The organism is Flavobacterium bizetiae, assembly GCF_024271895.1.
GTDB lineage: Bacteria > Bacteroidota > Bacteroidia > Flavobacteriales > Flavobacteriaceae > Flavobacterium > Flavobacterium bizetiae.
The window spans coordinates 3,826,788-3,884,458 of sequence record NZ_CP091861.1; the positions used below are offsets into that span (position 1 = coordinate 3,826,788).

Annotated in this window: 50 protein-coding genes (2 of these 50 cut by a window edge); 36 read left to right on the plus strand and 14 right to left on the minus strand. The window is 32.7% G+C overall.

The features are described from left to right. Nucleotides 1–1,358 carry the beginning of a T9SS type A sorting domain-containing protein gene (locus L0669_RS16240; protein ID WP_263758829.1) on the minus strand. The gene continues 1,366 nt to the left of window position 1, outside the view, so 1,358 of the gene's 2,724 nt are visible here — the first part of the coding sequence; it begins with the start codon at nucleotides 1,356–1,358; its stop codon lies beyond the left edge, outside the window. A 240-nt stretch (nucleotides 1,359–1,598) separates the two neighbouring features. Between L0669_RS16240 and L0669_RS16245 the strand changes: the two genes are divergently transcribed. From L0669_RS16245 to L0669_RS16255, 3 genes are all read left to right on the plus strand, one after another. Continuing rightward, complete coding sequence (locus L0669_RS16245) at nucleotides 1,599–3,935, plus strand: ATP-dependent helicase (RefSeq protein WP_263763956.1); 2,337 nt, start codon at nucleotides 1,599–1,601, stop codon at nucleotides 3,933–3,935. Nucleotides 3,936–4,111: 176 nt separating this feature from the next. Continuing rightward, on the plus strand, nucleotides 4,112–4,732 hold the full coding sequence (locus L0669_RS16250) for an L-threonylcarbamoyladenylate synthase (RefSeq protein ID WP_194614678.1): 621 nt from the start codon (nucleotides 4,112–4,114) through the stop codon (nucleotides 4,730–4,732). Nucleotides 4,733–4,812: 80 nt separating this feature from the next. Beyond that, on the plus strand, nucleotides 4,813–5,850 hold the full coding sequence (locus tag L0669_RS16255; protein ID WP_263758830.1) for a carboxypeptidase-like regulatory domain-containing protein: 1,038 nt from the start codon (nucleotides 4,813–4,815) through the stop codon (nucleotides 5,848–5,850). A 229-nt stretch (nucleotides 5,851–6,079) separates the two neighbouring features. Here L0669_RS16255 and L0669_RS16260 read toward each other — a convergent pair whose 3' ends face one another. The 3 genes from L0669_RS16260 to L0669_RS16270 are packed head-to-tail and all read right to left on the minus strand — an operon-like array spanning nucleotide 6,080 to nucleotide 8,436. Continuing rightward, nucleotides 6,080–6,913, minus strand: a complete 834-nt coding sequence (locus L0669_RS16260) for an OmpA/MotB family protein (RefSeq protein WP_173973036.1) — start codon at nucleotides 6,911–6,913, stop codon at nucleotides 6,080–6,082. Between the two features lie 34 nt (nucleotides 6,914–6,947). Further along, nucleotides 6,948–7,967 carry a glycosyltransferase family 2 protein gene (locus L0669_RS16265; protein WP_263758831.1) on the minus strand — a complete coding sequence of 340 codons (1,020 nt, stop codon included), beginning with the start codon at nucleotides 7,965–7,967 and terminating at the stop codon, nucleotides 6,948–6,950. A 22-nt stretch (nucleotides 7,968–7,989) separates the two neighbouring features. After that, nucleotides 7,990–8,436 (minus strand): type I restriction enzyme HsdR N-terminal domain-containing protein, encoded by a 447-nt coding sequence (locus L0669_RS16270; protein ID WP_173973038.1) that lies wholly within the window; start codon nucleotides 8,434–8,436, stop codon nucleotides 7,990–7,992. A 71-nt stretch (nucleotides 8,437–8,507) separates the two neighbouring features. Between L0669_RS16270 and holA the strand changes: the two genes are divergently transcribed. The 3 genes from holA to ettA all read left to right on the plus strand — a co-directional run bounded on the left by holA (nucleotide 8,508) and on the right by ettA (nucleotide 11,535). Then, nucleotides 8,508–9,512: a DNA polymerase III subunit delta gene (gene holA / locus L0669_RS16275; RefSeq protein WP_173973039.1), complete on the plus strand. Its 1,005-nt coding sequence runs from the start codon at nucleotides 8,508–8,510 to the stop codon at nucleotides 9,510–9,512. Nucleotides 9,513–9,580: 68 nt separating this feature from the next. Beyond that, nucleotides 9,581–9,763, plus strand: a complete 183-nt coding sequence (locus L0669_RS16280; protein ID WP_035680915.1) for a CAL67264 family membrane protein — start codon at nucleotides 9,581–9,583, stop codon at nucleotides 9,761–9,763. Between the two features lie 80 nt (nucleotides 9,764–9,843). Further along, the gene (gene ettA, locus L0669_RS16285; protein WP_173973041.1) at nucleotides 9,844–11,535 is read left to right on the plus strand and encodes an energy-dependent translational throttle protein EttA; all 1,692 of its coding nucleotides are present in this window, start codon (nucleotides 9,844–9,846) and stop codon (nucleotides 11,533–11,535) included. A 371-nt stretch (nucleotides 11,536–11,906) separates the two neighbouring features. Here the strand turns inward: ettA and L0669_RS16290 are convergent, their stop codons facing one another. Together L0669_RS16290 and L0669_RS16295 are read right to left on the minus strand one after the other, a co-directional pair. Further along, entirely contained in the window at nucleotides 11,907–12,323 is a 417-nt protein-coding gene (locus L0669_RS16290; RefSeq protein WP_263758834.1) for a thiol-disulfide oxidoreductase DCC family protein, read from the minus strand. A 319-nt stretch (nucleotides 12,324–12,642) separates the two neighbouring features. Next, on the minus strand, nucleotides 12,643–14,808 hold the full coding sequence (locus L0669_RS16295; RefSeq protein WP_263758835.1) for an endonuclease MutS2: 2,166 nt from the start codon (nucleotides 14,806–14,808) through the stop codon (nucleotides 12,643–12,645). A gap of 110 nt (nucleotides 14,809–14,918) precedes the next feature. Between L0669_RS16295 and ung the strand changes: the two genes are divergently transcribed. Next, nucleotides 14,919–15,590 (plus strand): uracil-DNA glycosylase, encoded by a 672-nt coding sequence (gene ung, locus L0669_RS16300; protein WP_263758837.1) that lies wholly within the window; start codon nucleotides 14,919–14,921, stop codon nucleotides 15,588–15,590. A 238-nt stretch (nucleotides 15,591–15,828) separates the two neighbouring features. Here ung and L0669_RS16305 read toward each other — a convergent pair whose 3' ends face one another. From L0669_RS16305 to porX, 6 genes are all read right to left on the minus strand, one after another. Continuing rightward, on the minus strand, nucleotides 15,829–16,215 hold the full coding sequence (locus L0669_RS16305) for a DUF4258 domain-containing protein (protein ID WP_263758839.1): 387 nt from the start codon (nucleotides 16,213–16,215) through the stop codon (nucleotides 15,829–15,831). Nucleotides 16,216–16,251: 36 nt separating this feature from the next. After that, on the minus strand, nucleotides 16,252–17,451 hold the full coding sequence (locus L0669_RS16310) for an alanine dehydrogenase (protein ID WP_065450091.1): 1,200 nt from the start codon (nucleotides 17,449–17,451) through the stop codon (nucleotides 16,252–16,254). Nucleotides 17,452–17,535: 84 nt separating this feature from the next. Continuing rightward, the gene (locus L0669_RS16315; RefSeq protein ID WP_263758840.1) at nucleotides 17,536–18,009 is read right to left on the minus strand and encodes a GNAT family N-acetyltransferase; all 474 of its coding nucleotides are present in this window, start codon (nucleotides 18,007–18,009) and stop codon (nucleotides 17,536–17,538) included. Nucleotides 18,010–18,020: 11 nt separating this feature from the next. Next, nucleotides 18,021–18,446 carry a hypothetical protein gene (locus tag L0669_RS16320; RefSeq protein ID WP_263758841.1) on the minus strand — a complete coding sequence of 142 codons (426 nt, stop codon included), beginning with the start codon at nucleotides 18,444–18,446 and terminating at the stop codon, nucleotides 18,021–18,023. Between the two features lie 4 nt (nucleotides 18,447–18,450). Beyond that, on the minus strand, nucleotides 18,451–18,858 hold the full coding sequence (gene tsaE / locus L0669_RS16325; RefSeq protein WP_263758842.1) for a tRNA (adenosine(37)-N6)-threonylcarbamoyltransferase complex ATPase subunit type 1 TsaE: 408 nt from the start codon (nucleotides 18,856–18,858) through the stop codon (nucleotides 18,451–18,453). 84 nt (nucleotides 18,859–18,942) lie between these two features. Next, nucleotides 18,943–20,496, minus strand: a complete 1,554-nt coding sequence (gene porX / locus L0669_RS16330) for a T9SS response regulator signal transducer PorX (protein WP_173973049.1) — start codon at nucleotides 20,494–20,496, stop codon at nucleotides 18,943–18,945. A 221-nt stretch (nucleotides 20,497–20,717) separates the two neighbouring features. Between porX and L0669_RS16335 the strand changes: the two genes are divergently transcribed. The 20 genes from L0669_RS16335 (at nucleotide 20,718) to L0669_RS16430 (ending at nucleotide 44,468) form a co-directional block, all read left to right on the plus strand. Continuing rightward, nucleotides 20,718–21,947 (plus strand): HD domain-containing protein, encoded by a 1,230-nt coding sequence (locus L0669_RS16335; RefSeq protein WP_263758843.1) that lies wholly within the window; start codon nucleotides 20,718–20,720, stop codon nucleotides 21,945–21,947. Nucleotides 21,948–21,986: 39 nt separating this feature from the next. After that, nucleotides 21,987–23,030, plus strand: coding sequence for a UDP-3-O-(3-hydroxymyristoyl)glucosamine N-acyltransferase (gene lpxD / locus L0669_RS16340; protein WP_173973051.1), 1,044 nt, complete (start codon nucleotides 21,987–21,989; stop codon nucleotides 23,028–23,030). Beyond that, nucleotides 23,023–24,411, plus strand: coding sequence for a bifunctional UDP-3-O-[3-hydroxymyristoyl] N-acetylglucosamine deacetylase/3-hydroxyacyl-ACP dehydratase (locus L0669_RS16345; RefSeq protein WP_065450304.1), 1,389 nt, complete (start codon nucleotides 23,023–23,025; stop codon nucleotides 24,409–24,411). The genes lpxD and L0669_RS16345 overlap by 8 nt, the downstream gene beginning before the upstream one ends. A 75-nt stretch (nucleotides 24,412–24,486) precedes the next feature. Then, nucleotides 24,487–25,272, plus strand: coding sequence for an acyl-ACP--UDP-N-acetylglucosamine O-acyltransferase (lpxA, locus tag L0669_RS16350; protein WP_065450097.1), 786 nt, complete (start codon nucleotides 24,487–24,489; stop codon nucleotides 25,270–25,272). Between the two features lie 139 nt (nucleotides 25,273–25,411). Further along, nucleotides 25,412–25,978, plus strand: coding sequence for an elongation factor P (gene efp / locus L0669_RS16355; RefSeq protein ID WP_099712374.1), 567 nt, complete (start codon nucleotides 25,412–25,414; stop codon nucleotides 25,976–25,978). A gap of 136 nt (nucleotides 25,979–26,114) precedes the next feature. Further along, nucleotides 26,115–27,044: a UDP-3-O-(3-hydroxymyristoyl)glucosamine N-acyltransferase gene (locus L0669_RS16360; RefSeq protein ID WP_263758844.1), complete on the plus strand. Its 930-nt coding sequence runs from the start codon at nucleotides 26,115–26,117 to the stop codon at nucleotides 27,042–27,044. Between the two features lies 1 nt (nucleotide 27,045). Further along, nucleotides 27,046–27,408 carry a nuclear transport factor 2 family protein gene (locus L0669_RS16365; RefSeq protein ID WP_173973053.1) on the plus strand — a complete coding sequence of 121 codons (363 nt, stop codon included), beginning with the start codon at nucleotides 27,046–27,048 and terminating at the stop codon, nucleotides 27,406–27,408. 84 nt (nucleotides 27,409–27,492) lie between these two features. Then, nucleotides 27,493–28,365 carry a succinate--CoA ligase subunit alpha gene (gene sucD / locus L0669_RS16370; protein WP_065450100.1) on the plus strand — a complete coding sequence of 291 codons (873 nt, stop codon included), beginning with the start codon at nucleotides 27,493–27,495 and terminating at the stop codon, nucleotides 28,363–28,365. A 145-nt stretch (nucleotides 28,366–28,510) separates the two neighbouring features. After that, a complete protein-coding gene (locus L0669_RS16375) occupies nucleotides 28,511–28,939 on the plus strand; it encodes a hypothetical protein (RefSeq protein ID WP_263758845.1) in 429 nt (142 codons plus the stop codon). Nucleotides 28,940–29,396: 457 nt separating this feature from the next. Then, entirely contained in the window at nucleotides 29,397–30,008 is a 612-nt protein-coding gene (locus L0669_RS16380; RefSeq protein ID WP_173973055.1) for an RNA polymerase sigma factor, read from the plus strand. A 91-nt stretch (nucleotides 30,009–30,099) separates the two neighbouring features. Continuing rightward, nucleotides 30,100–31,215 carry a FecR family protein gene (locus L0669_RS16385; RefSeq protein ID WP_263758847.1) on the plus strand — a complete coding sequence of 372 codons (1,116 nt, stop codon included), beginning with the start codon at nucleotides 30,100–30,102 and terminating at the stop codon, nucleotides 31,213–31,215. Between the two features lie 237 nt (nucleotides 31,216–31,452). Beyond that, complete coding sequence (locus L0669_RS16390) at nucleotides 31,453–35,196, plus strand: SusC/RagA family TonB-linked outer membrane protein (protein WP_263758848.1); 3,744 nt, start codon at nucleotides 31,453–31,455, stop codon at nucleotides 35,194–35,196. Nucleotides 35,197–35,207: 11 nt separating this feature from the next. Then, entirely contained in the window at nucleotides 35,208–36,710 is a 1,503-nt protein-coding gene (locus tag L0669_RS16395; RefSeq protein ID WP_263758849.1) for a RagB/SusD family nutrient uptake outer membrane protein, read from the plus strand. A gap of 17 nt (nucleotides 36,711–36,727) precedes the next feature. Beyond that, on the plus strand, nucleotides 36,728–37,591 hold the full coding sequence (locus L0669_RS16400; protein ID WP_263758852.1) for a substrate import-associated zinc metallohydrolase lipoprotein: 864 nt from the start codon (nucleotides 36,728–36,730) through the stop codon (nucleotides 37,589–37,591). Nucleotides 37,592–37,610: 19 nt separating this feature from the next. Next, nucleotides 37,611–38,942, plus strand: coding sequence for a DUF4302 domain-containing protein (locus L0669_RS16405; protein WP_263758854.1), 1,332 nt, complete (start codon nucleotides 37,611–37,613; stop codon nucleotides 38,940–38,942). Nucleotides 38,943–39,116: 174 nt separating this feature from the next. Beyond that, the gene (locus L0669_RS16410) at nucleotides 39,117–39,320 is read left to right on the plus strand and encodes a hypothetical protein (protein ID WP_263758857.1); all 204 of its coding nucleotides are present in this window, start codon (nucleotides 39,117–39,119) and stop codon (nucleotides 39,318–39,320) included. A gap of 251 nt (nucleotides 39,321–39,571) precedes the next feature. Next, complete coding sequence (gene fabG, locus L0669_RS16415) at nucleotides 39,572–40,318, plus strand: 3-oxoacyl-[acyl-carrier-protein] reductase (protein ID WP_173973062.1); 747 nt, start codon at nucleotides 39,572–39,574, stop codon at nucleotides 40,316–40,318. 103 nt (nucleotides 40,319–40,421) lie between these two features. After that, nucleotides 40,422–42,449 (plus strand): hypothetical protein, encoded by a 2,028-nt coding sequence (locus L0669_RS16420; protein ID WP_263758859.1) that lies wholly within the window; start codon nucleotides 40,422–40,424, stop codon nucleotides 42,447–42,449. An 83-nt stretch (nucleotides 42,450–42,532) separates the two neighbouring features. Further along, entirely contained in the window at nucleotides 42,533–43,429 is an 897-nt protein-coding gene (locus L0669_RS16425; RefSeq protein ID WP_263763958.1) for a LysR family transcriptional regulator, read from the plus strand. Nucleotides 43,430–43,502: 73 nt separating this feature from the next. After that, nucleotides 43,503–44,468 (plus strand): YeiH family protein, encoded by a 966-nt coding sequence (locus tag L0669_RS16430; protein WP_263758860.1) that lies wholly within the window; start codon nucleotides 43,503–43,505, stop codon nucleotides 44,466–44,468. Nucleotides 44,469–44,484: 16 nt separating this feature from the next. Here the strand turns inward: L0669_RS16430 and L0669_RS16435 are convergent, their stop codons facing one another. After that, nucleotides 44,485–45,441, minus strand: coding sequence for a hypothetical protein (locus L0669_RS16435; protein ID WP_263758861.1), 957 nt, complete (start codon nucleotides 45,439–45,441; stop codon nucleotides 44,485–44,487). 172 nt (nucleotides 45,442–45,613) lie between these two features. Here L0669_RS16435 and L0669_RS16440 point away from each other — a divergent pair, with 172 nt between their 5' ends. Next, complete coding sequence (locus L0669_RS16440; protein ID WP_173973067.1) at nucleotides 45,614–46,612, plus strand: zinc dependent phospholipase C family protein; 999 nt, start codon at nucleotides 45,614–45,616, stop codon at nucleotides 46,610–46,612. Between the two features lie 150 nt (nucleotides 46,613–46,762). Here L0669_RS16440 and L0669_RS16445 read toward each other — a convergent pair whose 3' ends face one another. Beyond that, nucleotides 46,763–48,946: an LTA synthase family protein gene (locus L0669_RS16445; protein ID WP_263758863.1), complete on the minus strand. Its 2,184-nt coding sequence runs from the start codon at nucleotides 48,944–48,946 to the stop codon at nucleotides 46,763–46,765. A gap of 200 nt (nucleotides 48,947–49,146) precedes the next feature. On the opposite strand from L0669_RS16445, the gene L0669_RS16450 reads away from it, so the two are divergent. From L0669_RS16450 to hisA, 8 genes are all read left to right on the plus strand, one after another. Next, entirely contained in the window at nucleotides 49,147–49,812 is a 666-nt protein-coding gene (locus L0669_RS16450; RefSeq protein ID WP_173973341.1) for a response regulator transcription factor, read from the plus strand. After that, on the plus strand, nucleotides 49,813–51,210 hold the full coding sequence (locus tag L0669_RS16455; RefSeq protein WP_263758864.1) for a sensor histidine kinase: 1,398 nt from the start codon (nucleotides 49,813–49,815) through the stop codon (nucleotides 51,208–51,210). A 312-nt stretch (nucleotides 51,211–51,522) separates the two neighbouring features. Beyond that, on the plus strand, nucleotides 51,523–52,380 hold the full coding sequence (gene hisG / locus L0669_RS16460) for an ATP phosphoribosyltransferase (protein WP_173972478.1): 858 nt from the start codon (nucleotides 51,523–51,525) through the stop codon (nucleotides 52,378–52,380). A 207-nt stretch (nucleotides 52,381–52,587) separates the two neighbouring features. After that, nucleotides 52,588–53,874 (plus strand): histidinol dehydrogenase, encoded by a 1,287-nt coding sequence (gene hisD, locus L0669_RS16465; protein WP_263758865.1) that lies wholly within the window; start codon nucleotides 52,588–52,590, stop codon nucleotides 53,872–53,874. A gap of 89 nt (nucleotides 53,875–53,963) precedes the next feature. Beyond that, on the plus strand, nucleotides 53,964–55,010 hold the full coding sequence (gene hisC / locus L0669_RS16470; RefSeq protein ID WP_263758866.1) for a histidinol-phosphate transaminase: 1,047 nt from the start codon (nucleotides 53,964–53,966) through the stop codon (nucleotides 55,008–55,010). Nucleotides 55,011–55,182: 172 nt separating this feature from the next. Then, entirely contained in the window at nucleotides 55,183–56,319 is a 1,137-nt protein-coding gene (hisB, locus tag L0669_RS16475; protein ID WP_263758867.1) for a bifunctional histidinol-phosphatase/imidazoleglycerol-phosphate dehydratase HisB, read from the plus strand. 272 nt (nucleotides 56,320–56,591) lie between these two features. Then, nucleotides 56,592–57,173 (plus strand): imidazole glycerol phosphate synthase subunit HisH, encoded by a 582-nt coding sequence (gene hisH / locus L0669_RS16480; protein ID WP_263758869.1) that lies wholly within the window; start codon nucleotides 56,592–56,594, stop codon nucleotides 57,171–57,173. Nucleotides 57,174–57,301: 128 nt separating this feature from the next. After that, a protein-coding gene (gene hisA / locus L0669_RS16485) for a 1-(5-phosphoribosyl)-5-[(5-phosphoribosylamino)methylideneamino]imidazole-4-carboxamide isomerase (RefSeq protein ID WP_263758870.1) crosses the window boundary here: on the plus strand, nucleotides 57,302–57,671 show its 5' portion. 356 nt of this gene lie beyond the right edge of the window; only the first 370 of its 726 coding nucleotides appear in the window; it begins with the start codon at nucleotides 57,302–57,304; its stop codon lies off the right edge, out of view.

The window sequence follows — 57,671 nt, forward strand, 5'->3', positions numbered from 1 at the left end:
TAATCATTTTGTGTGATTTCAGCATTTATTTTTACTGCGGGATCTAAAATAAAAGTTGGGTCAAATTCTCCGTTTTGAGTAATTCGGCATATATTTCGGGCTGGTTTATCATTATAACTAGAAAAATCTCCAGCTAATAAAATTTTTTGGTCCAATAGTGTTTTTGCAGTAAATGGATAGGAGTTCTTACTGTTTTGATCGTCAAATAACAGGTTCGGGCCTGAGTGCGGATTAAATGTTATATCAAAGCTTCCGTCTGTATTTATTCTATGAATTCTGGATCTTGTTATTCCTTCGCTATTTCTATAGTTACCAGATACAATTATCTTATCTCCCTGAAAAAACAATTTTCCATCTGAAAAGGATAAAGTAGCCAGGTTTGAATACTTAAAACTATTATCTGTTGTTCCGTCAGGATTTAAACGAATTAATTCGGGACCACTTTCTGCAAGAAGGATAATTTTATTGTCACTTTGCAGATACACTTTCTTTAGATTAGGAGTCTGACTGTCAAATTTTTTAAAAGATGTGTCTCTTGTGCCATCAGCATTCAAACGTATTATTTGATAAGAAAAAGTTTTACCATTCTCTTTAAAATTGCATCCAACGGCGATTACTTTTCCGTCAGGTTGTACTGCTATATCATTAATTATGCTATTATTTTCTGTTTCAAAACCATTGGTGACATATTTTTGCACCGGATCTATTGTGGTGTTTATTTTAAATGTCGGATCATTTTTTCCATTGGCAAGATAGCGGGATATATTAGTTCGGCTAGTGGCAAATGATCTTCCATCACTTAATAAAATGAATTTATTACCTCCTGATTGCAATTTATAAGTTGAATCGATGCTTCCGTCTGGATTTAAACGTATCATACCTCCCGTGAAAACATCATTTGTCATATCGAATACACCATTAACAATGAGTTTTCCGTCATCCTGATAAATTACGTTTTTTATCTGTACAGGGGTAGAAGCATAATTTTTAAAAATAGTGGTAGGAAAAACTGAATTAAGTGTTCCGTTTGCATTGAATGCTCTTATTTTGCCACCTTCCTGAAGTGTTATAAATGCACCATCTGATTTGGCAAATATTTTAATGGTATATTCTGCAAAAGAATCTGTAGTATTGAACGTTCTCACCGGGCTTCCGTCAGGATTTAATAGCATTACATTATATCTATTGCCAGTTTCAAAAACACTTAGTATTTTATTGTCAGTAAGAAGAACTGCGTCATAACCGATGTTTTGTTGGTATATTCCTGTATCCTTAATATTAAAGGTAGGATCAAGCTCTGGATTTTGAGCAAATAATTTAAAACTAATAAGAAAGAATAATAAGTAATTTTTTTTCATAAATTGGTTTTAGGAATTTAGTCAAAAATAGTTTTTTATTCCAATTAATCTTATTTTTTGTTGGCGTTTTTTTTAAGAATTTTATTAAAAAATTAACACATTCAGGTTTTATTGAAGATAGGAGATTAAATCAGGGGAAATTCTTTTTTAATAGGTATAATAAGTGGTTTAAAGTTGAGTCTATGTGTTAGTTTATTCATTGATAAATTCTTATTTTTGCATCATATGGAGAAGAATTTCATGCAAAAGTACATTGACCAGCTCAATGAGGCACAACGACAACCCGTTCTGAAAAAAGACGGGCCAATGATTATTATTGCTGGAGCGGGTTCTGGAAAAACCCGTGTTTTAACTATTAGAATTGCTTATTTGATGGCGCAGGGTATTGACGCTTTCAATATTTTGTCGCTTACTTTTACGAACAAAGCCGCTCGTGAAATGAAGCACAGGATTTCGGATATTGTGGGAGCATCTGAGGCGAAAAATCTTTGGATGGGAACTTTTCACTCGATCTTTGCCCGTATTCTTCGTGCAGAATCGGATCATTTGGGATATCCATCTAATTTTACCATTTATGACTCTCAGGATTCGGCTAGGTTGATTTCTTCTATTATTAAGGAGATGCAGCTGGATCGTGATGTTTATAAACCAAAACAAATTTTAGGACGTATATCTAATTATAAAAATAGTTTGATTACGGTAAAAGCCTATTTTAATAATCCTGAATTGGTAGAAGCCGATGCAATGGCTAAAAGACCTCGTTTGGGAGAAATTTATCAGCAATATGTAGATCGCTGTTTTAAAGCGGGCGCAATGGATTTTGATGATTTATTGCTAAAAACCAATGAGTTATTGACTCGTTTTCCTGAGATTTTGGCTAAATATCAAAACCGTTTCAGGTATATTATGGTTGATGAGTACCAGGATACGAACCACTCTCAGTATTTGATTGTTAGGGCGTTGTCAGATAAGTTTCAGAATATTTGTGTGGTAGGTGATGATGCGCAGAGTATTTATGCTTTCCGTGGGGCGAATATCAATAACATTCTGAATTTCCAGAAAGATTACGAAGGTGTAATCATGTTCCGTCTGGAACAAAATTACCGTTCAACAAGAAATATTGTAGAAGCGGCAAATACCGTGATGGAACATAATAAAACGAAACTGGACAAAGTAGTTTGGACAGCGAATGATTTTGGTTCGAAAATTAAAATACATCGTAGTTTAACAGATGCTGAAGAAGGGCGTTTTGTAGCAAGTACCATTTTTGAGCAAAAGATGCAAAATCAGTTGCATAATGGTGCATTTGCGATTTTGTACCGTACCAATGCGCAATCGCGTGCAATGGAGGACGCGTTGAGAAAACGTGATATTCCGTATCGAATTTATGGTGGATTATCGTTCTACCAACGTAAGGAGATTAAGGATGTTTTGTGTTATTTACGTTTGGTAATTAATCCAAAAGATGAAGAAGCGCTGGTTCGTGTAATTAATTATCCGGCTCGTGGAATTGGCGATACAACGGTTGAAAAACTAACTATTGCTGCTAATCATTACAAACGCTCGATATGGGAAGTAATGGTTAATATTGATAAAATTGACCTGAAATTAAACACCGGAACAAAGAATAAAATCAATGATTTTGTTACTATGATTCAGAGTTTTCAGGTAATTGATCAAAATCAGGATGCTTTTTATGTTACTGATTATGTAGCTAAGAAAACAGGTCTTGTTCAGGAATTAAAGAAAGATGCTACACCGGAAGGTATGGCAAAAATCCAGAATATCGAGGAACTTTTAAATGGTTTAAAAGATTTTACCGAAGGACAAAAAGAAATTGATGGCGCAAGAGGAGCTTTGTCTGAATTTATGGAAGACGTAGCACTTGCGACTGATTTAGATAAAGATACATCTGATGAAGATCGTGTGGCTTTAATGACCATTCACCTTGCAAAAGGATTGGAGTTCCCTCACGTTTTTGTAGTGGGTATGGAGGAAGATTTGTTTCCGAGTGCCATGAGTATGAGTACGAGAAGCGAATTAGAAGAAGAACGTCGTTTATTTTACGTAGCTTTAACTCGTGCAGAACACCATGCTTATTTAACTTACGCACAATCGCGTTACCGTTGGGGGAAACTAACAGATAGTGAACCATCGCGTTTTATTGAAGAAATCGACGGACAATATTTAGAATATCTGACTCCGGCAGAAACGAATTATCGTTATAAATCACCTATTGATGGGGATATCTTTGGAGATATTGATAAATCTAAATTGCGTTTGGCAAAACCAGTGGCATCAACACCGCCAAAACATGTTACTGATAATCAGCCAAAACCGGATCTTAATGTTCGTAAACTGAAACCAGTTGCAGGAACAAACCCTAATAGTGCTGCTCCTAATTTGTTTGATAATAAACTAACGATTGGGAATGTTGTAATGCACGAACGTTTCGGAAAAGGAGAAGTAGTGAATCTGGAAGGCGTTGGAGCTGATAAAAAAGCCGAAATAAGATTTGAAGTTGGAGGTCTTAAAAAACTTTTGCTTCGATTTGCAAAATTAGATGTGGTAGGGTAAATATAGGTTTCAAGTTTCAGGTTACTTGACTTTAAGTATAATTTTAACCGCAAAGCTCGCAAAGATTTACGCAAGGAACACAAAGCTTTGCGAAACTTTGCGTAAATCTTTGCGAGCTTTGCGGTTAGGTCATATTACAATAAATCTGAAACAAAATAAACTTTAAACAAAAAAAAATGGCTGAGTTCATAAAAATATATCCTGATAAACCTAGTGAAGCCGCAATTGCCAAAGTGGTAAAAGTGCTTCAGAACGGAGGTTTAGTAATTTATCCAACAGATACTGTTTATGGTTTAGGTTGTGATATTACCAATTCGCGTGCTTTAGAAAAAATCGCAAAAATAAAAGGTGTGAAATTAGAGAAAGCGAATTTCTCGTTTATCTGTCATGATTTGAGCAATTTATCAGATTATGTACGTCAGATTGATACATCGACTTTTAAAATTTTAAAAAGAGCGTTGCCTGGTCCTTATACATTTATTTTACCGGGAAATAATAATTTGCCAAAAGAGTTCAAAAAGAAAACAACTGTTGGTATCCGTGTACCGGATAATAATATTGCGTTAGAAATTGTTCGTCAATTGGGTAATCCTATTGTATCAACTTCTATTCGCGACGAAGATGATGTAATTGAATACACAACTGATCCGGAACTGATTTTCGAAAAATGGCAAAATCTTGTCGATCTTGTTATTGATGGCGGTTACGGAGATAATGTTGGTTCGACAATTATTGACTTGTCAGAAGGCGAACCGGTTGTTGTTAGAGAAGGAAAAGGAGATATAGATATATTGTAAGAATAATTCAATACAATATCTTGGATATTAAAAAAAGGTTTGGTTAATTAGCTAATAATTAATCAAACCTTTTATTTTTTATGAAAAATCTTTACCTTTTTTTATTCTTATTTTTTTCTATTTCGATATTTTCCCAAGGCATTCTAAAAGGTAAAATTACAGGTAAAGATAATATTCCTTTAGAAGGAGTAAATGTTTATTTTGACGGAACTACATTTGCCACCGTTTCAGATGCAAACGGCGATTATTCTATAAGATACGAACCTAATTCTAATAGTGTTTTGGTTGTTAGTTTTATGGGGTATGAAAGAGAATATCTTAGTGGTTTAGATAATACTAAACCGTTGAACATTAAATTGACAGTTTCTAAAAATCAATTGAAAGAAGTTGTTATTAATAAAAAAGAATTATTTACAAGAGCTCAGAAATTAAAGTTGTTTAGAGAATATTTTTTAGGCCAAACAAAAAATGCAAAATCAACTGTAATATATAACGAAGATGATATTCAGTTTAAATATGATAAAAAGAACTTAATCTTTACTGCTTCTTCTGATAAGCCTTTGGTTATCGTAAACAGTTCTTTAGGTTATAAAATTAACTATGAATTAGTTGGTTTTGAAATTGCATTTGATAAAGTAAGTATTAATTCTAAAGATGTAATAAATAACTTTTATCAGGGAGTAAGTCGTTTTGAGGAAGTTAACAATTCTGCAGAAAATTTAGCACGTAGAGAAAAAGCATTTCAAGGTTCGCAAGTTCAATTTTTCAGGAATCTGGCAAATCGCGAATGGGGAGCAGATAAATTTTTATTATATAGTGATTCTCATAATATTGATCCAAATGCGCGTTTTACAATTAGTAAAAAAGACGATCTTGTAAAAGTAGAAATTCTTCCGCAGCCAAAAGGGGAAATCAAGAATGAAGAAAACATAAGCGATATAGTAGCTTCTTATAAAGTTATGTTTAATAATAGTGAATCATCAAAAATAGTTTTCCTTACAAATAATTTTTCAATATATAAGTACGGAAACAATTCTGATATCAATAATATACTTTTCTTAGGTAAGATTGCAGAAAAGAAAGTGGGTGATTTATTACCCTTAAATTACGGAATGTAATAAATAATAGCACCTATAATAGCTCACGTGGGCTATTTGTAAAAAAAAACTTAAATGGTATAAAAGTTAAAAATAAATACCTAACTTTAGATTAGTTAAAATTTAGTTAGTTATTTAAGATAATGCTATTCTTAATTTATATTTAATTGGTTATTAAAAAAGTTAGGGATACATAAAAGCAGGTCAATTGACCTGCTTTTTCTGTTTAATAAAGTATGTAAAACGAGGATTATTTCGCTTGTTTTTTCATTTCTTTTTCAATCATATCATAGAATTGATCGATTTTTGGCATAACCACGATACGAGTTCTTCTGTTACGAGCTCTGTCATCCGGAGTATCATTAGCAACTAATGGTACGTAAGAACTTCTACCAGCTGCGATTAATTTAGCAGGATTAACTCCAAGATCATTAGTTAATACACGTACAATAGATGTAGAACGTTTAACACTTAAATCCCAGTTGTCTAACAAAATTCCGTTGCTTTTGTAAGGAACGTTATCTGTGTGACCTTCAACCATACATTCGAAATCTGGTTTGTCGTTTACTACTTTTGCAACTTTAGCTAAAACACCTTTAGCTTTATCAGTTACGTCATAACTACCGCTTTTAAATAATAATTTGTCTGCGATAGAAATAAATACAACTCCTTTTTCTACGTTGATTTCGATATCCGGATCATTAATTCCAACAGCACCTTTTAAGCTTGTTACTAAAGCTAAAGTTACACTGTCTTTTTTAGTTAATGCATCCTGAAGTCTAGAGATTTTTAAATCTTTCTCTTTTAAACTTTCTAGAGATTTCTCAAGATTTTCAGCTCCTTTAGTTGTTAAAACTGTTAAGTCTTTAGATGTGCTTATTAAATCTTGATTATGTTGTTTATAGCTTTCTGCTGTAGCTGCTAACCCTGCTTTTTCCTCTAAACAAGCATTTAGTTTTACGGTGCAAGAGTTTAATAAATCTTGGGTTTCTTTGTTCTTAGCTTCTAATGCTGCGTATTGCTTTTTCGATACACACGAAGTTAAGGCCATTAATACTGATAGTGCAATTACTATTTTTCTCATAGGTATTATATTTAATTAAACGTTGATTACAAATTTAGTTCTTAATATTTTGATTACTGTTAAAGATTTCTTTAAATACGGTCAGTTTCTTTATGTAATACAAGAAAACGATACTTTTTACAGTATAGTATTGCTGTATCTGAAAATCTTTTCTCTTTCGCAAATAACTTAAAGATATGCAATAAAATGAAAAATGTGCTTTCAAAATTGCAAAAGTATGCTGAAATTTTCCTTGTGTAAGAAAACGGATACCAGCAATACCATCTAAAACCATTCTGAAGAAAATCACGAAAAATAAACCTTTTTTAGGTAGATTTTTAACAAGCATTAATAATGAATTTCTAAAATTCAAATAGGTTTTTTTAGGATTTCCCTGTTGTAAAGTCGCGCCTCCAACATGATAAACAACTGATCCTGAATTATATTTTATAATATGTCCTTCATTTGCAGCACGCCAGCATAAATCAATTTCTTCCTGATGCGCAAAGAAGGTTTCATCAAAACCACCCAGATCATGATAGACTTCGCTTCTTATAAAAAAGCAAGCTCCTGAAGCCCAGAATAATTCACAATTATCATCATACTGACCATTGTCTTTTTCGATAGTATCAAAAATACGGCCACGACAAAACGGAAAACCATATTTATCGATAAAACCTCCGGCACCACCAGCATATTCAAAATATTCCTTATTCTTAAAATCAAGAATTTTAGGCTGAATTATAGCGGTTTGTTTTTCTTTATCGAAAGTTTCAATGATAGGGTTTACCCAATTTTCAGTTACCTCGATATCTGAATTTACTAAAGCGTAAATTTCAGCATCGATATGTTGCAATGCATCATTATAACCTTTTGCAAAGCCATGATTACCACTGTTTACAACTATTTTAACCGAGGGAAAATTTTGTTTGATAAAATTTATAGAATCGTCTGTCGAAGCATTATCAGCGACATATATTTGGGCGCCTTCCGAAAATTGAACAACGGAGGGTAAAAACTGCTCTAACAATTTTACGCCGTTCCAATTTAAAATGACAACTGCAATTTTATCCAAAAGTAATTTTATTTAATATTATTTATTCTTTGTAATCCGGCAAACTTCTTAAAAACTGATATTTTTCGTTCTCAAAATCCATTTGACAATAAAAATGATTCAGACCGTTTGTGACATTCAAAAACCGTGCCTTCATTGTCATGTTATAACGGGCAATTTGATCAAAAGTTGCTTGAGAAATTTTTACACCAGGCGCTTTACACTCTACTAATATATGTATAGAACCATCCGGATTAAAGACAACAACATCGTATCTTTTTCTTAATCCGTTGACTGTTAAAACTTTCTCAACATTGATTAAAGATTTGGGGTATTTTTTTTCATCAATTAAATAATGAACTACATGCTGACGCACCCATTCTTCTGGAGTAAGAATGATAAATTTTTTCCTGATTTCATCGAAAATAGACACTTTATTTTCGCTATTTTTGAATCGGAAAGTATAAGAAGGAAAATTTAATTGCTGCATAGCGCAAAAATATAAAATAGTTTCAGGTTTCAGGTATATCTTGAAACTTTAAACTAGAAACAAAGAATTGAATGGACGAAGTTGTAAAAATTGTTAACGATATTAAAGCCGGAAATATAAAGCCTATTTATTTTTTAATGGGCGAAGAGCCTTATTATATTGATAAGTTGTCTGAGTATATTGAGCAGAATATCCTTTCGGAAGAGGAAAAAGGATTCAATCAAACGGTTTTATATGGTAGGGATGTTTCTGTAGATGAGATTGTTTCAACGGCCAAGCGCTATCCTATGATGGCTGATCGTCAGGTTGTTATTGTAAAAGAAGCACAGGAATTGTCCAGAACAATTGATAAAATCGAGTCTTACGTAAATAATCCTATGGAAACTACGGTTCTGGTCTTTTGTTATAAATACAAAACACTTGATAAACGTAAAAAAGTTACTAAGCTACTAGCTCAAAACGGAATCGTTTACGAAAGTAAAAAACTGTACGAAAATCAGGTTGGTGACTGGATAAAACGTGTTCTTGCTGGAAAAAAATACACCATAGATCCAAAAGCAAATGCTATGTTGGTGGAGTTTTTAGGTACAGATTTAAGTAAAATCAACAATGAATTAGAAAAATTACAGATCATTTTACCGCAAGGAACTGTAATTACACCACAACATATCGAAGAAAATATTGGTTTTAGTAAAGATTACAATGTTTTCGAACTTCGAAAAGCAATTGGAGAACGTAATCAGCTTAAAGCCTATAAAATCGCTGAGAATTTTGCACATAATCCTAAAGAATATCCACTGGTAATGACAACAGGATTGGTTTTCGGATTTTTCATTCAGCTTTTAAAATACCACGGACTTAAAGATAAAAATCCTAAAAATGTGGCCACAGCAATTGGTGTAAATCCTTATTTCTTAAAAGAATACGACCTGGCGATAAAGAATTATCCAATGCGAAAAGTGAGTCAGATCGTAGGAGCATTGCGTGATGTAGATATTAAAAGTAAAGGTGTAGGAGCCAATGCTTTACCTCAAGGTGATTTATTAAAAGAAATGCTTTATAAAATATTTAATTAAGCCGTGAAAATTCACGATATTTGCATCTCTAAAAAAAATACTACTTTTAAAATAATAATTACACAATTATGGGAATGAATAAAAATACCGTTTTAGGATGGGCTACATTTATAATGGTACTTATGGGATTGTTACTTATAGGTCTTGGAGCTTTTAGATACAGAGATGTCTCTGGCTGGGGGTTTGTAGCTGTTGGAGTTGGTTTTTTTGCTAATGCCTGGGTTTTTAATGCATTAAAAGGAAGAGTTTAATTCTATTCAATATCAGTTGCAAAAAATCAATTGCAATAAAAAAATAAAAATTTAAGATTAATAAATATAAAAAATAAAAAATGTCAGACGATAAGAAAGTAATTTTCTCAATGCAGAAATTGAGCAAGACCTATCAGGGAGCAGACAAACCGGTGCTTAAAAATATTTACCTGAGTTTCTTTTATGGTGCTAAAATTGGTATTTTAGGACTTAACGGATCAGGAAAATCTTCTCTTTTAAAAATTATTGCAGGAGTTGATAAAAATTATCAGGGAGATGTTGTTTTTCAACCTGGTTATACTGTAGGTTATTTAGAGCAAGAGCCAATTCTTGATGACTCTAAAACTGTTATCGAAATTGTTCGTGAAGGAGCTGCAGAAACTATGGCTGTTCTTGAAGAGTACAATCAAATTAATGATTTATTCGGTCTTGAAGAGAACTACTCAGATCCAGATAAAATGGATAAATTGATGGATCGTCAAGCAGCTTTACAAGACAAAATTGATGCTCTTGGTGCTTGGGAAATCGATACTAAATTAGAAATTGCAATGGATGCTTTGCGTACGCCAGAAGGTGATACGCCTATCAAAAACCTTTCAGGAGGAGAGCGTCGTCGTGTAGCATTATGTCGTTTATTATTGCAACAGCCAGATGTATTGCTTCTGGATGAGCCTACCAACCACCTTGATGCTGAGTCAGTTCTTTGGTTAGAGCAACACTTAGCGCAATACGCAGGAACTGTTATCGCTGTAACGCACGATAGATATTTCCTTGATAATGTGGCTGGTTGGATTCTTGAGCTAGATAGAGGAGAAGGTATTCCATGGAAAGGAAATTATTCTTCTTGGTTAGATCAAAAATCTAGTCGTATGGCACAAGAGGAAAAAGTTGCCTCAAAACGTAGAAAAACTTTAGAGCGTGAGTTGGAGTGGGTACGTCAGGGAGCAAAAGGGCGTCAAACAAAACAAAAAGCGCGTTTACAGAATTACGATAAATTATTAAACGAAGACCAAAAACAATTGGATGAAAACCTGGAAATCTACATTCCGAATGGTCCACGTTTAGGTACAAATGTTATTGAAGCTAAAAATGTTGCCAAAGCTTTTGGAGATAAATTATTATACGATAATTTAAATTTTACTTTGCCACAAGCAGGTATTGTTGGAATTATCGGACCAAACGGTGCTGGTAAATCTACCATTTTCAAGATGATCATGGGAGAACAGGCTACAGATAGCGGAGAATTTTCAGTTGGTGAAACAGTGAAAATCGCTTATGTAGATCAGTCACATTCTAACATTGACCCGAATAAATCTATTTGGGAAAATTTTGCCGACGGTCAGGAATTGGTTATGATGGGCGGAAAGCAGGTAAACTCAAGAGCTTATTTATCTCGTTTCAACTTTGGTGGAGGAGAGCAAAACAAAAAAGTATCGATGTTATCTGGTGGAGAGCGTAACCGTTTGCACTTAGCGATGACATTAAAAGAAGAAGGAAACGTACTTTTACTAGATGAGCCTACGAATGATTTAGATGTAAATACACTTCGTGCGCTTGAAGAAGGTTTAGAGAATTTTGCAGGTTGTGCTGTAATTATTTCGCACGACAGATGGTTCTTAGACAGAATCTGTACGCACATTTTAGCTTTCGAAGGAGATTCTGAAGTATATTTCTTCGAAGGAAGTTTCTCTGATTACGAAGAAAATAAAAAGAAACGTCTTGGTGGTGATTTAACTCCAAAACGTTTGAAATACAGAAAGTTGATTAGATAATAATCTGATAAATTTCAAAATTAAAAATCCCAAATTCCAATTATTGTGAATTTGGGATTTTTATTTTATTTAAAGATTTATTATTTCTAAATCGATTATAAGAATATTTTTTTTCAGGAGCTAATCCCGCTATCCGTTCCAATCTTTTGTGGTGAACCCCACCACAAAAGGATTTTCTCTTCTATCGGGGCTAGGGTAATTATTTTCATAATAATGTTTTTGTGTAGTTTGTCATTTAGAGGAAAGAGAAATCACACTAGGAATTCCTCAAACCAAATTGCCAATCTTTATGGAGTTACGCGTGTGATCCCTCGTTCCTCGGGATGACAATATTGTGTCAAATTGGAATTTGAAATTTCAAATATTGGAATTTAAATAAACTTCGCCTTCAACTCCGGAGTAGGAATCATACAGCTTTCTTTTTTGCCGTACCATTTGTAACGGTTTTTGGCAATATAATCGTAAATATAATTTCGAAGTTTTTCTGGGAAAATTTTAAAAATAGAAGCAAGGTTATAAAATCCACCTAAATCTTCTCCAATTTCCAAAACTGCCGAAGATTTATAATAATAAGTAACGCCGGGATGGTATAAAATAATACTATCAATTTTGGTTTGATCGACACCTATATAATTACAAATTTCTTTTCCCAAATCTGATTGCAAGGCTACAAATCTAAAAGTATCTTTTTTGTCATGTTTAATAATAAACTGAACTGCGCCGTTGCATAAATTGCAAACGCCATCAAAGAGAATTATTTTTTTATTTTGTGGAAGACTGTCTTGCATTTGGAAAAGTTTCAAGTTTAAGGTTTCAAGTTGTTAAGCTTTGTCAAAGTTTTAAACTTTGACAAAGCTAATATCTACTTTGTCATTTATAACTCCTCGAAATGATAAAAAAGGATTATCAATTTTTGTTATTAAAAAATAATAATTAATAATTTTTATAAATCAAAAACGACTTTCATAAATTATTTTTAAGAGATTTTTATAAAATATCCATCTTCTTAATTGTCTTTTTAAAAATCTTTCTTCAAATCGCTTTATTTTAATTTTCGATAAAATTTAAGCTATTTTACAGCTGAAAACTGCCACTGCGACTGAAAACTTATTTCTTAGCAGCTTCAACTAATTCCAATTCATCTAAACTTACTTTCGAGGTAAAGATTCCGTAATTTACAGTTGCTTTATTTTTTTCGATCGAATCGATACTTCCAACAGATCTTCCGTCGAGCATTCTAACTCTGTCTCCAACTTTTAAAATTGGTTTTGGTTTTTCGATAACCGGTTTAAGTTTCTTTTCTTTTTTCTCTTTCCGAATTTCTTCAACCTGAACCGTAACTTCTGCAATAACTTCTTTTTTCTTTTCGATTATAGCTTTGGTTTCTTTTGGAGTAGCTTTTTTACGTTTTGAATTTTCAATTTCTATGATTTTCAAAAATTCTCCAATCAGTTCTTTTTTATTTTTATTGTTGAAATATTTCTCGGAGATATCTTCAATTTTCTGACCAATGTAAATTGTCTTTTGATTACTATCATATAATTCCTGATAGCTTTCTAATTTCTGTTTGATTTTCACATTGATGTTTTCCATCTTCTTGCTTTCCTCGCGGGCACGGGTTTCTTCTTCTTTTAAATTAATAGAAGTTTTTTCAAGTTTAGATCTTTCTTTTTGAAGCGTTGCAATAGTTTTATCAAAACGAACTTTTCCAACTTCAATTTTCTTTTTCGCACGATTGATCAATCCAAACGGAATTCCGTTTTTTAAGGCAACTTCAAAAGTAAACGAACTTCCGGCCTGACCTAAAGCTAGCTTATACATTGGTTCAAGCGATTTTTCGTCGAACATCATATTCGCATTTGTAGCAAAAGGCAATTCGTTTGCCAAAATTTTCAAATTCGAATAATGCGTTGTAATAATTCCGAAAGCTTCACGATGGTAAAATTCTTCCAGGAAAATTTCAGCCAAAGCACCACCTAATTCAGGATCTGAACCTGTACCAAATTCATCAATTAAAAACATGGTTTTCTTGTTGCATTTCTTCAGGAAATAATTCATGTTTTTTAATCGGTAACTATAAGTACTTAAGTGATTTTCAATAGATTGATTATCTCCAATGTCAGTTAAAATTCTATCGAATAAAAATGTTTCGCTACGTTCGTGAACCGGAATCAACATACCAGATTGTAACATCAATTGTAGTAAACCAACTGTTTTAAGCGAAATTGTCTTTCCTCCGGCGTTTGGTCCGGAAATTACAATTATTCGGTTATCTTGTTTTAATTCAATAGTTTGAGGATGCGTAACTTCGTTTTTCTGTTTATTGTTTAAATACAAAATAGGATGATATGCTTCTCTAAAAAACAATCTTCTTTCTTCGGTAATTGTGGGTAAAATTCCGTTTATTCTATTGGCGTATTTTGCTTTTCCGGCAACGACATCAATGTCACTCAAAAATTCTTGATACTCAATTAATAAAGGTAAGAATGGACGAATTTCATTTGATAATTGCTTTAGAATTCGCGTAATTTCTTCTTTTTCTTCGTATTCTAAATTGGCCAATTCTCTTGAATATTGCAGCGTAGCTTCAGGTTCGATATAAGCAATACTTCCGGTCTTGGAAGTTCCTAAAATAGAACCTTTTACTTTTCTGCGATACATTGCTAAAACGGCTAAAACTCTACGGTTTTGTACAAAACTTTCCTTGATATCATCTAAATATCCAAGACTATTATTATGAGAAAGCGCAACGCCAAAACTTTGGTTTACTTTACCGCGTACTATATTCATATTCTGACGAATACTCAACAAACCTGGTGAAGCATTGTCTTTAATCTCTCCGTATTTGTCTACAATAGCATCAATTAAAGTAACAATATCTTTGGTGTATTCTACTCGAGAAGCTCTTGCATTTAAATGCGGATAATAATCATCAAATTTTCTAAGGAAATTCAATAAGAAATTTGATGTTGATGAAAGTGTTGCTATTTTTCTAAAACTTCCTACTTCCAAGAAACTGTCTTCGATTGCCAGAAATTTAATTTCGTGCGTTATGGCGTCAAATCCGTGATTGGGAATTGCGTTATTATTTTCAAAAGACGACACATACTCAGATGTTTGCATTAAAGCCTGCATCAAAGTTTCTTTGTCTCTAAATGGTGTTATTTTTAAAGCTTTTTCTTTTCCTATATCTGTATTACAGCCAGCCGAAATAGTTTCGAGCACTGTTGGAAATTGTAAATCTTGTAATGTTTTTTCGGTAATGGATATCATTTATATCGTAAGTTGTAAAGGTTCAAAGTTACAAAGTTTTACAACGAAATAGCACTATTAATTAGTACTTTGAAAAAAACTTTGCGTAATTTGTATTAAAATCTATTTGAATGAAAATTAATCTTTCTGCAGACTGGCAAGCTGTTCTGGCAAACGAAATTGAAAAACCTTATTTTAACGAATTGCTTTTGTCATTAGAAGACGAATGTAAAAATCATATTTGTTATCCGCCTTTAGATTTAATTTTTTCAGCGTTTAATCATTGTTCTTTCAATGATGTAAAAGTAGTTATTATTGGTCAGGATCCTTATCATGGAGAAGGAGAGGCTAATGGATTGAGTTTTTCGGTTAATGATAATGTAAAAATACCGCCTTCTTTGCGTAATATTTTCAGAGAAATAAATACCGATCTTGATGCTGTTTTTATGCCGACTTCAGGTAATTTAGAAAAATGGGCAAATCAGGGCGTTTTACTTTTAAATACTTCGTTGACAGTTCGAAAAGATACTCCAAATAGTCATAAACATCTCAAATGGAATTTGTTTACAGATGCGGTTATTCAGGCTATTTCTGATCAAAAAGAAAATGTTGTTTTTCTGTTATGGGGAAGTTTTGCCCAGAAAAAAGGATCTAAAATTGATCGTTCTAAACATTATGTTTTAGAATCCGGGCATCCATCGCCAATGAGCGCCAATCAGGGAAAATGGTTCGGAAACAAACATTTTAGTAAAACGAATGAATTTTTGAATTCTAAAGGAATCAAAGAAATTGAGTGGTTTTAGAACACGCATTTCATAAATTATCACAAATCTAAATTCGATTCGTTGCAATCTTCTCGCTTCTCGAAACTTAAAAACCCGACGAGAATCTTGTTATGAAAATGATTGTCCTAGCCCCGATAGAAGTGGAAATCCTTTTGTGGCGGTGTTCGCCACAAAAGATTGGAATGTATAGCGGGATTAGCTCCTGAAAAAAAAACTTATTTTTATCATCAAAATTGAAATGACAAAATAGGAAATTCTATTTTTCTACAGGTTTCTTGATAATTTCGTCTAAAACTGCTTTGTTTTCGTAGTTAATTACCTTTAGAATTACTTCCTGTTTTTTAACTGTTTTTCCTTCTATAATATATAATTTTCCTTTTTTGAACGGAACATTACTTTGATCAAAATCAACGTCTCCAAATTTCAAAGTGTTTTTAATATCGGCTGTATCAATCCATTTTTCATTTAAAGTCTGAACTGCTTTTTCAGAATATTGAAAAGGTTTTGTGCGCAAATTATTTAAAACTCTGGCATTAGGAAAGTAGTTGCAACGGGTGTCTTTTCCACTAAAAACAAGGGCTACAAAAAAGCATCCCATAACCAAACCAACTAAATAATAAGCGAAACGATGTGCGAACTTCATGAAATAAAATTTTTGCAAAGGTACATTAAAGTTCCCTTAAAATACAAGTAAATTGATATCGTTATCAGGTAAATCAAACCATTCGCCAATTGCTTTATTGGTTAAAATTCCGTGATAGAGATAAATTCCGTTTTTTAAACCTTTATTGCATCTTATAGCACTTTCTAAACCACCATCTTCTGCGATTTGAAGTAAATACGGAGTTAAGATGTTACTGATTGATAATGAGGCGGTTTTGGAGTATCTTGAAGGAATGTTTGGTACGCAATAGTGCAAAACATTACTTTTTATAAAGGTGGGTTTCTCGTGAGTGGTAACTTCTGAGGTTTCAAAACAACCTCCGGTATCGATACTAACATCTACAATTACGGCGCCTTTTTTCATGTGCTCGACCATAGTTTCTGTGACTATAATCGGACAACGTTCTTTTCCGCGCATGGCACCAATGGCAACATCGCAACGTCTTAACGCTTTTAATAATGCTTTTTGCTGTACGGTAGAAGTAAAGATTCTTTGGTTTAAATTATTTTGTAAACGGCGTAATTTTGTGATCGAATTGTCGAAAACTTTTACATTTGCTCCTAAACCAATGGCGGTTTTTGCAGCAAATTCGCCAACAGTTCCGGCTCCCAGAATAACAACTTCGGTAGGAGGGACGCCAGTAATGTTTCCGAATAATAAACCTTTTCCGAATTCGTCTGTAATCATCAACTCAGCTGCGATAAGTATCGAAGCTGTTCCAGCGATTTCGCTTAATGATTTTACAGCAGGATAAGATCCGTCTTCGTCTTTGATGTATTCAAAAGCAAGTGCTGTAATCTTTTTTTGCGCCAAAGCTTCGAAATATTCTTTCTTTTTGGTTTTTAGCTGAATAGCCGAAATGATAATCGTTTCAGGATTGATCATTTTAATTTCTGCTATAGTAGGAGGTTCTACTTTTAGCAGCATTGGGCAGCCAAAAACTTTTTTGGTATCTTTTGTTACTTCCGCTCCCGCATCAGAGTATTCTTTGTCTGAATAACTAGAACTTTCTCCGGCTCCGGATTCTATCATAACGCGATGACCTTCGTAAGTCAGCGAGTTTACAGCATCTGGAGTTAAGCAAATACGACGTTCCTGATAACTTGTTTCTTTAGGTATTCCTATAAAAAGTTCTCTCTTGAATCGGCCAACTTCAAGTTTTTCTTCTTGTGGCAACAATTGTTGTTTCGTAAATGGAGTTAAGGTGATTGACATGGGTTGTGCGAAAAATTAAGAGTACAAATTACGTAAAAAGTTTTAAAATCAGTGTAAAAATTCTGCTAATACTATGTCATGAAATTAAGGGATGTTTTTTTGCATTTTAATATCGGCTCTTTCATAATTTACATTTCCGAGTGGAACTTCAACAAAACCGAATTTTTCATATAAATGAATTGCCGGAAGTAATTTTCGATTTGAATACAAAATAAGTTTATTGATATTGTTTTCTTCAGCTACGACCAAACAATGAGTTAGTAATTTGTTTCCAATTCCAAGACCTTGTGCTTTATCAGAAACTGCCATTTTACTCAGCTCAAATGTTGTATCGTCAATCTTCATTAAAGAAGCCGTTCCAATAATTTCGTTATTATATTTAGCGTAGAAAATAAGTCCGCCTTTATCAATAATTTCTTCTTGCGGATTTGAAAGTACTATTTCATCTTTTTCTTCTACTCTAAAAAACTTTTGGAGCCATTCTATATTTAAAGTTTTGATGTGGTCTTTTAAATCTTGAGAAAAAGGGATTATTTCTACTATATTTTGGGTATTCATTCAGTCTGATTTTATTCGTAAACTACTTCTATTTCAAACAATTCTTCTGAACTTCCCTTATTGCCATTACTATTCAAATATAAAACTTGGAAAGAAGTTCTTTTTCTTTTTGGATCCATCAAAAACATCACGGGGAATGTTATTGGATTTCTACTGCCAATATTCTTTCCAGCCATTGTAACTTTATTATCTTTTGATTTTAGCATTATTCCTGTCAAGCAATCATGACATGGAGTGTCTGAATAGTACTTTACTGTAATAGAATCGCCAATTTTGTAATCACTTGCTTTTAAAATAAGCGGAGATTTATTAGTATATCCATTATATTCTTTGATTTTTATTTTATTATAAAAAACATGCCAAACACTTATTGTATCAGAAGCTTTGCAAAAGCTAGAAATTAGAAAAAATGCAATAAGGATTTTTAATTTCTTCATGCTTTTAAATTAATTCTAAACTTCTTTTTCCATCAGCCAATAACTCAATATTAATTGTAGAAGTTTCTTCAGGAAGTAAACTTGCAATTTTTTCAGACCATTCGATAAAACACCAATTTCCGGAATACAAATAATCATCAACTCCCATATCGAGAGCTTCGGTTTCTTTGTTTAATCGGTAGAAATCAAAATGATAAACGATTTGATTGTTAGAGGTGTAATATTCATTCACTAAAGAAAAAGTCGGGCTGCTTGTGGCGTCTTCAACTCCAAGACTTTTACATAATTGCTTAATTAAAGTAGTTTTTCCAACGCCCATTTCTCCATTAAAAAGAATAATTTTCTTTGGATTTTGTGCTAAAATTTGCTCTGCTACTTCTTTAATTTGATCTAGTGAAAAAACGATATTCATTGCTTATATTTATTGTTAAATAAGTCTCAGTCGCAGTTCTAAGTCTCAGTTGAAAACTGAAAACTGCGACTGAAAACTCTTTTTTTATTTAGGGTTAAATACTAAAAACGGAATAATCATTTCTTCTAATGAGATTCCGCCATGCTGATATGTATTTCTATAATAACTCACATAATGATTGTAATTGTTTACGTAGGCTAAAAAGAAATCATTTTTTGCAAATATAAACGAACTACTCATGTTTATAGCAGGCAAACCAATATCTTTTGGTTCTTTTACAACATACACATCTTTTTGCTCGTATGTTAAACTACGTCCGGTTTTGTAACGCAAATTCAAGCTTGTGTTTTTATCTCCAACTACTTTTGATGGGTTTTTGACATTAATTGTTCCGTGATCTGTAGTCAGGATTAATTTAAAACCTAAAAGTTGCGCTTGCTGGATAATCTCTAATAACGGAGAGTTTTTAAACCAGCTTAAAGTTAGTGAGCGATACGCTTTATCATCAGAGGCAAGTTCTTTTACAACATCCATTTCGGTTTTTGCATGCGATAACATGTCTACGAAATTGTATACAACCGTAACCAAATCATTGCCTTTTAAAGCTTTGAAGTTTTCTGCCAGTTTTTTTCCTCCGGCATAATTGGTGATTTTAAAATAATCTTCTTTAATGTTTAAGCCTAAACGCTTTAATTGTGCTGATAGAAATTCGGCTTCATAAAGGTTTTTTCCACCATCTTCGACATCGTTTTTCCAATATTGTGGAAATTGTTTTTCCATTTCTGTTGGTAATAAACCAGAGAAAATGGCATTTCTTGCATATTGCGTTGCTGTTGGAAGTATAGAAAAATAAGGAACTTCTTTTTCTAATTTATAATAATTTGCCACAACGGTTTCGAAAGATTTCCATTGGTCGTAGCGTAAATTATCAATTACTACAAACAATATAGGTTTGTCTTTCTTTTTAATTTCAGGAACTACCAATTCCTTAAATAAATTATGAGACTGAATAGGTTTGTCTGCTTTTGGAGCAAACCAGTCTTCATAATTTCTTTCAATGTATTTTCCGAATTGCGAATTGGCTTCAACTTTCTGTGATTCAAGAATTTCTATCATTCCCTGATCGTTGATGTTTTCTAATTCTAATTCCCAGAAAATTAATTTTTTATACAATTCTACCCAATCTTCGTAGGAATTGACCATCGCCATTTCCATAGAAATTTTTCTAAATTCTTTTTGATAATCCAGAGTAGTTTTCTCAGAAATCAATCTTGAATGATCGAGGTTTTTCTTTAAACTAAGTAAAATCTGATTGGGGTTTACGGGTTTTATCAAATAATCAGCGATTTTAGAACCAATGGCTTCCTCCATTATATATTCTTCTTCGCTTTTGGTGATCATAATCATCGGTATTGCCGACTTTTTTTCTTTCATTTCAGAAAGGGTTTCCAGGCCACTCATTCCCGGCATGTTTTCATCAAGAAAAACAATGTCAAAATTATCCTCTTCAAATAAGGCAATAGCATCTAAACCATTGTTAGAAGTAGTTACAGCATAGTTTTTTTTCTCCAGAAATAATATATGTGGTTTCAAAAGATCGATTTCATCATCGACCCAAAGTATCTTTATCTTATCCATAAACGTGTTTAATTTTAATGCAATTTAAATGTATAGAACTTAAAAAGTATTAAAAATAGTATAAATTTCAGAATAACAAATAGTGATTTTTATATTAAAACTTTTTTGAATTTTAGTATTACATTGAAAATCACGACTATTTAATGTCAATTTTTAAATGAAAAACACCAAGCTGTTTATAGTTATTTACTTATATTTGTTGACCTAAAAATAACCAAATAGTGACTCATATCAATAAGTTAAAAATATTCAATGATCCCATTTACGGGTTTATTTCTATCCCGAACGAACTTATTTACGACTTAATTCAGCATCCGTATTTTCAGCGTTTACGCCGTATTTCACAAATGGGAATGTCGTATTTGGTTTATCCCGGCGCTAATCATACGCGTTTTCATCATGCTTTGGGCTGTATGCATTTAATGCAAAAAGCTGTAGAAACACTTCGTTTTAAAGGAGTTGCTATTTCGAGTGATGAAGAATGTGCTTTGCTAATCGCTATTTTACTTCACGACATTGGGCACGGGCCGTTTTCGCATGCAATGGAAAAAAGTATTGTCGAAGATGTAAATCATGAGGCGATTTCTTTGTTGTTCATGAATCAGTTAAATGATGAGTTTGACGGAAAATTAAGCTTAGCGATTCAGGTTTTTAAAGGAGAATATCACAGGAAATTTATGTTGCAATTGATTTCAAGTCAATTGGATATGGATCGAATGGACTATCTAAAACGTGATAGTTTTTATACCGGAGTTGCTGAAGGAAATGTCAATTCTGAGCGTTTAATTCAGATGATGAATGTGGTTGATGGTGTTTTGGTAATTGAAGAGAAGGGAATTTATTCTGTAGAAAAATTCTTGCTTTCAAGAAGATTAATGTACTGGCAGGCTTATTTGCATAAAACAAGTTTGGTTGCGGAGTTAATTTTGATGAATGTGCTAAAAAGAGCCAAAGAATTAACATTAAAAGGAATTAATTTGCCTTGCAGTGAGCCTCTTTTGTATTTTATGCAAAATAAAGTGACTTTGGAGGATTTTGATGCCGAAAAATTAGATTTATTTTCGCAATTAGATGATTTTGATATCATTAGCGCTTTAAAAGCATGGCAAAAGCAAGAAGACTTTGTGCTTTCTACTTTAAGTAAAATGTTGATTAATAGAGATTTATTAAAAATAAAATTAAGTGCTGAGAAAATTTCGGCAGAAGAATCTCAATCTTTAAAAGAAGAATTTGCTAACGCGCACCATATTACGCAGTTAGAAGCCGGATATTTTATTTTTAGAGGAAAAATAAAAAATCAGGCTTACAGTAAAGAAGCGGAACCTATACGAATTTTGAAAAAAGATAAAACAATTGAGGATGTTGTCGAAGCTTCTGATCAGCTGAATTTGAAATCGTTATCTAAATTGGTTACAAAATATTACATCTGTTTTCCAAAACAACTTATCTAAAATTAACATTTAAAATCTATTTTTTATATTTTTGTCGCAATGAAATTTACAGCAGAACAAATAGCAGGAATTTTAGAAGGAGAAGTTGTTGGGAATCCCAATGCAGAAGTTTCTCGGCTGTCTAAAATAGAAGAAGGCGAGGAAGGATCACTTACTTTTTTGGCTAATCCAAAATATATCAATTACATATATACTACAAAAGCATCAGTTACTATTGTTAATGATAGTTTTGTACCAGATGCAGAAATCACTACGACTTTAATAAAAGTAGAAGATGCTTATGCGTCTTTTTCTAAGCTTTTACAATTTTATAATCAGGTAAAATTGAATAAAAACGGAATAGAAGCGCAATCTTTTATGTCTGAAGGAACTAAATATGGCGAGAATTTATACTTAGGAAGCTTTAGTTATATAGGACAAAATGTGGTTTTAGGTGATAATGTAAAAATTTATCCAAACAGTTTTATTGGCGATAATGTTGTTATTGGCGATAATGTGTATATTTTTGCAGGCGCCAAAATTTATTCTGAAACTATAATTGGTAACAATTGTACGATTCATTCAGGAGCTATTATTGGTGCAGATGGTTTTGGTTTTGTGCCAAACGATGAAGGTGTATATAGTAAAGTTCCTCAAATAGGTAACGTTGTTATTGAAGACAATGTAGATATTGGAGCAAATACCACGATAGACAGAGCAACTCTTGGTTCTACAATAATTAGAAAAGGAGTTAAATTAGACAATCAAATTCAGATTGCTCATAATGTAGAAATTGGTAGAAATACTGTAATTGCTGGCCAGACAGGCGTAGCAGGTTCTACAAAAATAGGCGAAAACTGTATGATTGGCGGGCAAGTAGGTATCGCAGGCCACTTAATTATAGGTAATAATGTTAGATTGCAGGCTCAGTCAGGAGTAGCAAGAAACATTAAAGATGATGAAACACTGCAAGGAACACCGTCTCTTGCATATACTGATTTTAATAAATCGTATGTTCATTTCAAGAATCTGCCTAAAATTGTAGCTGAAGTTGAAGAATTAAAAAAACAAATAATAAACCCAAAAAATGGAAATAATGGTTAAACAGAAGACCATCAAAAATGAAATTTCACTAACAGGCGTTGGATTACACACTGGAAAAGAAGTTACAATGACTTTTAAACCAGCTCCAATTAATAATGGTTTCACTTTTGTAAGAGTAGATTTGCAAGGTCAGCCCGTGATCGAAGCAGATGCTAACTACGTTGTTAATACGCAAAGAGGTACAAATTTAGAAAAACTTGGTGTAAAAATTCAAACTCCGGAACACGTTTTAGCGGCTTTAGTTGGTTGTGATCTGGATAACGTTATTATAGAATTAAATGCCTCTGAACTTCCTATTATGGATGGTTCATCAAAATATTTTGTTGAAGCGATTGAAAATGCTGGTATTGAAGAACAAGATGCTAAACGTAATGTTTATGTGGTAAAAGAAGTAATTTCTTTTACTGATGAAACTACAGGAAGCGAAATCTTAGTAATGCCAAGCGATGATTATCAGGTAACTGCAATGGTAGATTTTGGCACTAAAGTTTTAGGTACTCAAAATGCAACCATGAAAAGTATTGCCGATTTTAAAGAAGAAATTGCTAATTCAAGAACTTTTAGCTTCTTGCACGAATTAGAATCTCTTTTAGAAAACGGATTAATTAAAGGTGGAGATTTAAATAACGCTATTGTTTATGTAGATAAAGAAATTTCTGAGTCTACAATGGAAAATTTAAAGAAAGCTTTTGGTAAAGACAAAATTTCGGTTAAACCAAATGGTGTTTTAGACAACTTAACTTTACATTATCCAAACGAAGCTGCAAGACACAAATTACTTGATGTTGTTGGAGATTTATCTTTGATTGGAGTAAGAATTCAAGGGAAAATTATCGCTAACAAACCTGGGCATTATGTAAATACGCAGTTTGCCAAAAAATTAGCAAAAATTATTAAAATTGAACAAAGAAATCATGTTCCGGTTTACGATTTAAACCTTGAGCCATTGATGGATATTCATAAAATTATGGCAGTTTTGCCACACAGACCTCCATTTTTATTAATTGACAGAATTATAGAAATGTCTGACAGTCATGTTGTGGGTATGAAAAATGTAACGATGAACGAAAATTTCTTCGTAGGACATTTTCCTGAAGCTCCAGTAATGCCGGGTGTTTTAATTGTTGAAGCTATGGCGCAAACAGGTGGAATTTTAGTGTTAAGCACAGTTCCGGATCCTGAAAATTATTTGACATATTTTATGAAAATAGATAATGTTAAGTTCAAACACAAAGTATTGCCTGGTGATACCTTAATTTTCAAATGCGAATTAATTTCTCCTATCAGAAGAGGAATTTGTCATATGCAGGCAAATGCTTACGCAAATGGAAAGTTGGTAACAGAGGCAGAATTAATGGCTCAAATTGCAAGAAAACAATAATAATTTAATCAAATTTATTGTTTACGTTTGTTGCCCAAATTAGACTATTTTAATATTAAAATATAAAACTCACAGATGAATCAACCATTAGCATATGTTCATCCCGGCGCGAAAATCGCTAAAAACGTTGTAATTGAGCCTTTTACAACAATTCACAATAATGTTATTATTGGTGATGGTACGTGGATTGGTTCAAATGTAACCATCATGGAAGGTGCGCGAATTGGAAAAAATTGTAATATTTTTCCAGGAGCAGTAATTTCTGCAGTACCACAGGATTTAAAATTTGGAGGAGAAGATTCTTTAGCTATTATAGGAGATAATTGTACTATTAGAGAATGTGTAACAATCAATAGAGGTACAGTTGCTTCAGGGCAGACAATTTTAGGTAATAACTGTTTAGTTATGGCTTATGCTCACATTGCTCACGATTGCGAGATTGGTAATAATGCTATTATCGTAAACGGTGTTGCTTTGGCTGGTCACGTTGTGGTTGGTAATCACGCTGTAATTGGTGGTTTGGCAGCTATTCACCAGTTTATTCATATTGGAGATCATGCTATGATTTCTGGTGGATCATTGGTAAGAAAAGATGTTCCTCCTTATACAAAAGCTGCAAAAGAGCCGTTATCGTATGTAGGAATCAATTCAGTTGGTTTAAGAAGAAGAGGATTTACTACTGAGAAAATCAGAGAAATTCAGGAAATTTACAGAATTTTATACCAAAAGAATTACAATACAACACAAGCTTTAAGTATTATTGAAGCTGAAATGGAAGCCACTCCTGAGAGAGATGAAATTCTTGATTTTATTAGAAATTCGTCAAGAGGAATCATGAAAGGTTATTCAGGAAACTATTAATTTTAGAGTTTAGATTTCTGATTTTAGATTTCTAAACTTTATATTTAAAATTAAAAATAGAATTATTAAAATAAAAGAATGGAAGGTTTATTCTATAGAGAATCTAAAATCTACATTCTAAAATCTAAAATAAAAACAAATGGCATCTACATCAGATATTAGAAATGGATTGTGTATTAAATTTAATCACGATATCTATAAAATAGTCGAATTTCTTCACGTAAAACCTGGAAAAGGCCCAGCTTTCGTAAGAACAAAATTAAGAAGTTTAACTACAGGAAGAGTATTAGATAATACATTTTCTGCTGGGCACAAAATCGACGTTATTCGTGTAGAAACACATAATTATCAGTTTTTATATGCTGAAGGAGATGAGTTTCATTTTATGAATACAGAATCTTTTGAGCAAATTTCTTTGAATAAAAATATCTTAGATGCTCCGGGATTATTAAAAGAGGGAACAAGTGTAATGGTTCAGGTAAATACTGAAACTGATTTACCTTTATCTGTAGATATGCCATCTTCTGTAATTCTTGAAGTTACTTATGCTGAGCCAGGAGTAAAAGGAAATACAGCTACAAACGCTACAAAAAATGCAACAGTAGAAACTGGAGCATCTGTAAACGTTCCGTTGTTCATCAACGAAGGTGATAAAATTAAAATTGATACCGCTTCAGGTTCTTACATGGAGCGTGTAAAAGAGTAATTTTTAATTAGATAATTTGTCAATGAGTCAATTAGAAAATTAATGCATACGCAGAAATTGAATAATTTTTATTTTCTAATTGACTCATTTTCTAATTGACACATTCTCTAATTGACAAATTTTCTAATTATAAAATATGAAATTTCCAAAGATTCATTCTTTACAAGAAATTGCAAATTTGCTTCAATGCGAATTTATTGGCGACCCAAACTTTCCGGTTTCAGGCATGAACGAAATACATGTTGTTGAGCCAGGAGATATAGTTTTTGTTGACCATCCGAAATACTATGACAAAGCTTTACAATCAGCTGCTACTATTGTTTTAATTAATAAAAAAGTAGATTGCCCTGAAGGAAAAGCACTTCTAATCTCTGATGATCCTTTTAGAGATTTTAATACTCTTACCAAGCATTTTAAACCTTTTCAGGCCACAAACGTATCTATTGCTCTTTCTGCAACTATAGGAGAAGGAACCGTAATACAGCCTAATTGTTTTGTCGGAAACAATGTTACAATTGGTAAAAACTGTTTAATACATCCTAATGTTACTATTTACGATCATACAGTAATTGGAGATAATGTAATGATTCATGCGGGAACTATTTTAGGAGCAGACGCTTTCTATTATAAAAAACGTCCGGATGGTTTCGATCAGTTAATTTCTGGCGGAAGAGTTGTAATTGAAGATAATGTTGGTATTGGTGCGCTTTGTACGATTGACAAAGGCGTAACAGGCGATACGACAATTGGAGAAGGAACAAAATTGGACAATCAGGTACATGTTGGACATGATACTGTGATTGGAAAAAAATGTTTAATCGCTTCACAGACAGGTATTGCAGGTTGTGTTATTATCGAAGACGAAGTGACTATCTGGGGACAGGTTGGAACTACAAGCGGAATCACAATAGGAGCGAAGGCTGTTATTATGGGACAAACCGGAGTTACCAAATCAGTTGAAGGAGGAAAATCTTATTTTGGTACTCCAATCGAAGAATCGAGAGAAAAATTGAAACAATTAGCTAATATCAAAAAGATTCCTGAAATTTTAAATAAATTGAAGTAATATGTCTATTAAAGAATTTGTTCAGAAATTTTATAAGTCAGATGCCTTAATTGATAGCGAAGTAATGAAAACATATTTGCATCCCGAGGTAAAATTAGACTGGCATAGTACGAAAGGATTAATCGAAATGGATTATAATTCGATGCTGGACATGGCCAATGAGCTTAGTCGTGCTTATGTGCGATCTAAGGTTAGAATAAGCCATATTCTGGCAGAGGATGACTTGGTTTCGATACGATATTCTCATTTTGTGAAAACGATTGAGAACCCAAGAGAAGAGATGTTATTAGCTCATTTTTCTACAATTTGGCAAATAAAAGATGATAAATTGTATCGCGGTTATCAAATGAGTCAATTTTCTTAATTTTTTTGAAGACAAAAAGGTTAAAATACGTTACAAAACCTTACTTTTGCATCACAATTTTAAAAACTACATAAAATATATATCATGAGTGTTTTAGTTAATAAAGATTCCAAAATAATTGTTCAAGGATTTACAGGAAGCGAAGGAACTTTCCACGCCTCTCAAATGATTGAGTACGGTACTAATGTTGTTGGTGGTGTTACTCCGGGTAAAGGAGGAACTAGCCATTTAGATCGTCCGGTTTTTAATACAGTAAAAGACGCTGTAGATCAAGCTGGTGCAGATACATCTATCATTTTCGTACCACCAGCTTTTGCTGCTGATGCAATTATGGAAGCTGCTGATGCTGGAATTAAAGTAATTATTGCTATTACAGAAGGAATTCCTGTAGCAGATATGATTAAAGCAAATAATTATGTTAAAGAAAGAAATTCTAGATTAATCGGACCTAACTGTCCAGGAGTTATTACTCCGGGTGAAGCTAAAGTTGGTATTATGCCAGGTTTTGTTTTCAAAAAAGGAACAGTTGGTATCGTTTCTAAATCAGGAACTTTAACTTACGAAGCTGCTGACCAGGTTGTAAAACAAGGTTTAGGAATTACTACAGCTATTGGTATTGGTGGAGATCCAATTATTGGAACTACAACTAAAGAAGCTGTTGAATTATTAATGAACGATCCAGAAACTGAAATCATCATTATGATTGGTGAAATTGGTGGTCAATTAGAAGCTGATGCTGCTAAATGGGTTAAAGCTGATGGTAACCGTAAACCAGTTGTTGGTTTTATCGCTGGAGAAACTGCTCCTGCTGGTAGAACAATGGGTCACGCAGGTGCTATTGTTGGTGGTTCTGATGATACAGCTGCTGCTAAAAAACAAATTATGAGAGACAACGGAATTCACGTTGTTGATTCACCAGCTGAAATTGGTAAAAAAGTGAAAGAAATACTTGGATAATCTCCAATATTTGAAATAAAAAATTCCAAAAAAGTCTCAATGTTTTGTTGAGACTTTTTTACATTTTTAAAATGTTGGAATATAAATAAAAACTTAGCAACTTAGTCCCGATAGCTATCGGGATAGAAGCTTAAAAAAGAGAAATATGTACAAAGAATTAGAAAAATTTAAAGTAAGCAATAGTTTTACTTTTACTGTTGAAGATAGTTTAGAACAAGCTTGTAATGCTCCGGAATCTGGTGCTGGAGTTTTTGTAGTTTATGCTATTGAAGGAGATGCAAAAGAGTTGATCATGGTGGGTTCTACAGGGACAGTTCAAAACGATGGTACTTTGAAAAGTAAAAACGGTGGTTTATATGATAAAATCGTAAACGGACACCAATTTGCTAAAACTGGAAGAAAATATTCTTGGCCGGCACAAATGAAAGTAGAAAATATTGATGCTCTTGAAGTAGTTTGGTATGAAACTTTTAATGCAGATGTGAAAGCAATTCCAACTGCAGTTGAAGGACAAGTTTTGCAAAACTTTTTAGATGAAAATGCAAAATTACCAAGATGGAACGTGGCTTTCTAAGTCGATTTTGTTAATAATATACTTAAAGCCTTACTATAATTTAGTAAGGCTTTTTTTTGCTCCATTATATTTTGGCAACATAGTTTTAAAATTAAAATAATCGCATTCTTTTTAATACTCATTGAAAATTCTTGCTCAATATTCTTTTTCCGGAAAGTGTATTAATCACCTTTTGTTTAAATGTTAAAAATATCACAAAATTATATGGTGGTTTAATCTTACAATAATGTTGTTTTTGAAATTAATTTATTTTTTTTATTTCTACCTAACACCTCATTAAATCAGCAGCTATAGGCTATTTTCTATGTTAGGATTTGGGTTCTTCAATGTAAAAAAATTGGTTTTGTATTTTTGCTTTTATATATTTATCGCACAGAACTATAGAATAATGTTAAAAAACTGTATTCTTTATGTTAAAACTAAGTGCTTATTTTCAAGAATTCTACCGCAAATTAATATGAAGACCAAAAATTTACAATTCAAAACTTTTGACGACATTACGCTTTGGAATAACTTGAAAGATGGAGATGAAAAATCATTCTCAACCTTATTTGAGAAATATTACGGAGATTTAGTTAACTACGGTAATTCGCTTTCTCCTTATGCTGAAAAAGTACAGGATTGTGTTCAGGATGTTTTTACTGATATATGGGTATATCGCAACGGGCTGCAAAGTTCTGTTGTGGTAAAGGCTTATTTATTATCGAGTGTACGTAAAAGAATTGCGCGTTTGTACGAACGTGATCATATTTTTCGTAAAACTACCAGTACAGATTCTATAGCATTTTTGTTAGAATTTTCGGTAGAGCATGAGCTTATTGATGATGATTATGCAACAAAAGAAAAAGTAGTTCATCTTAACAATTTATTAAACGATTTACCTCCACGTCAAAAAGAAGCGCTGTATTTGCGTTATCATCAAGGTCTAACAGTAGATCAGATCGCGGATATGCTTGATGTTAATTATCAATCGGCAAGTAATCTGTTACATCGCGGTTTGCTTACGTTACGTAAGGAGTGGAAAGGGAGTATTTCCTTAATTTTTGTACTATCTTCAATAGCTTGTTAAATTTATTTTAAAAAAATGTAAAAAAAATCACAATTTGGTGAGTATATAATAAGAGAGTTGTCCTCTATGTTTTTGTAACCTCATTTTTTAGATGCAAAAACGTAATAAATATACCGAAATTGAAGATTTTTTATCTGACGAATCATTCCAGTCATGGATTTTACTTAAAATTGACGAAGATGGTTGGGAAGAGTGGACTTTAGAAAGTCGCCAACGTGCTAAGTTGGTAGAAGATGCAAGATTGCTATTATTAGCTATGAAAGTGCCGGAAACTACTTTATCGGCACCAGATCTTCATAATGCTTTACAAACCACATGGATTAAAATTGAAGAAAAAGAAAATCAAAACAATTTAATTCAGGATTCAAAAGTAAGATTCATTAGAAAAAGATTTTTTGGCTCAGTTGCAGCCGCCTTAGTGATGGGGTTGGTGTCAGTTTGGTTTTATCAAAATCGAGTTAGCCCGGAAAGCAAAGTCGTTACTTACAAAGAGCTTATAGACGAAAATAGTGAAGGATTGGTAGAACAAACCAACAATTCAAACAAACCACAAATCATCACATTATCTGATGGTAGTTCGGTTTTATTGCAACCCAACAGTAAATTAAGTTATCCTAAAATCTTTACCGGGAACGAAAGAAAGGTTTATCTGTCCGGCGAAGGTTTCTTTGAAATTAGTAAAAATCCTAAAAAGCCTTTTTTTGTTTATGCAAACGAAATTGTTACAAAGGTAGTTGGAACTAGTTTTAGAGTTAAAGCTTATTCTGATCAGCCTGATGTAGAAGTTCTTGTGCGCACCGGTAAAGTTAGGGTAAAATCAAATGATCTTGTATCGAGATCCAATCAGGAAGAAGTGATCTTGCTTCCTAATCAGGCCTTGCGTTTTTTACGTAGTGATTTAAGTTTTAATAAAATCACAAACATCACTCAGGACGAAACTTTGACTCGCAGTGTTGGTAATATTGAGCAATTGAGTTTTGAATTTACTGATATTCCGGTAGCACAGATTCTTCAAACGATAGAACAAGCTTATCTGGTAGATATAGATTACCCTAAAGATAAATTGAAAGATTGCCACTTAACGACTTCACTTAGTGATCAGCCATTGACAGAAAAACTAAAAATTGTCTGTAACAGCATAGGTAATAATACCAGTTTTGAAATGAATGGTAATCAAATTATTATAACATCTCAAGGGTGTAATTAATTCTCTATGTAACTGTAATTACGTAGCTGAATTAAATTAAGAAGTCCAAAAAAAAACTAAACCAAACTAAAACCAATAATAATAAATGCCTATGTAAAAGATGACAATGCAGAAAAAAAGTGCCGAAATGCTGTAACATTATCGACACTTAAATTAGTTGAATTTCTCTCTGTAAAGAGCAATTCATTACGTTTCAAAATACACTCGAATAAGTATTAATCAAAACAATCCAAAATTATGAAAAAACCAGTTGTTAAACAACGATTACTCCATCGAATCATGAAAATAACACTATTTCAGTTTGTCCTGGCACTCGTATTTTCAAGTGTTGCCATGGCAAATAATGTAAATGGGCAAAAAAAACTAGATACCAAGGTTACTATCAATGTTGCTAATTTAACATTAGACAATGCCTTGACGAAGTTAGAGAAGTCTGCTCATGTAAAATTTTCTTATAACTCAAGATTGCCTCAACTTACTCAAAAAGTAAGTATCGATGCTGATCAGGAAGCTCTTTCGAGTATTCTTAATCGTATCCTGGTACCTTTTAATATCACTTATACTGAAGTAAGTAATCAAATTGTTTTACAAAAAAATGCAGCGGCAGATTCTTTCAGCGCGGTAGAAGCAGGTAACTCTTTGTTTGAAATATTAACTGCAGGACCAATTATCAAGGGTGTAATTACTGACGCAAGTGGCAGCCCGCTTCCTGGAGCTACAGTAATGGTAAAAGGAACAAAACACGCGGTTCTTACTGATTTTGATGGTAGATTTACTATCGAAGTACCGTCAAACAACGACAAACTTGTAATTTCTTATGTTGGAATGGAGTCCAAAGAAATTGGTGTAGGAAATACTAATCCAACGATTGTTTTAAGTGAGGAAGGACAAAACTTAAAAGAAGTTGTAGTAACAACAGGTTACGAAAAAACATCAAAAAGAACTTTTACCGGAGCGATTAGTAAAATTTCCGGCGCTGAGTTAAAAGTGGATGGAGTAGTAGATGTAAGTAGAATGATCGAGGGTAAAGCTGCCGGTGTTACGGTTCAGAACGTAACAGGAACATTTGGTACAGCTCCTAAAATTACTGTACGTGGATCTTCTTCTATTTTTGGTGATACAAAACCTTTATGGGTAATTGATGGTGTTGTTCAGGAAGATATTATTAATATTTCATTTGCTGATTTAGCATCAGGAAACTCTGAAACTTTATTAAGTTCTTCTGTAGCAGGTCTAAATGCAAATGACATACAAAATATAGAAATCCTTAAAGATGCATCAGCAACTTCTATCTATGGTTCTAGATCGTTAAATGGTGTTGTGGTTGTAACTACAAAACAAGGACGTAGAGATTCACCTTTAAAAGTGAGTTATTCTGTTGAAAATACAGTAAGAACCGTACCTAATTATTCTCAATATGATATTTTAAATTCTCAGGAAACTATGAGTATTTTAAAAGAATTAGAAGGATATAGCGGAAACGGTAAAGGATTTTTAGAGATAGCTTCATCTCTTAACGGAAGATTTGGTGGTGTTTATAACATTATGGCAAAACAAATTGATACCTATAATAGGACAAATGGCCAGTATGGTGTTAGAAATGATGCTGTTAGTCGTAATCAATTTTTAAAGAAATATGAATTAGGTAATACAGACTGGTTTAGCGTATTATTCAGACCTTCAATTACTCAAAATCACTCTTTAAGCTTTTCAGGTGGTGGAAAAAATAATACATTTTACGCATCTCTTGGCTATTATAGTGATCCAGGATGGACTATTGCTGATAATGTAAAACAGTTAACTTCTAATATTAAAGGAACTTTCTTTGTAAATGACAGATTGAATATTACTTTATCTACAATGGGATCGGTACGTAATCAAACTGCTCCTGGAAGTTACGAGAGTAAATCAGATCCTGTATACGGAAGTGTAAACAGAGAGTTTGACATCAACCCGTTTAAATATGTTTTAAATACAAGCAGAACGTTAAGACCTTATGATGATAACGGGAATTTAGAGTATTACAGAAACAACTGGGCTCCTATGAATATTATTAATGAGCTTAATAATAATACATTAGATATCAAAGTAAATGACATTCGTTTTCAATTAGATTTAGAGTATAAAATAAATAAACATTTAACGTATAATCTAACAGGTTCTGCAAGATACGCAAACACGTCTAGAGAGCATAAAGTTTACGAAGATTCAAACGTAGCAGCGGCTTATAAAGCAGGTACGTCTTTAAGTGCAGAAGGTGAAAATTCAATCGTTCAGGAAGCAAATATCTTTTTATACCAAGATCCGGATAACTTAACTAAACCAAAAATTTCAGTACTTCCAAATGGTGGGTTCTTAAGAAAATTTACTAACGATATGACTTCTTATAACATTAGAAATAGTGTTAACTATAGAAATACATTTAATGAGAAACATGAATTAGAAGGTTTCTTTGGTACAGAACTTAGATCAGTAGACAGAAGCAGTGATAACTTTACAGCGGCAGGTCTTCAATTCGATAGAGGACTTACTCCTTTCATTGATCCTAGATTTATTACTAAAATTGTAAATGACGGGGATTCTTATTATGGGTTTGATGCTGAAAGAGAAAGAACTGTTGGTTTCTTCGGTAAAGTTGGTTACACTTATGATCGTCGTTATACAGCGTCTCTTACAGGTCGTTATGATGGTTCTAACAGACAAGGAAATAGCGGTTCTAACAGATGGTTGCCAACTTATACTGTAAGTGGTAAATGGAATGTTACTGAAGAAGGTTTTATGAAAAATAATAAAACTATAAACAATTTAGCATTGAGAGCTTCTTACGGACTTACAGCTACTGCAGGACCTGCTACAAACTCATTAGCAATCTATAAAAGTTTTATCACAAATCGTCTTTTCTTACAAAACAGAGAGTCTGGAATATCTATTGATGAATTGCAAAATGGCGATTTAACATGGGAAAAACAATTTGAAACAAATATAGGTTTGGATCTTGGATTATTCAACAACAGAGTACAATTTGTAACTGATGTTTACAGCCGTAAAGCTTTTGATTTAGTTGATTTTGTAACTACTTCAGGTGTTGGAGGTCAAAGCATCAAACAAGGTAACAATGCCGATATGGAAACTAAAGGTCTTGAGATTGGTTTTACTACTCAAAATATTGTAACAAATAATTTTAAATGGTCGACTACATTAAACTTTTCAGTATACGATCAAAAAGTTACAAAATTACAAAACAAGCCATCAGCTTTTAGCTTAGTAAACGGAAATGGTGGGAATGCATTAGGAAGCCCAAGAAATTCAATTTATTCTTATGAGTTTACAGGATTAAATAATCAGGGATTGCCAACTTTTAAATTGCAGGATGGCGCTACTAATAATATGACAGCAGCTGATTTTCAAGATACAGATGATGTTACGAAATACCTAAAATACGAAGGTTCAATTGAGCCAAATAAATCTATAGGTTTAGCAAATACATTTACTTACAAAAGCTGGTCATTATATGTATTTATTGTGGGTTCAGGAGGAAATAAAGTTCGTTTAAACCCTGTATATGATAGTGTTTATGATGATTTAACGGTGTTTACAAAAGATTTTACAAATCGCTGGATAAATCCAGGTGATGAAAATATTACTAATATTCCTGTTATTGCTGACAAAAGATTAATAGATAATAATGGAGGTGAACGTACATTAGCAAAAGCATATAACACATATAATTATTCTGACGCGAGAATTGCTGATGGTGATTTTGTCAGATTAAAAAACATATCATTAGGTTGGGAATTCCCAAGAGATTTCAAGAAAAAATTAGGAGTAAGTACATTTACACTTAAAGCATCTGCAGTAAACCCTTGGTTGATTTATTCTGATAAAAAACTTAACGGTCAGGATCCGGAATTCCGTAACACAGGTGGTGTAGCTTTCCCGATCACATCTCAGTACACTTTTGCCATAAACCTTTCATTTTAATATAATTGATCATGAGAAATATAAAAATAGCTTTATCTCTATTGATGCTTATAGGTGTTAGTAGTTGCGACGATTTCCTTTCGGAAGTACCAGATAACAGATTACAGATTGATAGCCCGGAAAAAATTTCGGAATTATTAGCAGATGCATATCCGGACGGTTCTTATATCTCTATTACAGAAAGTATGACGGATAACGTGTCTGATAATAAAAGCTCACTTGTAAACATAAATAACGAACAAAGTTTTAACTGGGAGTTGCAGGACGATCAATCAGGTAGAGATACTCAGGGATATTACTGGAACGCAGCTTATAAAGCAATTGCTACTGCTAATGAGGCATTAGCAGCTATCAGAAAATTGGGAGACACTCCAAATCTTAATCCTCAAAAAGGAGAAGCTTTGTTAGCAAGAGCTTACTCTCATTTTATGTTGGTTTCAATATGGTCTAATCGTTATAATCCCGCTACAGCAGCAACAGATTTAGGTATTCCTTATGTAACAGAACCTGAAACAGTATTGGTTGCAAATTACAAACGTAATTCAGTAAAAGAGGTTTTTGATCTAGTGGAATCAGACATACAAGAGGGATTAAAATACGTTACAAACGATTACAGAACAGATTATTTAAAGTATCACTTTAATAAGGAAGCAGCAAAAGCATTTGCAGCGCGCTTCTATACTGTAAAAGGAGATTGGAAAAAAGTCTTAGAACTTACAGAAGGTTTAGGTAATAAACCTGTGGGTAAAATAAGAGATTGGTTGGCTTATACTGCGTATGATTTTCCTAATAAACCAATTGAATATGCTAAGCATACACAACCTACAAATTTATTAATTGGATCTCCAAGTTCGATTTGCGGTAGAGCAACAAGATTCAATAGATTTGCTTTTACAAGAGCAAAAGAGAGAGATGAAATACTAGGTAGTCAAACTAATATATTCAATAAAAACTGGTTGATTGATATTTCAATACAAGGAGCTAGTGGAGCGAATGTAGCGGTTTATAAGTTTAATGAATATTTTAAATACACAAATTTAACAGCACAAATTGGTCTTCCTTATACTGGAGTCGTACTTTTTTCTAACGACGAAATGTTTTTAAATCGTATTGAGGCTCACGTTATGACGAATCAATTGGATATCGCTACTTCGGAGTTGGAATACTTTTTAGGAACCAGAACAGTTGGATATGCAGCATCAGATGTATTGACAAAAGAAAAGGTATATGCAAAGTATCCTGTGATAGCTGATGAGTATACACCTTTTTACGCACTTACTCCGGAGCAAACCTCTTTTGTTAAGGCAATTACAGAAGCAAGAAGAAGAGAGTTTCTTCATGAAGGACAAAGATGGTTTGATATCAAAAGATTCAACCTGGTTATAGAGCATAATACTTATAATTCGCAAGGACAAGTAACTAGAAAAAATGTATTGGTTAAAGATGACAAGCGTCGTGCTGTACAAATACCTCTAAATGCTTCTAATAATGGAATTGAAAAAAATCCAAGATAATTTTAATTTAAACTATTATGAAAATAATTAAACAATATAAAAAGTTAGTGCTGGCAGTTGGTATTATAGCACTTGCATCTTGTGCTCATGAAGATCAGCCAAATGAGAGTTATTTAGATTTTACTCAAAAAGTAAAAACTCCTTTAGATATATGGATAGATCAAAATTACATAGATCCTTATAATATTAGCGTTCAATATGAGTGGAATCAAAATGTTATAGAACAAAATAGATTTTTATATCCGCCAGCTATTGAAAAAGTACAACCAGCACTTGAAATCATTAAAAAAATATGGATAGATAGTTACAGTGTTATTGGTGGGAAGGATTTTGTTAAAATCATTGCACCAAGAGATTTTGTTTTGGTAGGAGGAGTAAATGTGAATCCTGATGATGTCTCTAACACTTTAGGATTAGCAGAAGGAGGAAAGAGAATCTCTCTTTTTCAGGTAGATTACGTGAACAAAAGCAACAGAGCAAGTGTTACACAATTTGTTCATACTATTCAGCACGAATATGTTCATATTTTAAACCAAACGAAACCTTTTGATGTTGAATCATGGGCAAAAATAACTCCTAATGATTATAGTTCAAATCCTTTTAGTATTTCTGATACTGAGGCTCGAAAACTTGGTTTTATTAGTGCTTATGCGAGATCAAATTATACTGAGGATTTTGCAGAAACTGCGGCAATAATTTTACTTATGTCAAAAGCAGAGTATGACGCATTGTTGGCAAGTATAACAGTTCCTGCAGCAGTTACCGCTATTAAGAAAAAAGAAGCTATTGTGGTTCAATATTACAGAGATGCTTTTAATATCGATTTCTATGCGCTAAGAGATGAAGCTCAAAAGAACACTACAGCTGTTTTAAATAACTAAAATTTTAACCAAAGAAATTATGAAAACTAAAAATATTTTTAAGTATTTGATGCTTCTTTTTTTGGCTTTGCAACTGAATAGTTGTGTTAGTACAGAGGCTGAACAAAAGTTTGACGAAACGCCTACTGAGCGTTTAAATGGTCAAAAAAAGGAATTAAATGATTTATTACTTTCTTCTGCTGAAGGCTGGAAAGCAGTTTATTATACTGATGATACTCAATTAGGAGGATTTACGCACTTGTTTAAATTTTTACCAAACGGAAAAGTAGACATGGCTTCTGATTTTGATGCTGATACAGATATTCATAACAGTCAATATGAAATTCAGTTAGGTAGCACGGTAAGTGTTGTTTTTACTACAAAAAATAAAATTCACTTATTGTCAGATTCTAATAATTCACCGATTGCCGCAGGTAAAGGTTTCTTGGGAGATTTTCAATTTTTATATTATGGACAAGAGAATGGTGATATTGTTTTTAGAACAAACAGAACCGTTAAAGAAGTTCGTTTTGTAAAAGCAACTGCTCAGGACTGGACTGATTTAAAGAAAAATACAGTATCTAATGCTAATATGACAGGAGATATTAACAGTCCGTTGTTTAGAATAATGGAAATTAATGACGGTAGTGCAGTGAAAAAATACGACTTTAATTATAATGCCGTAACCAGATTTGGATCAGCTGCACCATTAGAGACTGGTAATTTAGAAACTCTTAAGGTAGCTGTTGCCTATACTCCTGCGGGACTTACAGTAAAACCAGCTATCGTAGTTGGAACTCAAAGTTTAAAAGATTTTATTTATGAGCCTACAGATAAATCTTTCGTGGCAACAGGAACAGGTGGAGCGAAAGTAGCTATTAAATTTACTAATGCACCACCTATACTAACAGATGATTATAAACTATTTTTAGAAGGTGGTCCTCAGATAACAATAGGATACATTGCCGCAAACTTAGCTACAGCCGCTACTAACTCAGCATATGCTAAATCGATTTTAGATAAGGTAAATGCTACTTTAGCTGCAAATCAAAAAATAGCAAGAGTTCAGATAGCTTTTAATGATCCTTTGAATGGTAATTATATTGCTTATACATTTAATGGTGGAAAAGCAGCAATCTATCACTTTTTTACTACTAGTGAAGACGCAGTAAATAAAACTATTATTTTAACTGATGATGGCTGGAGTGCTAATGCAGCAACAAGAGCATTCTTGAAAATTCTGGATGACGAAATAGTTAACCCTAAAGGATTATATCTCAAAAAAGAAAGTTTTACCATTTTTTATAGTAATGTTATCTATACTTATGCTAGTGCAGCTACTCCGTTTAGATTAACAAATTATAGATTTTAATAGCATAGTTTTTTTAGTTTTTGAATGTATAGCGGCTCAATTGAGCCGCTTTTACAAGAGATTAATTTGTTTCCTGATCTTATTCTGAATTTTGATAATTGTACTTATTATTACGTCTGAAACTCAACAGACATAAAATGATTGAGAATAGAAATATTAAACAACCAAATTATTATGTTAAAAACAATTTTAAATTTTAAAGGAGTTGAAGTACTTAGTATTAATGAACAAAAAAAAGTAATGGGTGGAGCCGGAACTGTTATATGTATGATACCATGGACACCACTTCCTTATTATGGGCCATGTATTATGGAGCCACAAATAAAACCAGTTGAGCCTATATGCAAAGCAACAATTGATGGTATAGAGTGCTTGTAATAAAATTATTTCTTCAAAACCGTTTCAAAATTTCTGAAACGGTTTTTTTATCCCTTTAATTTTCTAAAGTAATTCGCATACTCATAAATTATACTATTGTTATTTTTTTAAAAAGGGAATTATCATATATTTGACAAGTCATTCATAGCCCTGATAGAAATGGAAATCCTTTTGTTTTTTTCTTTAAAAAACAAAAGATTGAAATGGATAGCAGGAATAGCTACAAATAAATATTAAAATTAATTTTGAATATGAAATTACTAGAAGGAAAAGTTGCCATTATTACAGGTGCTAGCCGTGGAATTGGAAGAGGAATTGCCGAAGTTTTCGCTAAACATGGTGCAAATGTTGCATTTACATACAGCTCGTCTGTAGAGTCTGCACAGGCTTTAGAGGCTGAGTTAAATGGTTTAGGGATTAAAGCTAAAGGATACCAGTCAAACGCAGCTGATTTTAATGAGGCGCAAACTTTTGTTGATGCTGTTTTAGCTGATTTTGGAACAGTAGATATCTTAATAAACAACGCAGGAATTACAAAAGATAATTTGTTAATGCGTATGTCTGAGGCTGATTTTGATCAGGTTATTGATGTAAACCTGAAGTCAGTATTTAATATGACAAAAGCAATTCAGAAAACTTTCCTTAAACAACGTGCAGGTTCTATAATCAATATTAGTTCTGTAGTAGGAGTATCAGGAAATGCGGGACAAACAAATTATGCAGCTTCTAAAGCAGGTGCAATAGGTTTTACAAAATCTGTAGCGTTAGAGTTGGGTTCTCGTAATATTCGTTGCAATGCAATTGCTCCTGGATTTATTGAAACTGAAATGACTGCAAAATTAAACGAAGATGTAGTAAAAGGATGGAGAGACGGAATTCCGTTGAAACGTGGAGGAACTGTAGAAGATGTTGCAAATGCTTGTCTTTTCTTAGCTTCGGATATGAGTGCTTATGTTACAGGACAAGTACTTAATGTTTGCGGAGGAATGTTAACTTAAGGTACTAATCCCGATAGCTATCGGGACTAAGTTATAAAGGTTCAAAGGTTTTATTTTGAGATCTTTGAATTATTAAATATTCCCAATCGCTAAACTATAAAATATGACTACAAACACGATTCTATTATTATTGCTTTCTTTGGTAATAGCTGGTGGTTTGTCGTATTTTCAATATTTTTTTAAAGCCAAAAACAAATCAAATGTGGTTGTGTTTTTGGCTTTTTTACGTTTTCTGGCCATTTTTGCATTATTGGTTTTATTGATAAATCCTATAATGACAAAGAATTCGCTGGAAATTACCAAAACTCCTCTGGCAATTGCGGTAGATAATTCGAGTTCGATTTCGGTTTTAAAATCAGATAAAAAAGTCGAAGAACTTTATCAGAAAATAATCTCGAACCCTGCGCTTAAAGAAAAATTCGAAATCCAGTCGTATCAATTTGATGCAGATTTTAAGCCTTCGGATAAATTTGATTTTAAAGGAAAGCAAACCAATCTTGATGAAGTTGCCAGGAATTTAAAAAGCATTAATAAAAATCTGATTTTCCCAACGGTTATTATTACCGACGGAAATCAAACTACAGGAAACGATTACGTATATCGTTTTGATCCTGTTAATAAAGTTTATCCTTTGGTTGTAGGAGATACAACCACATTCCTTGATTTAAAAATCAATCAGCTTAATGTAAATAAATACGCTTTTCATAAAAATAAATTTCCAGTAGAAGTTTTTCTGCAATATTCCGGAGATAAAAATGCAAATGCCGATTTTACAATTTCGCAAGGAAATACCATTGTTGCCAAAGAAAAAGTTTCGTTTTCGGCCTCAAAAAAAACGGCAACGTTAAACTTGCTTTTACCTGCTGACAAAGTAGGATTGCAAATTTTTAAGGCCAGTATTTTATCTGGTTCTAAAGAAAAAAACAGCTACAATAATACCAAGAATTTTGCTGTTGAAGTAATTGATCAAAAGTCGACTATTGCTATCGTTTCTTCTATAAATCATCCTGATATTGCAGCATTAAAACGTTCGATTGAAGTTAATGCACAGCGCAAAGTAATATTGGTTAAGCCTAATGATATTAATCAGTTACAAGAAGCATCAGTTTTGGTTTTATACCAACCAACTGCAGCTTTTAAAGCTATTTTTGACAATAATAAATTAGCAGGAACAAATACTTTTATTATTACCGGAAACAACACCGATTTTAATTTTCTAAACCAACAACAAAACAGTTTGATTTTTAAAATGAGCGGACAAAGAGAAGATTATCTGTCAGAATTTCAATCGCAGTTTAATTTGTTTGCGATAGAAAATATTGGCTTTGAAAATTTTCCTCCGCTTCAGAATTTATTCGGAACCATAACAACAAATGGTAATGTATCGGTATTGCTTTCTTCAAAAATAAGAAACGTTGCTACAAATGCGCCTTTATTGGCTTTCGCCGAAAATCAAGGAAAACGTACAGCTTTTTTATTAGGAGAAAATAGCTGGAAATGGCGTTTGCAAAGTCATATTGATAATCAGTCTTTTGAGAAATACGATGTTTTTATCGATAAAATCATTCAATATTTATCTTCGACAACTTCAAGAAAATCCCTGGTAGTGACGCATGAGAGTTTTTATAATTCCGGAGAAGCAATCGTGATTAATGCGCAGTATTTTAATAAAAATTACGAGTTCGACGAAAAAGCGAGACTTACTATTACAGTTACAAATGCCGAAACGAAGCAGGCTAAAAACTACGATTTACTAAAAGGAAATAATTCGTTTTCAGCTAATCTGGATGGTTTAGCTGCCGGAAAATATAATTTCACTGTAAAAGAATTAAATTCCAATACTATATATTCAAGTCATTTTGAGATTTTAGATTTTGATATCGAAAAACAATTTGTAAATCCTGACGTTGTAAAACTGAAACAATTAGCGCTGCAAACCAACGGAAAAGCTTTCTTTGAAAATCAGGCCGATGATTTGATTCAACAACTTCTTGAAAACAAAGAATACAAATCGATTGAGAAAAACGTCTCCACCAAAACTCCTTTAGTTGATTGGGTTTGGTTGTTGATTTTAATTGCTGTTTTACTGACTACAGAATGGTTTGTTAGAAAATATAATGGGTTACTTTAAAAGTAGCAAAGGTTCAGAGTAACAAAGGTTCAAAGTTTTTGCTTAACTTGAAGCTTTAAATGCGAAACAAAAATAACAATACCATGGATTTCAGGCTAAAAGTTTTCTATACCGTTGCGCTTCGCCTTAATTTTACTAAAGCGGCAACAGAATTGTATATCTCGCAGCCGGCGGTTTCAAAACATATTCAGGAACTTGAGGAAACCTATAAAACCAAGCTTTTTGAACGTAACGGTTCTAAAATTGCATTAACTCCTGCAGGGGAAATTCTGCTAAAACATACCAAAAATATCTTCGAAATCTATCGCGAAATCGACTTTGATATGAGTTTGTTTATCAATGAACGTCATGGTTTATTGAGGTTAGGAGCAAGTACAACCATTTCGCAATATATTATTTCTCCCGTTTTGGCCCGTTTTCATCAAAAGCAAAAAGATATTAAAGTCAATTTGCTAAACGGAAATACAGAACAAATCGAAAATGCTTTAATCAATAAAGAAATAGAAATAGGAATTGTTGAAGGACAGTCTAAAAATCAATCTATTAAATACATTCCGTTTTTAAAAGACGAGTTAGTGTTGGTTTGTAACACCAATAATTCTTTTGCAAAACAAAACGAAATTTCGTTAGAGGATTTAAAAGCAATGAAATTTATAACTCGCGAACGTGGTTCAGGAACACTTGAAGTTATAGAATATGCTTTAAAACAAATCGACGTAAAAATTACCGACCTGCAAATCGAAATGCAATTAGGAAGCACAGAAAGTATAAAATCGTATTTATTAAATTCTGATTGTTTTGCTTTTATGTCAATACACGCGGTAGATAAGGAGCTTAAGAATAACGAATTAATCGTTTTGGATGTTGAGAATTTGTCTGTTGAACGTTATTTTTATATTATTACTTTATTAGGTAAATCTGATTCTTTGTCAGAACTTTTTATTCAAAGTATATCGTCTTATTATAACTTAGAGTTATAGCCTATCGCAATTTACAATTGGCGATTATCGTAGAAAGGGCAGACCTTTGTAAGGAAATATAAAATTCCTTATTTTGAAAACGAAACAACATACCGCATCACATTTACTCGAAATTAATCTTTACCTGCAACAAGCGATTTTCGTCTTGATAATTGTATTGTGTTTACTTTCGATTATTTCACCTCCAATTGCTTTATTGTTAGGAGTTGTTATGGTAAATGTTTTTGGAAATCCCTTTATAGCATTCAATCATATTGCCATTACGTATTTATTACAATTCTCAGTTATTGGTTTAGGCTTTGGAATGAATGCCACGGCAGCAATTTCAGCCGGAAAAGAAGGTTTTTTGCTGACTATTTTCTCTATTTTCAGCACTTTAATATTGGGTACATTTTTAGGAAAATGGTTTAAAACCGATAAAAAAACATCACATTTAATCTCTTGCGGAACAGCTATTTGTGGCGGAAGTGCCATTGCAGCTATTTCTCCGGTAATCAAATCAAACGAAAACCAGACTTCAATTGCATTGGGCGTTATTTTTATCCTGAATTCTATTGCATTATTTGTTTTCCCATTTATCGGGCACCAGCTTGATTTGTCTCAAAAAGAGTTTGGTTTGTGGTGCGCTATTGCTATTCATGATACAAGCTCGGTTGTTGGTGCTGCCAATAAATATGGAGCAGAAGCCTTGCAAATTGCCACAACAGTAAAGTTAGCCAGAGCATTATGGATTATCCCAATTTCGCTTTTAACTGCATTTATCTTCAAGAATAAATCTCAAAAAATCAAAATCCCTTATTTTATTGGTTTGTTTATTCTGGCAATGCTTTTTAATTCTTATGTACCTCAAACCGCTATTGTTTCTCCATATATTGTAAACATAGCGAAAATTGGACTTACAATTACTTTGTTCTTGATAGGAGCAACTTTAAATATAAATACTCTAAAAGCAGTAGGAGTAAAGCCTTTGTTTCAGGGAGTTTTACTTTGGATCTTTATTGCTAGTTTAGGTTTAGTTTCAATTTTATATTTGAATTAAAAGATTAAAATAAAGTTTATTTTACATTAGAAAATTTCACAACAGATTCACCAACAGCATTGTACCATTTGCCTTTAAAAGAAAAATGCCTTTTGATTGAGAAATTAAATTGCTTTTTAGTTTTAGCCATTTCGCTAACTTCCTCAGGCATATCAACTTCATATTCATCATCTCCGCCTTTAAATTTGGTGTAAAACCCGGTTGTTGTAATGACAATATCCCTAAAATATTTTTTATTATTATCATTAACGACTTTGTAAGTACTTGACCAATTAGAACCATTTCCTGTATTGGAAAGTCTGTAATTACCCACTTCCATCAAAGGTTGGTATTTTCCGTTAAAGCCTACTATTAAATAAAGATAATCATAATAAGGAGCACCAGCGCCACCATTTGAATGCACTAACGTAAAAGCATATTGATCATCGCCAATTTCTATTAATTTTGGCGATGGCGCTCTCGAAAAAGCTCCAAAAGCGGCAATTGCAGGCTGAAAAGATCTCATTTGCCAAACATTATCATTTTTCGCAAACTTGGCGACACCAATCAATCCTCCTGAAAATCTTCCGGTTTGCAAGCCGTCAGCATCATAATCAGAATGATTAAAAAACAATAATTTAAATTGATTTCCTTTTGAGTCTGTGTAGCTTATATTGTCAAGAAGTCTTGTCGCAACGCCTTCTTTATACGGAAACATTTGATCTCCTTCGACACCATTTACATCGGTATAAGCCGTAGGTTTGCAGTTTTTGCATTTCCAGCTCAAAAACGTATTGTTGTCAGAAAGTTTATATAGTTTACCCGGAAACAGCTTTTGCATGGTTTTTAATCCATCAAACGGATCAGTCATTTGTAAAGTTCTCTTTGGGTTTAAAATAGTGTCGCTTACAGATTTAAGCTGAATAAGGTCATCCTGAGCAAAAGAAACAGTAGTAATTAAAAAGAAAAGAACACTTAAATAAGTAGGGCGCATAAATTTTGGTTTTATAATAAAAAGCAAAACGAATTTACAAAGAAACTTTTAATTTGAACTTACTTCAGTAAAATGCTTTAAAAATTAAAAGGAATTAAATTATCACAATAATTGACACTATTGTTTTAAATTATCTTTAAATGAGATAAATTTGCAACAAACAAATTTACAAATGAAAAACTTTAAAATGAAACCAATGCTAATTGCAATATTCGCATCAGCAATTGGTTTTTTGACATTATCCTGGGGAATTGTAGGTCACGAACGTATTAATAAAGCTGCTGTTATGGCTTTGCCTCAATCGCTACAGGTGTTTTTTTACAATCACATTGATTTTATTACGCAGGAAGCTTCTGTTCCGGACATTAGAAAGTATGCTTTAAATTATAAAGACGAAAATCCGAGACATTATTTCGACATGGAGAATTTTGGAGCTGTAGACAGTATCCCTCAAACTCTTGAAGCAGCAAAGAAAAAATACGATGCTAAATTCCTGAATGATAATGGTATTTTGCCTTGGTACATCGAAGATATGATGGTAAAATTAACCAAAGCTTTTAAAGATAAAAACAGAGCCGAAATCTTGTTTCTTGCTGCAGATTTAGGTCATTATATTGGTGATGCACACATGCCATTGCATACTTCTGCTAATCATGATGGTCAATTAAGCGACCAAAAAGGAATTCATTCTCTTTGGGAAAGCAGATTACCGGAATTGTTTGCTAAAAATTATAAATTAAATGTTCCTCAGGCGCAATACTACCAAGATGTTCATAAAGCAACCTGGGACATGATCAATGATACACATAGTTTAGCTAAACCATTATTAGACATTGATAAAAAGTTGAGAACTGCTACTCCGGAAGCTCAGGTTTTTAAAATGGATGCTGACGGAAAAGTATTAAAAAGCAAATACAATACAGCTGTTTTCTCTGATGAGTATGCTAAAAAACTACACGAAGAGTTAAACGGAATGGTTGAAAGCCAAATGAGAAAAGCAATTACTGCTACAGCAAGTTTTTGGTATACGGCATGGGTCAATGCAGGGAAACCAGATTTAAGCGACTTAGATTCTCCGGCAGTTACACAAAGAAACTACCAGTTTTTAAGAGATGATTTAAAATTATTTCAACAAGGAAACTTATTCGGAATGAAAAATCAAAACGACTAAAAAAAAAAGAGTTTTCAGTCTCAGCTTTCAGTTCGCAGACTTATAAAAAAAGCCTCAAATTCATTTGAATTTGAGGCTTTTTTACTTTTTGTAATCTTCTTTGATATAAGAGGAAATGTCCTAAATGATTAATAAGTAAAATATATAGTTTTATTGAAAACTTCTTTCACTTCGGGTTATTTGTTTGTCATTTTTCAACGAAGCTTGCTTAAAACCGCTATCTATTTTAGGATTAATATTTACGGATTTCTGATATTCTCTTTTCTTCAACATATCAGATGCTGTTTGGTAAAAAGAAATTGTTTCATTTACCAAATCAGTTCTTTGTGTTTTCATCGGGATTTCATTATAATCAATTTGATATTCAGGAGCAATTCCAGGCTTTGGATTAAGTTCTAAATCAAATTGTTTTACCTCTTGTTTAGGCGATAAAATCGTAAGTACATTGTCTTTTATAAGGCCCAAATCCTGATAAGTAGCGATAAAAGCTCTGGGTTTGTAATCTGGTTTTAAAACATCCTGACCAAAAAATTTGCTTTCATAACTAAAGTGCAATAATCCAAAAAGAGTAGGTATAAGATCTATTTGTGACATTAGCTTATTGTATTTTGCAGGTTTGGCTTCTGGATTGTAAATAAAAGCAGGAATTCTGTATTTATCTAAAGGAAGTTCTGTTTTTCCGGCACTCGAAGCACAGTGATCTGCAACAATTACAAAAACGGTGTTTTTAAACCAAGGTTGTTTACTTGCCATTGCAAAGAATTTTCTCAAAGAATAATCAGTATATTTTACACCACCATCACGCGATTTAATATCACCAGGTATATCAATTTTATTATTCGGATAAGTAAAAGGTCGATGATTACTTACTGTCATGATATGATTAAAGAATGGCTTATTTTCTTTTGCTTCTGCATTCATAACCTTTATTGCCTTATTATACATATCTTCGTCACAAACTCCCCAAACATTCGAAAAAGTAATTTCTTCAGGAGTAAAACTTGATTTGTCTACAATTTTGTATCCATTTCCAGAGTAGAAATCCTGCATGTTATCAAAAAACGCATCACCTCCGTACATGAATTTTACGTTATAACCTCTTTGGTTAAAAAGAAATCCTGTCGAAAACTTATTCTTATTGTCTTCTCTTTTTATAATACTTTCACCGGCAGTTGGTGGCAGGCATAAAGTTACCGCTTCAAGTCCGCGAACAGTTCTGTTTCCTACGGCATACAAATTGGTAAACTGTAAACTTTTCTGCGCTAGACTATCCAGAAACGGAGTGATATTCTGCTGGTTTCCATACATTTTCATGTATTCAGCACTTAAACTTTCAATAGTAATTAAAACTACATTTTTATGATTTTCAGTAGAATCGCTTGTGATTTTACGAATCATTTTTTCTCCGGAAATAGCAGGAAATTGCTCTTTTAAAATAGCATAAGCTTTTTGCTCAGGAGAAGTTTTGTAAAATTTAAAATAATCTAATTTGTTATTCTGAAATGCAAGATAGAATTTATATAATCCGTTAGCTTGTAATTCATTCACAAAAACATTTTTAGAATTTTCGGTTTTAGCTAAATTCGGAATAGCGAATAGAGAAATAGCAAATAAAACAATATAAATTCCGCTAATTTTTAATTTCTCATTAAAAGAAGGAATTGCATTGATGTAATTTTTAGATCCTTTTAAAATAAAGTAAGTTACAATTCCAGTAACTAAAAATAATGCCGAAAATAGCGGAATTACAGGATAGGACTGCATAATATTCCCGATAACTTCATTAGTATAAATTAAATAATTTACAGCGATAAAGTTGTATTTTACTCCAAATTCATTCCAGAAGAAATACTCACTTAAGGCATTTTGCAAGATCAGTAAAACGTACAAAAACATGACGAATGCAAACAACCAATATCTAATTTTATCTTTTAGAGCAGGAAGAAAAAGTAAAAGAGCAGAAAGTGCTGTTTTAATACCAATAAAAATTAAAACAATTTTAGGCAAAGCTCCTCCATACTCACTAAAAATACTTTTTCCGGACGCTACATAAGCAAATAAACCAACAAAAACAGACAGAATAATATAGCCGTAAGGTTTGTTGTATTTTGAATTAGAAATAAATATAAGGTACAACCATAAAAAAACACTTGCTACTATAAAAGTAAACACATCTGAAATAATACCTAAACTAAAGATTTTCAGGGACTCAAGAATAGTAAACGAACTTTGTGTAATAGGGTGGAATAATAAAACTATTCTTAATAGAAAACTGATGATACAATAAAATACCATTAGATTATAAAACGGCGAAAGTTTCTTGTAAAAAGTCATGAAATAATTTTTTTACAAAATTACTGTCGTTAAATTAGTTCCAGATGAAGTTATGCTTTTACCTTGCTTAGTGTAAACTTAATGTTTTCTTAAGATGATATTGTTTTTGCTATTCTAGTGGTTTTAAGTGATTTCTGAAGTGTAAAATATTTATCTTTGAATAAAATAAAACAAGATATAATCTTAATTAAAGAAGGCAAATGCATATTTTAATAGTCGAAGATGAGTTAGGAATCGTTCAGTTTTTGCAACAAGGTTTGCAGGAAGAAGGATATCAGATTACCACGGCAAATGATGGTTCAAAAGGTTTTGAGTTGATACAAAATCAGAAATTTGATTTGATTTTACTCGACTGGATGTTGCCTAAAATCAACGGTTTAGATTTGTGCAAAGCCATCAGAATAAAAGATCAGGTTACACCAATTATTTTTTTAACTGCAAAAGATACTGTTCAGGAAACTATAGAAGGTCTAAAAGCCGGTGCAAATGATTATATCAAAAAGCCTTTTAGTTTTGAAGAATTGGTAGAGCGTATTAAAATTCATTTCAGAAACCAGAAAGGATCAGAAGTACTTACTTTAGGAACCATAAAAATCGATTTATCGAAACATATTGTTCTGAAGAATGATGATGAAGTGGCGCTTACACAACGCGAATTCGAATTATTAACCTATCTCATTAAAAATAAAGGAAAAGTCTGTACTAGAAACCAGATTTTAAAAGACGTTTGGGAAATTAATTTTGAATATGATACCGGAGTAATTGATGTTTTTATGAATGCTATTAGAAAAAAACTCAATTTAAAAATTGAAGAAGATTATATTAAAACAATTCGCGGTATAGGTTATATCGCAAACGACTTATAAATGGTACAACTTTCTTTTAAAAACAGAATTGCCTTAAATTATATTATTACCACGGGATTATTGATTTTGGTAGTTTTTTCGGTAATTTATTCTATCGTAAAACATACCGTTTATAATCATATTGATGAAAAAATAAAGGTTGAAATTCAGAACCATCAGGAAGAAATTAAAGAGGTTGATGGCAAAGTAATTCTTATCGATGAAGAAGAATGGAACGAACGAGAACATAATACGGTAGATGTAAATCCTGTATTTGTTGAGTTTCTGGATGTAAATAAAAAGATTATAGAAAAAGCGCCCAACCTTAAAACTCAGACACTAAAATTTAATGATTCCGTAGAAGATTTTGAATTGTTTGATACTAAAATGGGTGATCATGCGATCAGGCAAATTCAGGTTCCATTATACCTTAAAAGCAAACAAATAGGATATGTGATTGTAGCAATGTCTTTGGCTGATTCGAAAATGGTATTGAATAATTTATTTGATATTATGAGTTTGTCATTTTTAGGCATCCTATTATTGCTGTTTTTTATTGCCAGATTCTTTGCAGGAAGAAGTATCAAACCTATAAATGCCATCATTAATACTTCTAAAATTATTACCAAGGATAATTTGAAAACACGTATTCCGCTGCCCAAAACCCGGGACGAATTATACACGCTTTCTAAAACCATAAACAATCTTCTTAATCGTATAGAAGATGCAATCGAACGCGAAAAACAATTTACTTCTGATGCTTCTCATGAGTTAAGAACGCCACTTACAGTTATCAAAGGAACTCTTGAAGTGTTAATTCGTAAACCTCGTGATAATAAGGAATATGAAGAAAAAATAAATTATTGTATAAAAGAAGTCGATCATCTGAATATGTTGGTAGATCAACTATTATTGATGGCCCGTTTTGAAAACCAAAAAAAGAATATAATTACAGAATCGGTGTATTTAAATGCTGTGATTTTGGATGTTCTGAAACTAAATTCAGAGAAAATAAAGAACCAAAATATTGCTATTAAATTCGATGCTCAGGAAGATTATTACATTCAGTCTGATAATTTCTTAGTCATTACGATTTTGAGAAATATTATTTCGAATGCAATTAAATACACCAACAATCAGGGAGAAGTAAATATTTTGCTTTCTAAAGAAAGTGAAAAGATAATTTGTAAAATTTCAGATAACGGAATCGGAATTGAGAAACATGATTTAGAAGCTATTTTTAATCCATTTTTTAGATCTAACTCTACAGATCATCCTGAAATTAAAGGAACTGGACTAGGTTTGTCTATTGTAAAAAGAATCACAGAACTCCTTCATATTAAGTTTAAAATTGATAGCCAGATAGGAGTAGGAACAACCGTTGTTTTGAGTTTTAACGATAATATGAAATCGTTGTAGTGAATTAAAAAAATGTAATAGAAATAGTGCTCCGGCTTTTTTTTAACAATAAACTATCGTTAAGTTAAATTAAAAATTGCTTTTTTATGAAATTAACTAGTATATTTGCAACCGAATCAAAGAATTAAAAAATAAACCAAGTCATGATTTCTATTCAATTACATCATCATCATTTTCATTATTGCTCTCAGGCGATGTGTTAATGGTATGCATGTAAATCATCATATTTTAAAACCCGTTTGAGTACATCAAACGGGTTTTTTTATACCAATTCTTTGTACTCAAACTATTAATCCAACAAAAACTAAAAAAATGAGTACATTAAAAATTGCAATTCAAAAATCAGGTCGTTTAAACGAAGACAGCATTCAGATCTTGAAAGATTGCGGTATTTCGATCAATAACGGAAACGATCAGCTAAAAGCCGAAGCTTCAAATTTTCCTTTGGAAGTTTTATACTTAAGAAACTCTGATATTCCGCAATATTTAATTGATGGAGTAGTAGATTTAGCCATTGTAGGCGATAATCTTTTAGTAGAAAAAGGAAAGCATATCGAAGTAATTCAAAAACTAGGATTCTCAAAATGTAAAGTTTCTGTGGCTGTTCCTAAAACATTTGATTACAAGTCGATTGAGGATTTAGCAGGTTTACGTATTGCAACTTCTTACCCTAATACGGTTAACGAATATTTCAATTCTTTTGGATTAACAGTTGATATTCACCAAATTTCAGGTTCTGTAGAAATCGCACCAAACATTGGTCTTGCCGATGCTATTGTAGATATCGTTTCTAGCGGAAGTACATTATTCAAAAACAATTTAAGAGAAGTAGAAGTAATCCTGAAAAGTGAAGCAGTTTTAGCCGTTTCACCAAAAGTTTCTCCGGAAATTCAGAAGCACATTGATACTTTAAAATTCAGAATTCAATCGGTTTTAAGAGCAAGAAATTCAAAATACATCTTAATGAATGTGCCAAACGATAAAATCGACGAAATTGGTAAAATCTTACCGGTTTTAAGAAGTTTAACCGTTTTGCCATTAGCACAAGAAGGATGGAGCAGCGTACACTCAGTAATTGACAAAGACACTTTCTGGGACGTAATCGACAAACTAAAAGAAGCCGGAGCAGAAGGAATTTTAGTTTGCCCAATTGAGAAAATGGTACTGTAAAAGAAAATTTCAATTTGTAAATTCCAAATTCCAACTCACATGAAATTCCAATAGAAAAAATCCAAATCCCAAATTTCGCCAACAGCTTTGCGAACTTAGCGATTGTAGAGACAACAAAAAATAAAAAAACCTTGCGCCCTTTGCGGTTAAACTACACAGCGTTTGGAATTTGGAATTTAAAAAAATTGGACTTTAATATAAAATATTATGAATAAAATAGACAATCCAAAACCAGATACCTGGTCAGACATATTAAAAAGACCTACCAAAACTATTGATGATATCGAAGTTACGGTAAAAGAAATCTTTAAAGAAGTACAGAAAAAAGGAGATGAAGCTGTTGCAAAATACACTTCAATCTTCGACGGAATCGCTTTAGAAAACTACGAAGTTTCATCAGAAGAAATTCAGGAAGCTGTAAATTCAATTTCATCTGAATTAAAAGAAGCTATTCAGTTAGCAAAAGAGAATATTTATAAATTTCACTCGGCTCAAAAAACAGAGAAAATTGAAATAGAAACAATTGAAGGAGTTAATTGCTGGCAGGAAAAAAGACCAATTCAGAAGATTGGTTTGTACATTCCGGGCGGAACAGCGCCTTTGTTTTCAACAGTTTTAATGTTGGCTGTTCCTGCTGAAATTGCAGGTTGTAAAGAAATTGTATTATGTTCGCCACCAGATAAAACCGGAAAAATAAATCCTGCTATTTTATATGCAGCGAATTTATGCGGTGTAACCAAAATATTAAAAGTAGGCGGAATCCAGGCGATTGCCGGAATGACATTTGGTACAAAATCAATTCCTAAAGTATATAAAATTTTCGGACCAGGAAATCAGTTTGTAACCGTTGCAAAACAATTGGCGACACAATTTGGCGTAGCGATTGATATGCCGGCAGGACCTTCAGAATTATTGGTTGTCGCAGATGATACAGCTGTTCCGGCGTTTGTAGCTTCGGATTTATTGTCTCAGGCAGAACACGGATCAGACAGTCAGGTAATTTTGGTTTCGACTTCAAAAAGATTGATTGATGCAGTAGAAAAAGAAATTCAAATTCAGGTTGAAGCGCTTCCTAGAAAAGAAATCGCTAAAAAAGCCATTGAAAATTCTAAACTAATTTTTGTAGAAAGTGATAAAATCGCACTTGATTTAATCAATGAATATGGACCGGAACACTTTATTATTTGTTCTGAATATGATGATTTCTATTGCAACGGAATTGTAAATGCTGGATCAGTTTTTATCGGTAATTATACGCCAGAAAGTGCTGGAGATTATGCTTCAGGGACTAATCATACCTTGCCAACAAACGGATATGCCAAGAATTATAGCGGAGTAAATCTGGACAGTTTCATGAAATCAATGACGTTTCAGAAAATTTCAGAAAAAGGAATTCAAAATATTGGTAAAGCGATAGAAATTATGGCTGAAGCTGAGGGATTACAAGCGCATAAAAACGCTGTGACTTTGAGATTAGATTCTTTAAAGTCTTAATTTTTTTGCCACGAATGTCACGAATTAGCACGAATTAATTTAAATCTAAGCTTTGCGCCTTTGCGTCTTTGCGAGAAATAATAATAAAAATGGACTTTAATATCAACAATATAACAAGAGAAAACGTAAAAACATTAAAACCTTATTCGTCTGCCAGAGATGAGTTTGAGGATTTTGATACTGCCGAAATGATTTTTTTGGATGCCAATGAAAATCCGTTTCAAAATGGGGTTAATCGTTATCCGGATCCGCAACAGAGTTCGGTTAAAGCGATTTTGGCTAAGAATAATAACGTAAAATCAAGTCAGATTTTATTAGGAAATGGAAGCGACGAAGTATTAGATTTACTTTTTAGAGCTTTCTGTGAGCCAAAAATTGACAATATTATTTCGTTGCCACCAACTTACGGAATGTATAGCGTTTTGGCTAATATTAACGCAGTTGAAAATAGAGAGGTTTTACTTTCTACAGATTTTCAGCCACAAGTCGAGAAGATTTTGGACGCTGTAGATGAGAATACAAAAATCATCTTTTTGTGCTCACCAAATAATCCAACAGGGAATTCTTTTTCGGATGAAAGTGTGGTGAAATTGCTTAAAAACTTCAAAGGTTTAGTTGTAATTGATGAAGCGTATATTGACTTTTCAGGAAAAGAAAGCTGGTTGACAGAAATCGATGAATATCCTAATTTAGTGATTACACAAACTTTATCGAAAGCATATGGTTTGGCTGGAATTCGTTTAGGAATCTGTTATGGTTCTGAAGCTGTAATTTCGGTTTTAAATAAAATAAAACCTCCGTATAATGTAAATGAATTAACGCAGCAAAGAGCAATAACTCGTTTGAATGATTCGGATAAAATAAAACAGGAAATAGCTTCTATTATTGAACAAAGAGAAGAATTGCTTAAAGTTTTACTTGAAGTGAGTTTTGTAGAGAAAATATATCCTACAGAAGCTAATTTTGTTTTAGTTAAAGTAGATGATGCTAATAAAAGATACGATCAGTTAATTGCAAAAGGAATTGTAATTCGTAACAGAACGACTCAGCCATTATGCGAAAACTGCCTTCGTTTTACGATTGGAATTCCAGAAGAAAATGCAGTTTTGATTAAAGAATTTAAGTTGTTGAAGTAAAAATTATAGGCCACAGATCGCACAGATTGAATGGATTTTTCTTTTGCCACGAATTTCACGAATTTTCACTAATTCAATTCGTGCTAATTTGTGGAATTCGTGTCGAAAACTAAGCACAAGAAATAAAAAATCCTTTTAATCTGTGCAATCTGTGGCAGAAAAAATAAAATATATGAAAAAAGTACTTTTTATCGATCGTGACGGAACGATTGTTTTAGAACCAGAAAATTATCAATTAGATGCTTTGGAGAAAGTAGAATTTTATCCGAAAGCTTTTCAATATTTGGCGAAAATTGCCAATGAATTAGATTACGAATTGGCGATGGTGACCAATCAGGACGGATTAGGAACGGATAGTTTTCCGGAAGATACGTTTTGGCCAACGCAGAATTTTATTTTAAAAGCCTTTGAAAATGAAGGCGTTTTGTTTGATGAGATTTTTATTGACAGATCGTTTCCGGAAGATAATGCGCCAACGCGTAAGCCAAGAACGGGAATGTTGACGAAATATTTGAATAATCCTGAGTATGATTTGGTAAATTCGTTTGTTTTAGGAGATCGTTTGACGGATGTTGAATTGGCGAAAAATCTTGGTGCAAAAGCCATTTTTATCAATGATAATGACGGAATTGGAAGCAATGAAATTTCATCGAAACGTGAAGAGTTAGACGAAACGATTATTCTTCAAACAATGAGTTGGAAGACCATTTATGAGTTTTTGAAATTGGAAGCGCGTTCAGCTTCGATTACGCGTAAAACGAATGAAACGGATATTTTTATCGATTTAAATCTTGACGGAACCGGAAAAAGTAAAATCGAAACCGGAATTGCTTTTTTTGATCATATGTTGGATCAAATTTCGCGTCACGGACAAATGGACTTGGAAATCCTAGTAAAAGGGGATCTAGAAGTGGATGAACACCACACGATTGAAGATACTGCAATCGCTTTAGGCGAAGTTTTCGCGAAAGCTTTAGGAAATAAATTAGGAATCGAACGTTACGGTTTTTGTTTACCAATGGACGATTGTTTAGCACAAGTTGCGATTGATTTTGGAGGTAGAAACTGGTTGGTTTGGGAAACCGAATTTAAACGCGAAATGGTAGGTAAAATGCCAACAGAAATGTTTTATCACTTCTTTAAATCATTCTCAGATGGTGCCAAAGCGAACATTAATATAAAAGCTGAAGGAACGAACGAGCACCACAAAATTGAAGCGATTTTTAAAGCTTTCGCGAAAGCAATAAAAGTAGCAGTAAAAAGAGATACAGAGAAAATGATTTTGCCTTCGACAAAGGGGATGTTATAAAGAATTTTGTTTCAGGTTTAAAGTTTCAAGTTTTTTTAACCGCAAAGTACGCAAGGTTTTACGCTATGGTACGCAAGTTTTATGCGCCAAGCTTTGCGAACTTTTTCTGATTAGGTTACAAGAAATAAACTTTGCGTTCTTTGCGGTAAAATCATGCTCAAAGTTTAGTGGCTTGAAACTGAAATTTTAAACAAACCAAACAAAAATAAAGAGTAATAACGATTTCAATTTTAGAGAAATCTAAAATCTAAAATCTAAAATCTAAAATAATTTTGAAAATAGTAATTATAAATTACGGAGCAGGAAATATTCAAAGCATTATGTTTGCGATTGAAAGGCTTGGTTTTAAAGCTGTTTTGAGTAATAATCCAGCCGAAATTCAGGCAGCAGATAAAGTGATTTTTCCAGGAGTGGGAGAAGCGAGTTCGGCTATGCTTAAGCTTCGCGAAAGTGGTTTGGATAGTTTGATTCCAACTTTGAAACAACCGGTTTTTGGTATTTGTCTCGGTATGCAATTGATGTGTAAATCATCTGAAGAAGGAAATACGAAAGGTTTAGGGATTTTTGATGTTGATGTAATTAAATTCACATCGAAAGTTAAAGTGCCGCAAATGGGATGGAATCAGATTTATGATTTAAAATCGGATTTGTTTAAAGGTATTCCGGAAAATGAGTTTATGTATTTGGTGCATAGTTTTTACGCTCCAAATTGCGCTGAAAGCATTGCAACAACGAATTACGAGTTAGAATATGCATCAGCTTTACAAAAAGATAATTTTTACGGAACGCAATTTCACCCTGAAAAAAGTGGAGCGGTTGGGGAAAAGATTTTGGAAAACTTTTTAAAAATATAAAATTTTAAAATTCCAATTTTTTGAAAATCCAAATTCCAATTGTGATAATCAATATCAATTACAATATCAAAAATCAATTTCAATTTTAGAATCTAAAATCTAAAATCAGAAATCTAAAATATCAAAAAATGAGAATAATACCAGCTATAGATATCATCGACGGGAAATGTGTCCGTTTATCAAAAGGCGATTACGATACTAAAATAATTTACAACGAAAATCCGCTTGAAGTAGCGAAATCATTCGAAGCGCACGGAATCGAATTTCTTCATTTAGTAGATCTTGATGGTGCAAAATCGAGTAAAATTGTCAATTATAAAATATTAGAACAAATTGCGACACAAACCAGTTTAAAAATTGATTTTGGCGGAGGTTTAAAGTCAGATGAAGATTTGAAAATTGCTTTTGAAAGTGGTGCAAACCAAATAACTGGCGGAAGTATCGCAGTAAAAAACAGAGCCATATTCGAAAAATGGATTTCGGAATACGGTTCAGATA

Bases quoted from the DNA above. Each gene is read 5' to 3' on its own strand.
- L0669_RS16245 (WP_263763956.1), top strand. From the start codon at position 1,599: ATGCAAAAGTACATTGACCAGCTCAATGAGGCACAACGACAACCCGTT.
- L0669_RS16250 (WP_194614678.1), top strand. From the start codon at position 4,112: ATGGCTGAGTTCATAAAAATATATCCTGATAAACCTAGTGAAGCCGCA.
- L0669_RS16255 (WP_263758830.1), top strand. From the start codon at position 4,813: ATGAAAAATCTTTACCTTTTTTTATTCTTATTTTTTTCTATTTCGATA.
- L0669_RS16260 (WP_173973036.1), bottom strand. From the start codon at position 6,913: ATGAGAAAAATAGTAATTGCACTATCAGTATTAATGGCCTTAACTTCG.
- L0669_RS16270 (WP_173973038.1), bottom strand. From the start codon at position 8,436: ATGCAGCAATTAAATTTTCCTTCTTATACTTTCCGATTCAAAAATAGC.
- holA (WP_173973039.1), top strand. From the start codon at position 8,508: ATGGACGAAGTTGTAAAAATTGTTAACGATATTAAAGCCGGAAATATA.
- L0669_RS16280 (WP_035680915.1), top strand. From the start codon at position 9,581: ATGGGAATGAATAAAAATACCGTTTTAGGATGGGCTACATTTATAATG.
- ettA (WP_173973041.1), top strand. From the start codon at position 9,844: ATGTCAGACGATAAGAAAGTAATTTTCTCAATGCAGAAATTGAGCAAG.
- L0669_RS16290 (WP_263758834.1), bottom strand. From the start codon at position 12,323: ATGCAAGACAGTCTTCCACAAAATAAAAAAATAATTCTCTTTGATGGC.
- L0669_RS16295 (WP_263758835.1), bottom strand. From the start codon at position 14,808: ATGATATCCATTACCGAAAAAACATTACAAGATTTACAATTTCCAACA.
- ung (WP_263758837.1), top strand. From the start codon at position 14,919: ATGAAAATTAATCTTTCTGCAGACTGGCAAGCTGTTCTGGCAAACGAA.
- L0669_RS16305 (WP_263758839.1), bottom strand. From the start codon at position 16,215: ATGAAGTTCGCACATCGTTTCGCTTATTATTTAGTTGGTTTGGTTATG.
- L0669_RS16310 (WP_065450091.1), bottom strand. From the start codon at position 17,451: ATGTCAATCACCTTAACTCCATTTACGAAACAACAATTGTTGCCACAA.
- L0669_RS16315 (WP_263758840.1), bottom strand. From the start codon at position 18,009: ATGAATACCCAAAATATAGTAGAAATAATCCCTTTTTCTCAAGATTTA.
- L0669_RS16320 (WP_263758841.1), bottom strand. From the start codon at position 18,446: ATGAAGAAATTAAAAATCCTTATTGCATTTTTTCTAATTTCTAGCTTT.
- tsaE (WP_263758842.1), bottom strand. From the start codon at position 18,858: ATGAATATCGTTTTTTCACTAGATCAAATTAAAGAAGTAGCAGAGCAA.
- porX (WP_173973049.1), bottom strand. From the start codon at position 20,496: ATGGATAAGATAAAGATACTTTGGGTCGATGATGAAATCGATCTTTTG.
- lpxD (WP_173973051.1), top strand. From the start codon at position 21,987: ATGAAATTTACAGCAGAACAAATAGCAGGAATTTTAGAAGGAGAAGTT.
- L0669_RS16345 (WP_065450304.1), top strand. From the start codon at position 23,023: ATGGTTAAACAGAAGACCATCAAAAATGAAATTTCACTAACAGGCGTT.
- lpxA (WP_065450097.1), top strand. From the start codon at position 24,487: ATGAATCAACCATTAGCATATGTTCATCCCGGCGCGAAAATCGCTAAA.
- efp (WP_099712374.1), top strand. From the start codon at position 25,412: ATGGCATCTACATCAGATATTAGAAATGGATTGTGTATTAAATTTAAT.
- L0669_RS16360 (WP_263758844.1), top strand. From the start codon at position 26,115: ATGAAATTTCCAAAGATTCATTCTTTACAAGAAATTGCAAATTTGCTT.
- L0669_RS16365 (WP_173973053.1), top strand. From the start codon at position 27,046: ATGTCTATTAAAGAATTTGTTCAGAAATTTTATAAGTCAGATGCCTTA.
- sucD (WP_065450100.1), top strand. From the start codon at position 27,493: ATGAGTGTTTTAGTTAATAAAGATTCCAAAATAATTGTTCAAGGATTT.
- L0669_RS16375 (WP_263758845.1), top strand. From the start codon at position 28,511: ATGTACAAAGAATTAGAAAAATTTAAAGTAAGCAATAGTTTTACTTTT.
- L0669_RS16380 (WP_173973055.1), top strand. From the start codon at position 29,397: ATGAAGACCAAAAATTTACAATTCAAAACTTTTGACGACATTACGCTT.
- L0669_RS16385 (WP_263758847.1), top strand. From the start codon at position 30,100: ATGCAAAAACGTAATAAATATACCGAAATTGAAGATTTTTTATCTGAC.
- L0669_RS16390 (WP_263758848.1), top strand. From the start codon at position 31,453: ATGAAAAAACCAGTTGTTAAACAACGATTACTCCATCGAATCATGAAA.
- L0669_RS16395 (WP_263758849.1), top strand. From the start codon at position 35,208: ATGAGAAATATAAAAATAGCTTTATCTCTATTGATGCTTATAGGTGTT.
- L0669_RS16400 (WP_263758852.1), top strand. From the start codon at position 36,728: ATGAAAATAATTAAACAATATAAAAAGTTAGTGCTGGCAGTTGGTATT.
- L0669_RS16405 (WP_263758854.1), top strand. From the start codon at position 37,611: ATGAAAACTAAAAATATTTTTAAGTATTTGATGCTTCTTTTTTTGGCT.
- L0669_RS16410 (WP_263758857.1), top strand. From the start codon at position 39,117: ATGTTAAAAACAATTTTAAATTTTAAAGGAGTTGAAGTACTTAGTATT.
- fabG (WP_173973062.1), top strand. From the start codon at position 39,572: ATGAAATTACTAGAAGGAAAAGTTGCCATTATTACAGGTGCTAGCCGT.
- L0669_RS16420 (WP_263758859.1), top strand. From the start codon at position 40,422: ATGACTACAAACACGATTCTATTATTATTGCTTTCTTTGGTAATAGCT.
- L0669_RS16425 (WP_263763958.1), top strand. From the start codon at position 42,533: ATGGATTTCAGGCTAAAAGTTTTCTATACCGTTGCGCTTCGCCTTAAT.
- L0669_RS16435 (WP_263758861.1), bottom strand. From the start codon at position 45,441: ATGCGCCCTACTTATTTAAGTGTTCTTTTCTTTTTAATTACTACTGTT.
- L0669_RS16440 (WP_173973067.1), top strand. From the start codon at position 45,614: ATGAAAAACTTTAAAATGAAACCAATGCTAATTGCAATATTCGCATCA.
- L0669_RS16445 (WP_263758863.1), bottom strand. From the start codon at position 48,946: ATGACTTTTTACAAGAAACTTTCGCCGTTTTATAATCTAATGGTATTT.
- L0669_RS16450 (WP_173973341.1), top strand. From the start codon at position 49,147: ATGCATATTTTAATAGTCGAAGATGAGTTAGGAATCGTTCAGTTTTTG.
- L0669_RS16455 (WP_263758864.1), top strand. From the start codon at position 49,813: ATGGTACAACTTTCTTTTAAAAACAGAATTGCCTTAAATTATATTATT.
- hisG (WP_173972478.1), top strand. From the start codon at position 51,523: ATGAGTACATTAAAAATTGCAATTCAAAAATCAGGTCGTTTAAACGAA.
- hisD (WP_263758865.1), top strand. From the start codon at position 52,588: ATGAATAAAATAGACAATCCAAAACCAGATACCTGGTCAGACATATTA.
- hisC (WP_263758866.1), top strand. From the start codon at position 53,964: ATGGACTTTAATATCAACAATATAACAAGAGAAAACGTAAAAACATTA.
- hisB (WP_263758867.1), top strand. From the start codon at position 55,183: ATGAAAAAAGTACTTTTTATCGATCGTGACGGAACGATTGTTTTAGAA.